The 57,494-nt window shown below is 70.5% G+C and carries 45 protein-coding genes, 2 pseudogenes and 1 riboswitch (1 of these 48 cut by a window edge); of the genes and pseudogenes, 28 read left to right on the forward strand and 19 right to left on the reverse strand.

Annotated elements, in window-relative coordinates; translation table 11 throughout:
- From ACIHCM_RS27320 to ACIHCM_RS27335, 4 genes and pseudogenes are all read left to right on the forward strand, one after another.
- Window positions 1-1,446, forward strand: a pseudogene (locus ACIHCM_RS27320) (ABC transporter ATP-binding protein); the annotation flags it as partial.
- A 173-nt stretch (window positions 1,447-1,619) separates the two neighbouring features.
- A complete protein-coding gene (locus tag ACIHCM_RS27325) occupies window positions 1,620-2,507 on the forward strand; it encodes a FadR/GntR family transcriptional regulator (protein ID WP_393110899.1) in 888 nt (295 codons plus the stop codon).
- Window positions 2,508-3,365: 858 nt separating this feature from the next.
- Complete coding sequence (locus ACIHCM_RS27330) at window positions 3,366-4,910, forward strand: RNA polymerase sigma factor (protein WP_399901066.1); 1,545 nt, start codon at window positions 3,366-3,368, stop codon at window positions 4,908-4,910.
- Window positions 4,911-5,109: 199 nt separating this feature from the next.
- A complete protein-coding gene (locus ACIHCM_RS27335; protein ID WP_399901069.1) occupies window positions 5,110-6,030 on the forward strand; it encodes a serine protease in 921 nt (306 codons plus the stop codon).
- Window positions 6,031-6,162: 132 nt separating this feature from the next.
- Here ACIHCM_RS27335 and ACIHCM_RS27340 read toward each other — a convergent pair whose 3' ends face one another.
- Window positions 6,163-6,393: a hypothetical protein gene (locus ACIHCM_RS27340; RefSeq protein ID WP_365446085.1), complete on the reverse strand. Its 231-nt coding sequence runs from the start codon at window positions 6,391-6,393 to the stop codon at window positions 6,163-6,165.
- Window positions 6,394-6,837: 444 nt separating this feature from the next.
- Here ACIHCM_RS27340 and ACIHCM_RS27345 point away from each other — a divergent pair, with 444 nt between their 5' ends.
- The 3 genes from ACIHCM_RS27345 to ACIHCM_RS27355 all read left to right on the forward strand — a co-directional run bounded on the left by ACIHCM_RS27345 (window position 6,838) and on the right by ACIHCM_RS27355 (window position 11,106).
- Entirely contained in the window at window positions 6,838-8,961 is a 2,124-nt protein-coding gene (locus ACIHCM_RS27345; RefSeq protein WP_399901072.1) for a type IIA DNA topoisomerase subunit B, read from the forward strand.
- 97 nt (window positions 8,962-9,058) lie between these two features.
- Window positions 9,059-9,517, forward strand: a complete 459-nt coding sequence (locus tag ACIHCM_RS27350) for a DUF485 domain-containing protein (protein ID WP_399901075.1) — start codon at window positions 9,059-9,061, stop codon at window positions 9,515-9,517.
- Window positions 9,514-11,106 carry a cation acetate symporter gene (locus ACIHCM_RS27355; RefSeq protein WP_399901078.1) on the forward strand — a complete coding sequence of 531 codons (1,593 nt, stop codon included), beginning with the start codon at window positions 9,514-9,516 and terminating at the stop codon, window positions 11,104-11,106. Before ACIHCM_RS27350 ends, ACIHCM_RS27355 begins: the two co-directional genes overlap by 4 nt.
- 272 nt (window positions 11,107-11,378) lie before the next feature.
- Here the strand turns inward: ACIHCM_RS27355 and ACIHCM_RS27360 are convergent, their stop codons facing one another.
- From ACIHCM_RS27360 to ACIHCM_RS27375, 4 genes are all read right to left on the reverse strand, one after another.
- Window positions 11,379-12,059: a response regulator gene (locus ACIHCM_RS27360; RefSeq protein ID WP_399901254.1), complete on the reverse strand. Its 681-nt coding sequence runs from the start codon at window positions 12,057-12,059 to the stop codon at window positions 11,379-11,381.
- On the reverse strand, window positions 12,059-13,729 hold the full coding sequence (locus ACIHCM_RS27365) for an ATP-binding protein (protein WP_399901081.1): 1,671 nt from the start codon (window positions 13,727-13,729) through the stop codon (window positions 12,059-12,061). Before ACIHCM_RS27365 ends, ACIHCM_RS27360 begins: the two co-directional genes overlap by 1 nt.
- A gap of 129 nt (window positions 13,730-13,858) precedes the next feature.
- Complete coding sequence (locus ACIHCM_RS27370; RefSeq protein ID WP_399901083.1) at window positions 13,859-14,818, reverse strand: sucrase ferredoxin; 960 nt, start codon at window positions 14,816-14,818, stop codon at window positions 13,859-13,861.
- A gap of 54 nt (window positions 14,819-14,872) precedes the next feature.
- Window positions 14,873-16,129 (reverse strand): citrate synthase, encoded by a 1,257-nt coding sequence (locus tag ACIHCM_RS27375; RefSeq protein WP_399901086.1) that lies wholly within the window; start codon window positions 16,127-16,129, stop codon window positions 14,873-14,875.
- A gap of 112 nt (window positions 16,130-16,241) precedes the next feature.
- Here ACIHCM_RS27375 and ACIHCM_RS27380 point away from each other — a divergent pair, with 112 nt between their 5' ends.
- Window positions 16,242-17,408: a citrate synthase gene (locus ACIHCM_RS27380; protein ID WP_399901088.1), complete on the forward strand. Its 1,167-nt coding sequence runs from the start codon at window positions 16,242-16,244 to the stop codon at window positions 17,406-17,408.
- Window positions 17,409-17,498: 90 nt separating this feature from the next.
- Here the strand turns inward: ACIHCM_RS27380 and ACIHCM_RS27385 are convergent, their stop codons facing one another.
- Entirely contained in the window at window positions 17,499-17,738 is a 240-nt protein-coding gene (locus ACIHCM_RS27385) for a hypothetical protein (RefSeq protein WP_399901091.1), read from the reverse strand.
- Between the two features lie 267 nt (window positions 17,739-18,005).
- Entirely contained in the window at window positions 18,006-18,503 is a 498-nt protein-coding gene (locus ACIHCM_RS27390) for a DUF6082 family protein (protein ID WP_399901257.1), read from the reverse strand.
- Window positions 18,504-18,884: 381 nt separating this feature from the next.
- On the opposite strand from ACIHCM_RS27390, the gene ACIHCM_RS27395 reads away from it, so the two are divergent.
- A complete protein-coding gene (locus ACIHCM_RS27395; protein WP_399901094.1) occupies window positions 18,885-19,979 on the forward strand; it encodes a CobW family GTP-binding protein in 1,095 nt (364 codons plus the stop codon).
- Between the two features lie 56 nt (window positions 19,980-20,035).
- On the opposite strand, the gene ACIHCM_RS27400 is transcribed toward ACIHCM_RS27395, so the two are convergent.
- Window positions 20,036-22,492, reverse strand: coding sequence for a DNA topoisomerase (ATP-hydrolyzing) subunit A (locus ACIHCM_RS27400; protein WP_399901097.1), 2,457 nt, complete (start codon window positions 22,490-22,492; stop codon window positions 20,036-20,038).
- A gap of 320 nt (window positions 22,493-22,812) precedes the next feature.
- Here ACIHCM_RS27400 and ACIHCM_RS27405 point away from each other — a divergent pair, with 320 nt between their 5' ends.
- From ACIHCM_RS27405 to ACIHCM_RS27420, 4 genes are all read left to right on the forward strand, one after another.
- Window positions 22,813-24,201: a M16 family metallopeptidase gene (locus tag ACIHCM_RS27405; RefSeq protein ID WP_399901100.1), complete on the forward strand. Its 1,389-nt coding sequence runs from the start codon at window positions 22,813-22,815 to the stop codon at window positions 24,199-24,201.
- Complete coding sequence (locus ACIHCM_RS27410; protein ID WP_399901103.1) at window positions 24,198-25,586, forward strand: M16 family metallopeptidase; 1,389 nt, start codon at window positions 24,198-24,200, stop codon at window positions 25,584-25,586. Before ACIHCM_RS27405 ends, ACIHCM_RS27410 begins: the two co-directional genes overlap by 4 nt.
- Window positions 25,587-25,787: 201 nt before the next feature.
- Window positions 25,788-25,955, forward strand: a riboswitch (cyclic di-AMP (ydaO/yuaA leader).
- A 12-nt stretch (window positions 25,956-25,967) separates the two neighbouring features.
- Window positions 25,968-26,720: a M23 family metallopeptidase gene (locus ACIHCM_RS27415; RefSeq protein ID WP_399901105.1), complete on the forward strand. Its 753-nt coding sequence runs from the start codon at window positions 25,968-25,970 to the stop codon at window positions 26,718-26,720.
- Window positions 26,721-26,908: 188 nt separating this feature from the next.
- Window positions 26,909-27,604, forward strand: coding sequence for a GntR family transcriptional regulator (locus ACIHCM_RS27420; RefSeq protein WP_399901108.1), 696 nt, complete (start codon window positions 26,909-26,911; stop codon window positions 27,602-27,604).
- Window positions 27,605-27,782: 178 nt separating this feature from the next.
- Here ACIHCM_RS27420 and ACIHCM_RS27425 read toward each other — a convergent pair whose 3' ends face one another.
- On the reverse strand, window positions 27,783-28,064 hold the full coding sequence (locus ACIHCM_RS27425; RefSeq protein ID WP_030563197.1) for an HPr family phosphocarrier protein: 282 nt from the start codon (window positions 28,062-28,064) through the stop codon (window positions 27,783-27,785).
- A gap of 178 nt (window positions 28,065-28,242) precedes the next feature.
- Here ACIHCM_RS27425 and ACIHCM_RS27430 point away from each other — a divergent pair, with 178 nt between their 5' ends.
- Genes ACIHCM_RS27430 through ACIHCM_RS27445 form a run of 4 tightly spaced genes read left to right on the forward strand, consistent with a single transcriptional unit; the run spans window position 28,243 to window position 33,903 of the window.
- Complete coding sequence (locus ACIHCM_RS27430; RefSeq protein ID WP_399901111.1) at window positions 28,243-31,368, forward strand: GNAT family N-acetyltransferase; 3,126 nt, start codon at window positions 28,243-28,245, stop codon at window positions 31,366-31,368.
- Window positions 31,369-31,421: 53 nt separating this feature from the next.
- On the forward strand, window positions 31,422-32,018 hold the full coding sequence (locus tag ACIHCM_RS27435) for a DUF5998 family protein (RefSeq protein WP_399901262.1): 597 nt from the start codon (window positions 31,422-31,424) through the stop codon (window positions 32,016-32,018).
- Window positions 32,018-33,208, forward strand: coding sequence for an alkaline phosphatase family protein (locus ACIHCM_RS27440; RefSeq protein ID WP_399901114.1), 1,191 nt, complete (start codon window positions 32,018-32,020; stop codon window positions 33,206-33,208). The genes ACIHCM_RS27435 and ACIHCM_RS27440 overlap by 1 nt, the downstream gene beginning before the upstream one ends.
- 44 nt (window positions 33,209-33,252) lie before the next feature.
- Window positions 33,253-33,903 carry a thymidine kinase gene (locus tag ACIHCM_RS27445; RefSeq protein WP_399901117.1) on the forward strand — a complete coding sequence of 217 codons (651 nt, stop codon included), beginning with the start codon at window positions 33,253-33,255 and terminating at the stop codon, window positions 33,901-33,903.
- 161 nt (window positions 33,904-34,064) lie between these two features.
- Here ACIHCM_RS27445 and ACIHCM_RS27450 read toward each other — a convergent pair whose 3' ends face one another.
- The 5 genes from ACIHCM_RS27450 to ACIHCM_RS27470 all read right to left on the reverse strand — a co-directional run bounded on the left by ACIHCM_RS27450 (window position 34,065) and on the right by ACIHCM_RS27470 (window position 37,336).
- Window positions 34,065-35,039, reverse strand: a complete 975-nt coding sequence (locus ACIHCM_RS27450) for an EcsC family protein (protein ID WP_399901120.1) — start codon at window positions 35,037-35,039, stop codon at window positions 34,065-34,067.
- A 193-nt stretch (window positions 35,040-35,232) separates the two neighbouring features.
- A complete protein-coding gene (locus ACIHCM_RS27455; RefSeq protein ID WP_399901123.1) occupies window positions 35,233-35,868 on the reverse strand; it encodes a hypothetical protein in 636 nt (211 codons plus the stop codon).
- 68 nt (window positions 35,869-35,936) lie between these two features.
- Window positions 35,937-36,263 carry a hypothetical protein gene (locus tag ACIHCM_RS27460; RefSeq protein ID WP_399901126.1) on the reverse strand — a complete coding sequence of 109 codons (327 nt, stop codon included), beginning with the start codon at window positions 36,261-36,263 and terminating at the stop codon, window positions 35,937-35,939.
- Between the two features lie 45 nt (window positions 36,264-36,308).
- Window positions 36,309-36,569, reverse strand: a complete 261-nt coding sequence (locus tag ACIHCM_RS27465) for a hypothetical protein (RefSeq protein WP_399901129.1) — start codon at window positions 36,567-36,569, stop codon at window positions 36,309-36,311.
- Between the two features lie 140 nt (window positions 36,570-36,709).
- Window positions 36,710-37,336, reverse strand: coding sequence for a hypothetical protein (locus ACIHCM_RS27470; protein WP_399901131.1), 627 nt, complete (start codon window positions 37,334-37,336; stop codon window positions 36,710-36,712).
- A 235-nt stretch (window positions 37,337-37,571) separates the two neighbouring features.
- On the opposite strand from ACIHCM_RS27470, the gene ACIHCM_RS27475 reads away from it, so the two are divergent.
- Genes ACIHCM_RS27475 through ACIHCM_RS27490 form a run of 4 tightly spaced genes read left to right on the forward strand, consistent with a single transcriptional unit; the run spans window position 37,572 to window position 45,955 of the window.
- On the forward strand, window positions 37,572-39,731 hold the full coding sequence (locus ACIHCM_RS27475; protein WP_399901134.1) for a hypothetical protein: 2,160 nt from the start codon (window positions 37,572-37,574) through the stop codon (window positions 39,729-39,731).
- A 17-nt stretch (window positions 39,732-39,748) separates the two neighbouring features.
- Entirely contained in the window at window positions 39,749-41,371 is a 1,623-nt protein-coding gene (locus tag ACIHCM_RS27480; RefSeq protein ID WP_399901137.1) for a type I restriction-modification system subunit M, read from the forward strand.
- Window positions 41,364-42,683: a restriction endonuclease subunit S gene (locus tag ACIHCM_RS27485; protein ID WP_399901140.1), complete on the forward strand. Its 1,320-nt coding sequence runs from the start codon at window positions 41,364-41,366 to the stop codon at window positions 42,681-42,683. The genes ACIHCM_RS27480 and ACIHCM_RS27485 overlap by 8 nt, the downstream gene beginning before the upstream one ends.
- The gene (locus tag ACIHCM_RS27490) at window positions 42,680-45,955 is read left to right on the forward strand and encodes a type I restriction endonuclease subunit R (RefSeq protein WP_399901143.1); all 3,276 of its coding nucleotides are present in this window, start codon (window positions 42,680-42,682) and stop codon (window positions 45,953-45,955) included. The genes ACIHCM_RS27485 and ACIHCM_RS27490 overlap by 4 nt, the downstream gene beginning before the upstream one ends.
- Before the next feature lie 229 nt (window positions 45,956-46,184).
- Here the strand turns inward: ACIHCM_RS27490 and ACIHCM_RS27495 are convergent, their stop codons facing one another.
- The 3 genes and pseudogenes from ACIHCM_RS27495 to ACIHCM_RS27505 form a co-directional block, all read right to left on the reverse strand.
- Window positions 46,185-47,207 carry an LLM class flavin-dependent oxidoreductase gene (locus ACIHCM_RS27495; protein WP_399901146.1) on the reverse strand — a complete coding sequence of 341 codons (1,023 nt, stop codon included), beginning with the start codon at window positions 47,205-47,207 and terminating at the stop codon, window positions 46,185-46,187.
- A 184-nt stretch (window positions 47,208-47,391) separates the two neighbouring features.
- The gene (locus ACIHCM_RS27500) at window positions 47,392-47,607 is read right to left on the reverse strand and encodes a DUF397 domain-containing protein (protein ID WP_399901149.1); all 216 of its coding nucleotides are present in this window, start codon (window positions 47,605-47,607) and stop codon (window positions 47,392-47,394) included.
- Window positions 47,604-48,538, reverse strand: a pseudogene (locus ACIHCM_RS27505) (helix-turn-helix domain-containing protein). The gene ACIHCM_RS27500 and the pseudogene ACIHCM_RS27505 overlap by 4 nt, the downstream one beginning before the upstream one ends.
- 149 nt (window positions 48,539-48,687) lie before the next feature.
- On the opposite strand from ACIHCM_RS27505, the gene ACIHCM_RS27510 reads away from it, so the two are divergent.
- The 5 genes from ACIHCM_RS27510 (at window position 48,688) to ACIHCM_RS27530 (ending at window position 53,056) form a co-directional block, all read left to right on the forward strand.
- Complete coding sequence (locus ACIHCM_RS27510; RefSeq protein WP_399901152.1) at window positions 48,688-49,218, forward strand: ATP-binding protein; 531 nt, start codon at window positions 48,688-48,690, stop codon at window positions 49,216-49,218.
- An 80-nt stretch (window positions 49,219-49,298) separates the two neighbouring features.
- The gene (locus tag ACIHCM_RS27515; RefSeq protein ID WP_399901155.1) at window positions 49,299-49,556 is read left to right on the forward strand and encodes a hypothetical protein; all 258 of its coding nucleotides are present in this window, start codon (window positions 49,299-49,301) and stop codon (window positions 49,554-49,556) included.
- Window positions 49,553-49,933 carry a hypothetical protein gene (locus ACIHCM_RS27520; RefSeq protein WP_399901158.1) on the forward strand — a complete coding sequence of 127 codons (381 nt, stop codon included), beginning with the start codon at window positions 49,553-49,555 and terminating at the stop codon, window positions 49,931-49,933. The genes ACIHCM_RS27515 and ACIHCM_RS27520 overlap by 4 nt, the downstream gene beginning before the upstream one ends.
- Window positions 49,934-50,150: 217 nt before the next feature.
- Window positions 50,151-52,586 (forward strand): AAA family ATPase, encoded by a 2,436-nt coding sequence (locus ACIHCM_RS27525; protein ID WP_399901161.1) that lies wholly within the window; start codon window positions 50,151-50,153, stop codon window positions 52,584-52,586.
- Window positions 52,586-53,056 carry a hypothetical protein gene (locus ACIHCM_RS27530; RefSeq protein ID WP_399901164.1) on the forward strand — a complete coding sequence of 157 codons (471 nt, stop codon included), beginning with the start codon at window positions 52,586-52,588 and terminating at the stop codon, window positions 53,054-53,056. The genes ACIHCM_RS27525 and ACIHCM_RS27530 overlap by 1 nt, the downstream gene beginning before the upstream one ends.
- Window positions 53,057-53,371: 315 nt before the next feature.
- Here the strand turns inward: ACIHCM_RS27530 and ACIHCM_RS27535 are convergent, their stop codons facing one another.
- Window positions 53,372-54,175 (reverse strand): VOC family protein, encoded by an 804-nt coding sequence (locus tag ACIHCM_RS27535; RefSeq protein WP_399901167.1) that lies wholly within the window; start codon window positions 54,173-54,175, stop codon window positions 53,372-53,374.
- Between the two features lie 293 nt (window positions 54,176-54,468).
- On the opposite strand from ACIHCM_RS27535, the gene ACIHCM_RS27540 reads away from it, so the two are divergent.
- On the forward strand, window positions 54,469-55,320 hold the full coding sequence (locus ACIHCM_RS27540; protein ID WP_399901170.1) for a sulfurtransferase: 852 nt from the start codon (window positions 54,469-54,471) through the stop codon (window positions 55,318-55,320).
- A 220-nt stretch (window positions 55,321-55,540) separates the two neighbouring features.
- Here the strand turns inward: ACIHCM_RS27540 and sepH are convergent, their stop codons facing one another.
- The gene (gene sepH / locus ACIHCM_RS27545) at window positions 55,541-56,575 is read right to left on the reverse strand and encodes a septation protein SepH (protein ID WP_399901173.1); all 1,035 of its coding nucleotides are present in this window, start codon (window positions 56,573-56,575) and stop codon (window positions 55,541-55,543) included.
- Between the two features lie 471 nt (window positions 56,576-57,046).
- Between sepH and ACIHCM_RS27550 the strand changes: the two genes are divergently transcribed.
- Window positions 57,047-57,494, forward strand: the 5' portion of a protein-coding gene (locus ACIHCM_RS27550; protein WP_399901176.1) for a hypothetical protein. Its footprint extends 386 nt past the window's final position; 448 of the gene's 834 nt are visible here — the first part of the coding sequence; its start codon is at window positions 57,047-57,049; its stop codon lies off the right edge, out of view.

A 57,494-nucleotide genomic window follows, 5' to 3' on the forward strand; every position in this document is an offset into this window, starting at 1 on the left:
GATCGCGAACCCGCCACCAACCGCAACGTCCTGACTGACCACGAGCTCGCCGACAACCGCAACGCCGTGAGGGATCGCGAACCCGCCACCAACCGCAACGTCCTGACTGACCACGAGCTCGCCGACAACCGCAACGCCGTGAGGGATCGCGAACCCGCCACCAACCGCGCCGTCCTGAGGGATCACGAGCCCGCCGACAACCGCAACGCCCTGACGGACCACGAGACCACCGCTGCCGGCCATTCGCGCACGGACCCCGAACCCGTCGCCGCAGGGGACTCCCTCACCGTCCGGAGCCCCGCCGCCACCGGCGACTCCCACTCCGCCCGCGAGCCCGACGCCGACAACACCCCGCTGACGGATCACCAGTCCGCAGCCGGCCCCAGGCCTCTCCCGCCCAACACCCCCCACGCCAACCCCACCAGCCACCCCATCCGCCGCGGCCCCCTTCCCAGCCACATCGCCCTCGCGGACCACAGAGCCCCCACCCCCCACAAAGCTGCTCCCCACAAGACCCCTCCCACCCCTCCTCACAAGGCCCTCCACCCCAAGCCCTCCGATCGCAACCCCCTTGCCCCCAACCCCCTCGCAACGCGCAAGACCACGGAAACCCCGCACCCCCCACCCCCCCAGGAAGCCCTCCACCCACTCCCGCCGCCCATCTCCGTCCGCCCCGCCCCCACCCCCCTGCGCCCCCTCCGCTACGAGCTTCGCCGTGCCACCGGCATCAGCACCGGATTCGTCACCAGCGCCGCCGTCCTCGTCGTCTCCGCGATGACCGCCGTCGTGCTCGCGCGCGTCGGGCACACCCCGCAGGCGCGCCTGCTCGTCGCGTGGCCGCAGCAGCTGCCGCTGCCGCCCGCGGCGCTCGGCGCGGGGCTGCTGGGGGCGCTGGCCTTCGGGGAGGAGTTCCGCCACCCCGCACTGGCGGCGGACCGAGGCACCGTCCCTCGCCGCCTGGGGCTGCTCACGGCCAAGCTCCTGGTGGCCGCGGCCACCGCGCTTGCTCTGGCCGTCCTCACGGTGGGCTGCGACGCCGAGGTGCTCTACCTCGTCTACGGACAGGATCTCGCGCGCATTCCGGGCGACTGGTTCTCGCTGAGCGCGAGTTGGCTCGGGCTCATGGTCGGATGCGCCTGGGCCGGGGTACTGGCGGCCGGCGTCTTCCGGTCCACCACGGCCGGGCTTGCCGCCGTTCTCGCGGTACCGGTCCTCGTCGTACCGCTCGTACAGAAGCTCGTGGAGGGATCATCCGTGCGAGCAGCCGCAGGTCTGCCGATGCGGATGAGGCAGATGTTTCTGCTGCAGTGGCCGTTCGGTGGAGAGCGATATCTGGAGGCCGCGGCGCGGGTCGTCGCCCAACCCGTGGGCAGTGCGCTGACGTTGTCGCTCAGCGCGCTGCTCTGCGCGTATCTGCTCACGGCCCTGCGGAGCAGGGCCCGATGACAAGCTTCTGGCCACCCTCCGCGCCCTTCCGATCCCGTGCTGCGCACAACTCCCTCGGGAAAGCCCATTTCTTTCCGATAAGGCGTCAATTGCGACGGGGTGAGCGATCACCCTTTCGTGTGCTTTTCACCAAAGACCTCAAGGGAGTTGGAGACAGCGCCGACAAAGGATCCGTGAGTACCCTTGCGCACACCATGATGACCTCCGCCCGCTCCACCGACTCCGGTCTCGTCGGCCCGGGCGAACTCGACCGCTACCCCTACGCCGAGGCCCACGGCCCCGACCGCGTGAGCGCCCCCGCCTGGGAGGGCGCGGACCCCGAGCTGGGCCGTGTGGGCCGGCGCGCCGCGGGCAGCCGCGGCCGCGGACTGCACGGCCAACTCGTACAGCAGCTCGGACAGATGATCGTCTCCGGCGACCTGGGTGCCGACCGCCCCTTGGTGCCCGAGGAGATCGGCCAGCGCTTCGAGGTCTCCCGCACCGTCGTCCGTGAGTCGCTCCGGGTCCTGGAGGCCAAGGGCCTGGTCAGTGCCCGCCCGAACGTCGGCACGCGTGTGCGTCCCGTCAGCGACTGGAATCTGCTCGACCCGGACATCATCGAATGGCGGGCCTTCGGGCCGCAGCGCGACGACCAGCGCCGCGAACTGAGCGAGCTGCGCTGGACCATCGAACCGCTCGCCGCCCGCCTGGCCGCCGGTCACGGCCGTGAGGACGTCCAGCAGCGGCTGTCCGACATGGTCGAGATCATGGGCCACGCGATGGGGCAGGGCGACGCGCTCACCTTCTCCCGAGCTGACGCCGAGTTCCACTCGCTGCTCATCCAGATCGCGGGCAACCGCATGCTGGAGCACCTCTCCGGCATCGTCTCCGCCGCGCTCCAGGTCTCCGGCGGCCCGGTGACCGGTTGTGACCGGCCGAACGAGACGACCCTGGCCCACCACGCCCGGATCGTCGACGCCCTCGCGGCCGGTGACGGCGGGGCGGCCGAGGCGGCCATGCGTCAACTGCTCACGGTCCACCCCGAGGTGGAGCGCGTGGTGCCGGCGCCGCGCGAGCACTGATCCGGGACCGCGGTGCGCCGCGGCCGGTAGGTGTCCGAGGTGTCCCTTTCCCCGGTGCCGCTCGGCTTCCCCGGTAGTGCTCGCCCGGCCGTTCGACGTCCTTCGGACCCCGCAGGTTCCAGCCCGATCTGCGGGGTCCGACGACTCCACGGCCGAGGGGCAAGCAGGACGGCAGGTCGGCGGTCAGGCCGGTGGGCAGGTACATGGACTGCGGCCGACGGTCGCTGAGCAGATCGATGCGGGCCCTATGGCGTGCCGAGCAGTGTCAATGGCGTCAGGGCCGACGCCGTACCGATGGCGGCATGGTCGCCACCGGACTTAGGCGGTCGGCTCGCCACCCGACGAACGGCGGCAGGCTCACCGCAGGACCGGCCACGGAGCGGCCGAAGACTGACGGGACCGACCCCGGACCGACCCCGGACCGACCCCGGACCGGCTACTGACCGCCCCGGACCGGACCGGCCAGCCGACCGGCCACCGAACCGGACGGACCACGGACCGGCAACCACGCAGGCCGACCCCGGACCGCGCCCAGGCCGGTCGGCGCCCACGGCGGACCAATGGGAGCATCTGAGCGGCACGCCTCCCGGCCCCACGTGACCGCCTCTGCCCGTGTCTGACCGTTTTTGAGCGCTTACGGGGTGTGACTCGGGCCACGCAGATTGGGCGTAACACTCGTGGAAACAGCGCGATGACCTAAGAGGTGACAGCCGAGAAGGGAACACGGACGCCATGCAAGGCGTTGTGGTTCTTCCCGGCCCCTGCCCGCGCCGTCGGCCCATCCCCAAGCCGGCGGTCGGCTCCAGTCCGCCGTGGACGGGGCCGGAAGTCGTTTTCCAACGTTCCGAGAGGTTGTTCGTGTCGGCCAGCACATCCCGTACGCTCCCGCCGGAGATCGCCGAGTCCGTCTCTGTCATGGCGCTCATTGAGCGGGGAAAGGCTGAGGGGCAGATCGCCGGCGATGACGTGCGTCGGGCCTTCGAAGCTGACCAGATTCCGGCCACTCAGTGGAAGAACGTACTGCGCAGCCTCAACCAGATCCTCGAGGAAGAGGGTGTGACGCTGATGGTCAGTGCCGCAGAACCCAAGCGCACCCGCAAGAGCGTCGCAGCGAAGAGTCCGGCCAAGCGCACCGCCACCAAGACGGTCGCAGCGAAGACCGTGGCCGCCCGTAAGGCCTCCACGACCACGGCTGCACCGGCCGCGCCCGCCGTCGACGATCCGGCCGAGGAGGCCGCACCCGAGAAGAAGGCCGCTGCCAAGAAGACGGCCGCCAAGAAGGCGACCGCGAAGAAGACCGTCGCGGCCAAGAAGACGGCCGCGCCGAAGAAGTCCACCGATGGCAAGAAGGACGATGCCGAGCTCCTCGAGGAGGAGGTGCTGGAGGAGCCCAAGGGAGCCACGGAGGAGCCCGAGGGCACCGAGAACGCCGGGTTCGTGCTCTCCGACGAGGACGAGGACGACGCGCCCGCTCAGCAGGTCGCCGCGGCGGGCGCCACCGCCGACCCGGTCAAGGACTATCTGAAGCAGATCGGCAAGGTCCCCCTGCTCAACGCCGAGCAGGAGGTCGAGCTCGCCAAGCGCATCGAGGCCGGTCTGTTCGCCGAGGACAAGCTGGCCAACGCCGACAAGCTCGCCCCGAAGCTCAAGCGCGAGCTGGAGATCATCGCCGAGGACGGCCGCCGCGCCAAGAACCACCTCCTGGAGGCCAACCTCCGTCTGGTGGTCTCCCTGGCCAAGCGTTACACCGGCCGCGGCATGCTCTTCCTGGACCTCATCCAGGAGGGCAACCTCGGTCTGATCCGCGCGGTCGAGAAGTTCGACTACACCAAGGGCTACAAGTTCTCCACGTACGCCACCTGGTGGATCCGTCAGGCGATCACCCGCGCGATGGCCGACCAGGCCCGCACCATCCGTATCCCGGTGCACATGGTCGAGGTCATCAACAAGCTCGCGCGCGTGCAGCGCCAGATGCTCCAGGACCTGGGCCGCGAGCCCACCCCGGAGGAACTGGCCAAGGAACTCGACATGACCCCCGAGAAGGTCATCGAGGTCCAGAAGTACGGCCGTGAGCCGATCTCGCTGCACACCCCGCTGGGCGAGGACGGCGACAGCGAGTTCGGTGACCTCATCGAGGACTCCGAGGCCGTCGTCCCGGCCGACGCGGTCAGCTTCACGCTTCTGCAGGAGCAGCTGCACTCCGTCCTCGACACCCTGTCCGAGCGCGAGGCGGGCGTCGTCTCGATGCGCTTCGGTCTCACCGACGGTCAGCCGAAGACCCTCGACGAAATCGGCAAGGTGTACGGCGTCACGCGCGAGCGCATCCGCCAGATCGAGTCCAAGACCATGTCGAAGCTGCGCCACCCCTCGCGTTCTCAGGTGCTGCGCGACTACCTCGACTAGGTCGTCCGTACGCCGCGAAGGCCCGGCCGCCCGAAGGGGTGTGCCGGGCCTTCGCGCTGGGGTCGAGTGGCCCCGAGCGGGCTGAGTGGGCCGAGCCGGCTGAGCCTGCTGAGTGGGCCGGGTCCGCTGAGCGGGTGCGAGCTGTGGCGGGCTGAATCACTCTGGGTGTCTCACAAAACTCCCAGAGTGAGGAGCAGCCATGCGTCGACCCTTTGTACGGGCATGGGCCCGGCCGCTGGTCCTGGCGGCCGCGGCGACCGCGATACCGCTGGCCACAGCGGTTCCCGCCGCCTCGGACGGCATAGTCGTCGGCGGTTTCCCCGTCGATTCGCGAGACAGTCCCTACACGGTGGCGCTGTCCAGCCGTGACCGGTTCGGAGGTACGCGCTCGGGGCAGTTCTGCGGCGCGGTCGCGGTGGGCCGTACCACCGTCCTCACCGCGGCGCACTGTCTGGGCGAGGACGTGCTGGGGAGGCCGCCGGGCCAGGTGCGTGACCTCAAGGTCATCGCGGGCCGTACGGATCTGCGCTCGGACGAGGGCAAGGAGATCGCCGTCCGCGAGACATGGGTGAATCCCGCGTACGACAACATCAGCAACGCCGGCGACTTCGCGGTGCTCACGCTCGCCGAAGAGCTCCCTGAGAACGCGCTGATAGCCATGGCCCCGGCGGGCGACTCCGCGTACACGGCCGAGACGAACGCCACGGTCTACGGATGGGGTGACGTCACCGGCGCCGGCGACTACCCGTACGCCTTGCGGGCCGCACGCGTGCGCGTACTGCCGGACGCGCTGTGCGAGGACGCGTATCCGGGAAGCAGCGACGGCACCTATCGCGCGGACGCCATGGTGTGCGCGGGCCAGCGGGTGGGAGGCCGGGACGCATGCCAGGGGGACAGCGGAGGGCCGCTGGTCGCCGAGGGACGGCTGATCGGCCTGGTGTCATGGGGAAGCGGCTGCGGACGGCCGGGCAGCCCGGGTGTCTACACGCGGGTGTCCGACCTGCTCCGGAAGCTGGGCTGGGATCGCCCCGCGCAGGCATCGCAGGCCGCGCCGGACGAGGTCCGCGGGAGCGCGCCGAAAAGGCCTGGAGGGCCCGGTGACGGCGGCAGCGCACCCTGAACGGGGCTCCCGCTGAGACAGGTTTTACGGCACGACCGCTGAATGCGGAAGGACGAGGACGGGCGGCCGCCCTGAGAGCAGGGCGGCCGCCCGTTCACCGGTCTGGACCGGGCTCGTCGTGGACGCTAGGCGTCAGCGCTCATCTTCCGAAGCGGTCGCGGGAGCGGCCGTGAGCCGCTCCGTCTCGTCCTGTATCTCAGCGGCGATCTTCTTGAGTTCCGGCTCGAACTTGCGGCCATGGTGCGCGCAGAAGAGCAGCTCTCCGCCGCTGAGCAGGACGACGCGCAGGTATGCCTGGGCGCCGCAGCGGTCGCAGCGATCAGCGGCCGTCAGCGGGCTCGCGGGGGTCAGAACAGTAGTCACGTCGCCTCTTCTCTAGCTCGACGAGCTGTCGTACCAGGGTCAACATCCAACCAGCCCGAAAACGTTCCCGCTCGTGGCCATTCCTCGAAAAAAAATCTCCGAGGTGGTTGTCTGCTGCCGGTTGGCGGCGAATGTGCCGTAGTACGTGTCTGTGTGTCTTACGGGTTCGCGCAGTCGGTCGGTGTCGGTGTCCTCCCCGGCCGGGTTGCCGGTTGTTCATGAGGACGTGCCCGGAGCCTAAATGGTTCATGCCTCGAAGGGAACGTGATATGTGCTTCACTCAAACGAGGGATCGAACACGTATGCGATCGTGGACTAGTCTGAGTTCCGGACGAGGGTGGCGTTACAACGGCTCTACCAGGCCTCGGTACCCTCTGAGCGGCTACCGGAGCCGCGCCCTTACCCAAATGGGCCCCACATGAAATTCAGCGAGGAGCGAACCGCGTGACCGCCGAAACGTCCGTGCCGTCCACAGCGCTGCTGGCAGGAGCAGACCGGGACGGTTCCAACTACACCGCGCGGCACCTGCTCGTCCTGGAGGGGCTGGAGGCCGTCCGCAAGCGCCCGGGCATGTACATCGGGTCCACGGACAGCCGCGGCCTGATGCACTGTCTGTGGGAGATCATCGACAACTCCGTGGACGAGGCCCTGGGCGGGTACTGCGACCACATCGAGGTGATCCTGCACGACGACGGCTCGGTGGAGGTGCGCGACAACGGCCGTGGCATCCCGGTCGACGTCGAGCCCAAGACCGGTCTGTCCGGCGTCGAGGTTGTCATGACCAAGCTGCACGCCGGCGGCAAGTTCGGCGGCGGCTCGTACGCCGCCTCCGGCGGTCTGCACGGCGTGGGCGCCTCCGTCGTGAACGCCCTGTCCGCGCGGCTGGACGTCGAGGTCGACCGCGGCGGCCACACCCACGCGATCAGCTTCCGGCGCGGAGTCCCCGGTGCGTTCGCCTCCCTGGGGCCGGACGCGAAGTTCGAGGCCAAGAGCGGCCTGCGCAAGGCCAAGAAGATCCCCAAGACCCGCAACGGCACGCGTGTGCGGTACTGGGCGGACCGCCAGATCTTCCTCAAGGACGCCAAGCTCTCCCTGGAGAACCTGCACCAGCGCGCCCGCCAGACCGCGTTCCTCGTCCCCGGCCTGACCATCGTCGTCCGCGACGAGTACGGCCTCGGCGAGGGCGGCAGCAAGGGCGAGGAGTCCTTCCGCTTCGACGGCGGCATCAGCGAGTTCTGCGAGTTCCTGGCCACCGACAAGCCCGTTTGCGACGTCCTGAGGCTGTCCGGCCAGGGCACGTTCAAGGAGACCGTCCCGGTCCTGGACGACCACGGCCAGATGACTCCCACCCAGGTCACGCGGCAACTCGACGTCGATGTCGCACTGCGGTGGGGCACGGGGTACGACACGACCCTGAGGTCGTTCGTGAACATCATCGCCACCCCCAAGGGCGGTACCCATGTCGCCGGCTTCGAGACGGCCGTGACCAGCACCATCAACGAGGTGCTGCGCGCCAAGAAGCTGCTGCGGGTCGCCGAGGACGACATCGTCAAGGACGACGCCCTGGAGGGCCTCACGGCGGTCGTCACCGTGCGCCTCGCCGAGCCGCAGTTCGAGGGACAGACCAAGGAGGTGCTCGGCACCTCGGCGGCCCGTCGCATCGTGAACACCGTGATCTCCAAGGAGCTCAAGGCGTTTCTGACGTCCACCAAGCGGGATGCCGCGGCGCAGGCCCGGGTCGTCATGGAGAAGGCGGTCGCCGCCGCCCGTACGCGCATCGCCGCCCGTCAGCACAAGGACGCGCAGCGCCGGAAGACGGCCCTGGAGTCATCGTCCCTGCCGGCCAAGCTCGCCGACTGCCGCAGCGACGACGTGGACCGCAGCGAGCTGTTCATCGTCGAGGGCGACTCCGCGCTCGGTACCGCCAAGCTCGCCCGGAACTCCGAGTTCCAGGCACTGCTGCCGATCCGCGGCAAGATCCTCAACGTCCAGAAGTCGTCCGTCACGGACATGCTCAAGAACGCCGAGTGCGGCGCGATCATCCAGGTCATAGGGGCGGGCTCGGGCCGGACCTTCGACCTGGACGCGGCCCGCTACGGCAAGATCATCATGATGACCGACGCCGATGTGGACGGCTCCCACATCCGTTGCCTGCTCCTGACGCTCTTCCAGCGCTACATGCGTCCCATGGTCGAGGCCGGCCGGGTGTTCGCGGCGGTGCCGCCGCTGCACCGGGTCGAGATCGTCCAGCCCAAGAAGGGCCAGGACAAGTACGTCTACACGTACTCGGACCGCGAGCTGCGCGACAAGCTCATGGAGTTCCAGAGCAAGGGCGTCCGGTACAAGGACTCGATCCAGCGCTACAAGGGTCTGGGTGAGATGGACGCCGACCAGCTGGCCGAGACCACCATGGATCCGCGCCACCGCACCCTGCGCCGCATCAACCTCGCCGACCTGGAGGCCGCGGAGCAGGTCTTCGACCTCCTGATGGGCAACGACGTCGCACCGCGCAAGGAGTTCATCTCCAACTCGGCGGCGACCCTGGACCGGTCGCGCATCGACGCATAGCGCAGGACTCGGGCCACCAGCGGTTCGAGTCACCTGATGGGGTGAAGAGCGGGAAGAAGAATAGTCAGGGATCTTCCCGCTCTGTCCATGCTTGGGCATGCCCTCAAGCAATGGTCGCCCTGCGCAGTACGACGACCCCTGGTACGACTCCCTGGCCTCCGCCTGGGGCGAGTCGGCCGGTGCCCCCGCGCCGGTGCCGCCCGCGCGCGCTGAGGCACCGTCCGCCGGCGACGTCTACCTCGAAGTGCAGCGCAGCGCTGCCTTCCAGGAGGTGCGCGGCCGCTACCTGAGGTTCGTGATCCCGGCGGTGATCGGCTTCTTCGTCTGGTACGTGGCGTACGTCGTCGCCGCCACGACCGCGCACGAGTTGATGGCGCGGCCCGTGGTGGGCGCGGTGAACGTGGCGATGCTCGCCGGGCTCGGGCAGTTCCTCACCACCTTCCTGCTCACCTGGGCCTACGCGCGGCACGCGCGGCGGCGCCGGGACCGGGCCGCGCTCGAACTGCGCTGGGACACCCAGGAAATGACGCGTGGCGCCCGCGGCGGTGCGCTGTGACGGGCGATCATCAGACGCTTGGCCTGCTGCTGTTCAGCGGGTTCGTCGCCGTCACCCTCGGCATCACGACCTGGGTGAGCCGCAACCGCCAGGGTTCGGCGGAGGAGTTCTACGTCGGCGGGCGGCTCTTCACGCCCATGGAGAATGGTTTTGCCATCGCGGGTGACTACATGTCGGCCGCCTCCTTCCTGGGCATCTCCGGACTCATCGCGCTGTTCGGATACGACGGGATGCTGTACTCGGTGGGCTTCCTGGTGGCCTGGCTCGTCGTGCTGCTGCTGGTCGCCGAACTGGTGCGCAACTGCGGCAGGTTCACGCTCGCGGACGTCGTGGCCGCGCGAATGCGGGAGCGGCCGGTCCGGATCGCGGCGGGAACCTCCTCGGTCACCGTGTCCGTTCTGTACCTGGTGGCGCAGATGGTGGGTGCGGGCAGCCTGGTGGCGCTGCTGCTGGGCGGGACGAGCGAGGCGGCACGGTCCTGGACGGTCATCGGCGTCGGCGGGCTGATGGTGATCTATGTGTCGCTGGGAGGGATGCGGGCCACCACATGGATTCAGATCGTGAAGGCGGTCCTGCTGATGGGCGGGGCGATCGCCCTGACCGCGCTCGTCCTCGCGCGCTTCCACGGCGACTTCGACCAGTTGCTGCGCACCGCCGCCGCTCGCAGTGGCCAGGGAGAGGCGTTCCTCGCGCCGGGACTGAAGTACGGCGGCGACTGGACCGCCCGCTTCGACTTCATCAGCCTCGGCCTCGCCCTGGTGCTGGGGACGGCCGGGCTGCCGCACATCCTCTCCCGGTTCTACACCGTCCCCACCGCCCGGGCGGCGCGACGTTCGGTGGTGTGGGCGATCGGGCTGATCGGCGGCTTCTATCTGATGACGATCGTCCTCGGGTTCGGCGCCGCGGCCATCGTCGGCCCGGCCGCCGTACGGGCGTCGAACGCCGCCGGGAACACGGCGGTTCCCCTGCTGGCCCTGGATCTGGGCGGCGGGGCGGGCTCGACGGGTGGAACGGTTCTCTTCGCGGTCGTCGCCGCCATCGCCTTCGCTACCATCCTCGCGGTCGTGGCGGGCATCACCCTGGCCTCCTCGGCATCCGTGGCACACGACCTGTACGCGTCCCTGCGGCGCAGGAAGTCCGAGCCGCGCAGCGAGGTCAGGGTGGCACGCGCCGCCGCGGTCGGTGTCGGCGTCGTCGCCATCGCCCTCGGGCTGCTGGCTCGCGACCTCAACGTCGCCTTCCTGGTGGGCCTCGCCTTCGCCGTCGCCGCGTCGGCCAACCTGCCCGTGCTGCTCTATTCGCTGTTCTGGCGCGGCTTCACCACACGCGGTGCCGTGTGGTCCGTCTACGGCGGGCTGATCCCGGCCGTGGCGCTGGTGGCGCTGTCACCCGTCGTGTCCGGCAGCCCCGAATCACTGTTCCCCGGCATCGACTTCCAGTACTTCCCGCTGCAGAATCCGGGCCTTGTCTCGATCCCCCTGGGCTTCCTGGCGGGCTGGCTCGGCACGATCACGTCGGCGGAGACCCCGGACGCCGCCAAACACGCGGAGACGCAAGTGCGGGCGCTGACGGGGGCGGGCGCCGCTTGACGGGCCGTGCATCGGGCGTGGCCGTGTGACGGGCCGTGCCGTGAGCGACGCGGGCGCGTGAGGGCACTGCTGTGGGTGTGGTGTGTCACGGGCCGCGCCCCGGGTGTGGCCGCGCCACGGGCCGTGCGGTGGTGGCGACCGCGTGACCGGCCGCGAGTCGGGCGCGGCTGTGCCACGGTGGTGCATCGGGCGTGGCCGCGCGGTGCGGTCGCGGGACGCCGCTGCGGCTCAGGCAGTGGCCGCCCGCGGCGCGGGCACCGGTTGCCTGCGCCTCAGGTGCGGGTCGCCCACACGTAGCGGTGTTCGGGGCGGCCCGCGTCGCCGTACTTCAGGGTCAGCGTGGCCCGTCCCGTGCGCTCCAGGAGCTTCAGATATCGCTGGGCGGTCTGCCGGCTCACCCCGGTCCGTTCGGCGATCTCCTGGGCCGACAGGGGACCTTCCGCGTTCATCAGGGACTGGCGTACGAGCTCGGCGGTGGTGGGCGAGTGCCCCTTGGGCAGGTCCGGCTCCGAAGTCGCGGACAGCGCCCCGAAGATGCGGTCCACCTCCGCCTGTTCCGCCTCGCCGCCGCCGTCCAGGGTCCGGCGCAGCTCGGCGTACGCCTCCAGCTTGGCGCGCAGGCCGGCGAAGGCGAAGGGCTTGACGAGGTACTGCAACGCGCCCTGCCGCATCGCCGCCTGCACGGTGGAGATGTCGCGTGCCGCCGTGACCATGATCACGTCGGTCTGATGGCCGCGCCGGCGCATCTCCCGCACCACCGTCAGGCCCGTCTCGCCGGGCAGGTAATGGTCCATGAGCACCAGGTCCACATGCGGCAGCGCCTCCAGCTGACGGAGCGCCTCGACAGCGCTGTGCGCCTCCCCGGCCACGCGGAAGCCCGGCACCTTCTCGACGTACGCGGCGTTCACGCGCGCGACCCTGGTGTCGTCGTCCACGACCAGGACCTCGATCATCACGCCTCCTCCTCGGTGGCCCGCTCGGCCGACGGAACCGTGAGGGCCGCTTCCGCGCCCGGATCGGCCAGGGCCTCGGGCAGGACGACGGTGAACTCCGCGCCGCCACCCGCGGCCTCACCCACCGCCGCGGATCCGCCCTGCCGCTCCGCCAGCCTGCGCACCATGGCGAGGCCGATGCCGCGCTCCCGGTGCGCGGGCGGCTTCTTGGTGGACCAGCCCTCGGTGAAGATCAACTCTCGTAGCTCCGCCGGGATGCCGGGACCGGTGTCCCGTACCGTGAGCACGACGGTACGGTCCTTCGTGGTCAGCTCGACCTCCACGCGCGCGTGCGGCGTTCCCGCGGCGGCGTCCAGCGCGTTGTCCACCAGGTTGCCGACGACCGTGACCAGCCCCCGGGCGTCGACCAGCCGGTCCGGAAGACGCGTACGCCCCGAGAGGCGCAGGGCGACGCCGCGCTCGGCGGCGACGGTCGACTTGCCGACCAGCAGCGCGGCGAGCAGCGGGTCCCCGATCTTCTCGGTGAACTGCTCCGCGGTCGCCCGGTGGTCGCCGACCACGTCACCCACGAACTCGACCGCGTCGTCGTACATCTCCAGCTCCAGCAGCCCGAGAAGCGTGTGCATCCGGTTGGCGTGCTCGTGGTCCTGCGCGCGCAGGGCGTCGATCAGGCCACGCGTCGAGTCCAGCTCGCGGCCGAGCTGCTCCAGCTCGGTGCGGTCGCGCAGGGTGGCGACGGCGCCCCCGTCGCCGGTGGGCATGCGGTTGGCCACCAGGACGCGCCGGCCGCGCACCGTCAGCAGGTCGGTGCCGGTCACCCGGCCGGCCAGGACGTCGGCCGTACGCCCCTCGCCGAGCGCCTCGTCCGGGGAGCTGCCCACGGCTTCGTGCCCGATGCCCAGGAGGCGCTGTGCCTCGTCGTTGAGCAGCCGGACGCGGCCGGTGCGGTCCAGCGCGACGACGCCCTCCCGGATGCCGTGCAGCATCGCCTCGCGCTCGGCGAGCAGCCCCGCGATGTCGGAGAACGCCAGGTCCCGGGTCTGCCGCTGGACCCGCCGGGAGATCAGCCAGGCGGCCAGCGCGCCGACGGCCAGGGCGCCGCCCGCGTACGCCAGCAGCTCCGGGATCGCGTGGATCAGCAGTGCGCGGACACTGTCGTAGGCGATGCCGACCGACACCGCCCCGACGATCTCCCCGTCGCTGTCCCGCAGCGGCACCTTCCCGCGCGCGGAGCGGCCGAGGGTGCCCTCGTCGATCTCCATGACCTCCTGGCCGGCCAGCGCGTCGCTGGGATCCGTGGAGACGTGTCCGCCGATCTGCGAGGGCTCGGTGTGGGACCAGCGCACGCCTCGGCGGTCCATCACCACCACGTACTCCGCCTGCGTGGCACGCCGGATCCGCTCCGCCTCCCGTTGGACCGGCCCGTCGGCCGTCGCGGGCGTGCTGCGGACCTCCTCGGCGAGCTGCGGCTGCGCCGCGGTGGTCTGCGCTATGGCGAGCGCGCGCCGCATCGCCTGGTCGTCCAGCTGGTCGCCCAGGGGCGCGAGAAACAGCCCGGTCGCGAGCACCGCGACTCCCGCGGCGATCGCCACCTGCATCAGCAGCACCTGCGAGAACACCCGGCGGGGAAGACCGAGGCGCAGACGGCGTGCGGGGGGAGTGGTGCTCATACCCACGAAGGTACGTGGGGGAGCGAGCGGAGCCGCCGAGGGGTGCTGTGCTGCCGTGGAGCGGGGTGGCCGGAGCCCGTCCTCCGGCGCCGGCGCGTGATCGGCTCCGTGGACCGGCTCCGGGCGGCCTCAGCCCGCCAGTGCCGTGCGCCTGAGTTCGTGGACCGCCACCACGTCCATCCGTGCCGGGGCGCCCAGGACGGACGTACCGCAGCTCTCCTCGCGCGGAGGGAGGGACGCACCCTGGGCGACGAGCACGCGCCAATGGCGTCCGTCCGCATGGGCGACGGTCACCTCCCAGCGAGGTGCCGCGCCCTCCGTCCGTACGGCGCTCTCGGTCCGTATGACGCTCAGCGCGTCCGCCGCGTACTCGCCGGCGGCCGTGCGCACGGCCAGCTCCGCCGCCTGACCGGGCCGCTCCCAGGCCGAGCGGCCCCGGCAGCCCTCCAGGAGAACTCGGCCTTCCTGCATGCCGTGCAGGACGTCCTTGACGGTGTGGGCCTCTACTCGGCCGTACGCATAGCCGTGCGGCAGCACCAGCACCGTCGGGGAGAAGCGATGACCCCCCAAATGGGTGACCTCCCAGCTGCCGCTCATCCCGGAAGCGGCGAGCTCGTTGGCGAGGGGGCGGCCGAGGAGGGCGCAGCAACGGTCGCGCTTGCCGTTGGTGCAGACGAGGGCGAGCGGGGCACCGGTGTGGGCGCCGCCCTGCAGCGTGGCGTCGAAGGTGTGGTGATCACCCATACCGAGGGCGGCGAAGTCGAGGTCGAGCAGCTGCGCCGGGTCGTCGGTCATGGCGGCGTGCAGCCACGCGTTGCCGGGCATGGTGTGCGCCGCGTAGACGTGGCGCACGGCGGGCGGGCCGAAGTCGGCGTGGGGGCCGGGGCGGCGGATGAGCGCGATGCGGACGCCCGTGTCCTTGGCGGCCGCTTCCAGCGCCCGGCCCAGTGCGGGGTCCAGGTGGCTCGAAGTGAGCGCCCTGGCGCCCCATGGACCCGGCTGTTCCACCAGGAGCCAGGTCCTGGCGGTCGCGGCGGTTCCGGAGACGGGCTCGTCGAGGTCCCGCGAGACGGTTGCACACCTACTCACACAGGGGAGCCTAACCTGACTTCGTCCAGGGTGACTTCCGGACGTCCCGGTGACCTACCCCGGCAAGGGGTGCGGCGGCCGCGGGCCCACGTAGTGGCCGCTGGGGCGCATCCGCAGGGGGCGCTCGCCGTACTCCTCCAGGGCGTGGGCGATCCAGCCCGCCGTGCGCGCCACCGCGAAGATTGTCTCGCCCGCCGTCGGAAGCATCCCTCCGGCGACGGTGAGCACGGCGAGGGCCATGTCGACGTTGGCGTGCAGCGGGGTGTGCCGGGCGGCCGTGGCCATGACGTCCCGGGTGGCGGCCAGGGCGGGCTCGGCGTCCGGCATCTCCTCCAGCGCGGCGAACAGCGCCCGCGCGCGTGGGTCCTCGCCCGGGTACAGCCGGTGGCCGAGGCCCGGGACGCGGCGCCCGGCCCGCAGCTCCTCCGCGACCACGGGCGCCGGGTCACCCTGGTCGAGCACCTCGACGAGCATCCGGTGGGCGAGCCCGCTGGCCGCGCCGTGCAGGGGACCCTCGAGAACGCCGAGCCCTGCGGAGACGGCCGCGTAGGCGTGTGCCCGGGCTGACGCGGCGACGCGCACCGCGAGCGTCGAGGCGGCCAGGTCGTGGTCGACGAGCAGGCCGAGCGCCATGTCCAGGGCGCGCAGCGAGGCCTCGTCCGGGTCGCGTGGGCTGAGCCGTCTCCAGAGACGCTGGGCCAGTGAGCCCTCGTCGCGGTGGGTGCGGCGTTGTGGCGGCAGGGCTGCGACGAGTGTGGGAATCAGCAGGCGCGCGGTGCCGAGGACGGCGTCCTCGGACAGGTCGAAGCGCAGCGGGTCCGTGCTGGCGGCGGCGGCCACGGCGACGCGCAGCCGGTCGGTGGGACCGCTGTGCTCGGGCAGGGAGTCGACCGCGCGCCGCGCGACGGCGACCGAGGCAAGGGGCGCGTTGAAGGTGATCCCGGGGCGCAGCTGCCCGGTCCACAGCCACTCCGCGATCTCCTCGTAGGTGTGGCGTGTGGCCAGTTCGGTCGCGTCGACGCCCCGGAAGTAGTACCGGTCCGACTCGATCAGCGTGATGCGGGTGCGGACGGCCATGTCGGTACCGGTGGGTGGACTTCCGCCGCTCTCCCGTCTGTTGCGGCGGGCGAGCGCCTCCACCTCCTCGGCGTCGAACGTACTGCCCCGGCCGCCGGGCGTGCGGTGACTGCTCAGCTGCCCCCGGCTCACGTAGGCGTACACGGTCTCCGCCTTCACGCCGAGCAGCTCCGCGGCCTCCTTGGTGCTCAGCCGCCGGCCCGGTGGGACGGGGCCGGGTTCTTGATCGCGCATGGGGGTCACCGTAGCGGCCTGAGCGACACATTGACTCCTGCATTGATTCAATCAATATTGACAGACATTGAGTCAACCATGGACAGTCACATCAAGTCCAGGGAGGAAAAACATGTCCGTCAACAGGTCCGCATCCACTCCTGTCGCCGTACCGCGGGGACTCGCGGGCGTCGTCGTGACCGACACCGAGATCGGTGACGTACGGGGTCTTGAGGGCTTCTACCACTACCGGCAGTACTCGGCCGTCGAACTCGCGCAGACCCGGCGCTTCGAGGACGTCTGGCACCTGATGGTGTACGGAGAACTCCCGGCAGACGCCGCGAGCGCTTCGGCGTTCACCGCCGGGACCGCGGCGCTGCGACGGCTTCCCGACGAGGTGGCGGCGGCCCTTCCCGCCGTCGCGACGGCCGGCGGGCAGGGCCCGCTCGCCGGACTGCGCACCGCGCTGTCCCTGCTGGGCGCCGCGAAGGGCTTCCGCCCGCTGTACGACATCGACGCGGACCGGCGGCGCGAGGACGCGCTCGCGGCGACCGCGGCCGTACCGACCCTGCTCACCGCCCTGCACCGGCTCGGGAGGGGGCTGGCGCCGGTGCCGCCGCGTGAGGACCTGTCGTACGCGGCGAACTACTTGTACATGCTGACCGGTGAGGAACCCGATCCGCGGCGAGCCCGTGCCGTCGAGCAGTACCTGATCTCAACCATTGATCACGGATTCAATGCATCAACCTTTACGGCTCGGGTCATCGCGTCCACCGGCGCCGACGTCGGCGCCTGCCTGGTCGGGGCGGTCGGTGCGCTGTCGGGGCCTCTGCACGGAGGTGCCCCGAGCCGGGCGCTGGACACCCTGGACGCGATCGGCACGGTCGACCGCATCGACCCCTGGATCCGGGAACGCGTCCTCGCCGGTGACCGCATCATGGGCTTCGGGCACCCCGTCTACCGCACGGAGGACCCGCGCTCTCGCATGCTGCGGGGCATCGCCCAGGAGTTCGGCGGGCCGCTGGTCGACTTCGCGGTGGAGGTGGAACGCCGGGTGGAGGCGATCCTCGCCGAACTCAAGCCCGGCCGTGAGCTGCACACGAACGTGGAGTTCTACGCCGGCGTGGTCATGGAACTCTGTGGCCTGCCCCGGGAGATGTTCACGCCGACGTTCGCCGCGGCGCGCGTGGTCGGCTGGAGCGCCAACATCCTGGAACAGTCCCAGGACTCGAAGATCATCCGCCCGGCGGCGCGGTATGTGGGGCCTGGGGCACCGGTGAAGGTGCCGCAGGCGGCGTGACGGGCTGCCCGGAGCTGAACGACGTCCGGCACCCATCCGGTGCCGGACCTGAAGACGGTGGTCCCCCGGTCGGGCGCCGCCGCGGATCACTCAGACATCGGGAATGTCGCGCTTTGCGCGAACCAGGGTTTCACGGGTGATGACGACGATGCGCTCGTAGTCCGCCCGGGCGGCGTCCTGGGGTAGGTGCGAGTCCAGTGAGTCAGTGACGTCTGTCCCGATGACGGCGAAGTTCCCATCCTTCAACTCGAAGATGTCTGGGCACGTCGCGCTGGATGTGCTTCCTCGTTCGCGCGGAGACACACCAAGGCGGCGAATGATCTGACTCACTGTTGGTCTTTCCTTTGGTCTCAAGGCACTAGCGCCTGCGCACGGCTGCTGCGCGGTGCGTGGGGGCGTCCTTGTGAGTGCCTCGACCACCGGGCGGCGTTGGAGCGACAAAAACGGGTGACGGTCGACTCCTTGCGCGGTCGCGCAGTAGTCAACCGTCTGGCATCAGGAAGAACGCGCCGATTTATCGTTCCGTTATCCCCCGAAGGTGTGGTCCTGTCTGCACTCGGGTGACGAGGGGCGGTACGTGCATGCTAGGGCCCGCCTCTAAGCGGTGTCCGGCGGCTGGCCGATCACCCACCACTCTTCGGTGTCCGCTTCTTCCAGTTGGTGCAGTAGTTCGTCGACCAGCAAGCCGAGCTCGGCTTCGTCGGTCTCGGAGATACTCGCACGCTGCTGACGGGTCGCGTACCAGTACTCCCTGACGATCGGACTCTGGAAGATGCCCCGGGCGTGCTTGAGGAACTCTTCGCGGTTGAGGTTCCCGATGCGGTAGTAAAAGAGCAGGTTGGTGTACAGCACGTTCGCGAAGATGTACTGGCGCCGTTGCTTGTCGCTCACCGGTACCTCATAGAGGTCCAGTACCTCGGCGAGTTCGGGGTCGTCGATCGCCTTGCTCAGTAGTTCCCAGTGCTGACGCTGCTGGTTGGCGAGGTTGATGTGTTTCTCGGTGCCCGCCGACTGCTCCAGCTGCTCCAGGCGAAGGCGCAGTGACGCCAGAGCATGGTGCTGTGCGGCCATGGTGAGAACTGTGCCCACGGCCATGCCGAGCCCCATTGCGGCGGCAGCCAGCCCCCGTGTCCCTATTTTCCGTGTGGCCATGTCAACCCCCGATTCAGGCGGCCGCCGTCCGCCGGTCGTCGGGATGCGGGTCGACTGGAGGGGACCGGCGAGCGGTGGGCGGCGCTTGCCGTCTCCCAGGGTGCCGAGCGGCTCTGATCGGCGGGGAGGCGGAGAGGAGGCGCACGGAAGGAAGCGAGGGTCGCACAAACCGGCGCCATGCCCAACGTCTGCCCCGCTCACGCTGCTAACAATCGTTCACTTCGCGGAGATTCTGCGTGCTCGTATCCTTACCCGGCATGCAAGTTCCGTAAGGTGCGCCGGGATGCGAACCGGTGTGCGCGTAGGCGTGAGAGAGGTCGCACGGTGGGGCTGAGCCCGAGTTCCCGGCAGATCCCGGTCGTCGTACTCGCCGGATTCCTGGGGTCCGGCAAGACGACACTGCTCAACCACCTCCTGCACCGCAGCGGAGGCAGCCGTATCGGTGCCCTCGTCAACGACTTCGGAGCCATCGAGATCGACGCCATGGCGGTGGCGGGCGCCCTCGGGGACTCCACCGTCTCCCTCGGCAACGGCTGCCTGTGCTGTGCCGTCGACGCCGGTGAGCTGGACGTCTACCTCAACCGGCTGGCGCACCCCGGTGCCGGGATCGACGTCGTGGTCATCGAGGCCAGCGGACTTGCCGAGCCGCAGGAACTGGTCCGGATGGTGCTGGCCAGCGAACATCCGGGCATCGTGTACGGCGGCCTCGTCGAGGTCGTCGACGCCGCCGAGTTCGACGACACGCGCGCCAGGCATCCCGAGATCGACCGGCACCTCGCCCTGGCCGATCTCGTCGTCGTCAACAAGACCGACCGGGCGCCGGGCGCCGAGCGCGTCCTCGCCCTCGTCCGGAGCCTCACCGACGGGGCCGCCGTCGTCCCGGCGACGTACGGCCGTATCGACCCCGAGTTCCTCTTCGACTGCCGGCCCTCGCGGGAGCGCATCGGGCAGCTGTCGTTCGACGACCTGCATGATCATCATGGCCCGGGTGCGGAGCACGAGGATGCCGGGCACCTGCACGCCGCCTACGACAGCCTCTCCTTCGTCTCCGAAGTGCCCCTCGACCCGCGCCGGTTGATGGCGTTCCTCGACAGCCGCCCCGAGGGGCTCTACCGGATCAAGGGGTACGTCGACTTCGGCGCGCACGATCCGCGCAACCGGTATGCCGTGCACGTCGTCGGGCGGTTCCTGCGCTTCTACCCGGAGCCCTGGGAAGCGGACGGCGAACGCCTCACCCAGCTCGTCCTCATCGGCTCCGGCATCGACGCGGCGCTCGACAAGGAGCTCGCGGCGTGCAGGAGTGACGCCCTGCACGCCGATGAGCACGGCATGTGGGGCGTCCTGCGCTACGTACCGGACGCACGGGATACGGACCCGCGGGATCCGTACGCCACGAATCCCGCGGACCCCCCGCTCTAGACCGGCCTGGCCGCTCTCGGCCCGGACAGGCCCTCCTGGACCGGCCCCCTCTCGGCCTAGACCGGCCCCGCCACCGCCGCGACCGGCTTTGCCAGGGACACGCCCGAGCCGTCGCGGCGCGGGTCCATCTCGGGCAGCTCCGTGGGCGAGCCGTTCTTCTGCGCGGCCAGCGCCGGGGTGGCGCCCGCCCAGGCGAACGACAGGCAGTCCTCGCCCTTCAGGAACCGCTGGCAGCGCACGCCACCGGTCGCCCGGCCCTTGCGCGGGTACTGGTCGAACGGGGTCAGCTTGGCCGTCGTCTGCACGGAGTCGTCCAGGGTGCCGCGCGAGCCCGCCACCGTGAAGACGACCGCGTCGACCGCCGGGTCGACCGCGGTGAAGGAGATGACCTTGGCGCCCTCGGTGAGCTTGATGCCCGTCATACCGCCCGCCGGGCGGCCCTGCGGGCGCACCTGTGAGGCCTGGTAGCGCAGCAGCTGCGCGTCGTCCGTGACGAAGACAAGGTCCTCGTCACCTGTCCGCAGCTCGATGGCGCCGACGATCCGGTCGCCCTCCTTGAGGGTGATGACCTCCAGCTCCTCCTTGTTGGCCGGGTAGTCGGGGACCACGCGCTTGACGACGCCCTGCGCCGTGCCCAGCGCGAGCCCCGGGGAGGACTCGTCGAGCGTGGTCAGGCAGACCACCGTCTCGTCACCCTCCAGGGAGACGAACTCGGCGAGCGGCGCGCCACCGGAGACGTTCGGCGCCGTCGTCGTCTCCGGGAGCTGGGGGAGGTCGACGACGTTGATCCGCAGCAGCCGGCCCGCCGAGGTCACCGCGCCCACCTCGCCGCGGGCCGTGGCCGGCACCGCCGAGACGATCACGTCGTGCTTGGCGCGCCTGGCGCCGGCGCCCTCGGGGAACGGCTCGGCGTTCGCCGTGCGGGCCAGCAGCCCCGTCGAGGACAGCAGGACCCGGCAGGGGTCGTCGGCCACCTGAAGCGGGACGGCGGCCACCGCGGTGGCGGTCGAGTCGAGCAGGACCGTACGCCGGTCGGTGCCGAACTTCTTGACCACCGCGGCCAGTTCGGACGAGACCAGCTTGCGCAGCTCGGCGTCAGACTCGAGGATCCGCGTCAGCTCCTCGATCTCCGCGGTGAGCCGGTCCTTCTCGGCGTCCAGCTCGATGCGGTCGTACTTGGTCAGGCGGCGCAGCGGCGTGTCCAGGATGTACTGCGTCTGGATCTCGCTCAGCCCGAAGCGCTCGATCAGGCGCTCCTTGGCCTGGGCGGAGTTCTCGCTGGAGCGGATCAGGCGGATCACCTCGTCGATGTCCACCAGCGCCGTGAGCAGGCCCTCGACCAGGTGCAGCCGGTCGCGCTTCTTTCCGCGGCGGAACTCCGAGCGGCGGCGCACGACCTCGAAGCGGTGGTCGAGGTAGACCTCCAGCAGTTCCTTCAGGCCCAGGGTGAGGGGCTGGCCGTCGACCAGGGCGACGTTGTTGATGCCGAAGGACTCCTCCATGGGCGTCAGCTTGTAGAGCTGCTCCAGGACGGCCTCCGGCACGAAGCCGTTCTTGATCTCGATGACCAGGCGCAGCCCGTGCTCGCGGTCCGTGAGGTCCTTGACGTCTGCGATGCCCTGCAGCTTCTTCGAACCGACCAGGTCCTTGATCTTCGCGATGACCTTCTCCGGTCCGACCGCGAAGGGCAGCTCGGTGACGATCAGGCCCTTGCGGCGTGCCGTCACGTCCTCCACGGACACCGTGGCCCGGATCTTGAACGTGCCGCGGCCCGTCTCGTAGGCGTCCCGGATCCCGGAGAGGCCGACGATCCGGCCGCCGGTGGGCAGGTCGGGGCCCGGGACGTGGCGCATCAGGGCGTCGAGGTCGGCGTTCGGATGCTTGATCAGGTGGCGGGCGGCCGCGATGACCTCGCGCAGGTTGTGCGGCGGCATGTTCGTGGCCATGCCGACCGCGATCCCGGACGAGCCGTTGACCAGCAGGTTCGGGAAGGCGGCGGGCAGGGCCACCGGCTCCTGCTCCTGGCCGTCGTAGTTCGGGGCGAAGTCGACCGTGTCCTCGTCGATCGACTCCGTCATCAGGCTGGTGGCCTCGGCCATCCGGCACTCGGTGTACCGCATGGCGGCGGGCGGGTCGTCGTTGCCCAGGGAGCCGAAGTTGCCGTGGCCGTCGACCAGGGGCACCCGCATGGAGAAGGGCTGGGCCATGCGCACCAGGGCGTCGTAGATCGACGCGTCGCCGTGCGGGTGGAGCTTACCCATGACCTCGCCGACCACGCGGGCGCACTTCACGTAGCCGCGGTCGGGGCGTACGCCCATCTCGTTCATCTGGTAGACGATGCGGCGGTGGACGGGCTTGAGACCGTCACGCGCGTCCGGCAGGGCCCGGGAGTAGATGACCGAGTACGCGTACTCGAGGAAGGAGCCCTGCATTTCGTCCACGACGTCGATGTCGAGGATCCGCTCCTCGTACGAGTCGTCGGGCGGCGGGGTCTTCGTGCTGCGGCGGGCCATCGCTGCCGGCTCCTCCTGTTTTCTGGTCGTTCGCCCACGGGGGCGCTCAGGTCCCTGCGGCTCACTCTTGCTGAAGCGTGAACGGCATCTGCCGCGGACCATTGTGGACCGCGCCACTGACAACGCGGACGTTGGACCCGGCGTCGGCCGCCGGGCGCCGCGCTGACCCGCAGGCTACGCCCTCGTGAGGGGCAACCCGGTTCTCGCTCTGGGCGTACGCGGTCCGGGAACTTCACACCAGGTCGGCACGCTTGCATACAGTGGCAGGACTGGCAGGATTTCCGCGGTTTCCCGACCGCACCGCGATCGAAGGGACGTACATGCCCATGGGTCACACGGCCACAGCCGAGGCAGGCTCCGGCGGGCTGACAGCGACAGAGCACCGCCTGGACAACGGCCTGCGTGTGGTGCTCTCCGAGGACCACCTGACCCCGGTCGCCGCGGTGTGCCTGTGGTACGACGTCGGCTCACGCCACGAGGTCAAGGGGCGCACCGGCCTGGCTCACCTTTTCGAGCACTTGATGTTCCAGGGGTCCGCCCAGGTGAAGGGCAACGGGCACTTCGAACTGGTCCAGGGCGCGGGAGGCTCCCTGAACGGCACCACCAGCTTCGAGCGCACCAACTACTTCGAGACCATGCCCACCCACCAGCTGGAGCTCGCCCTCTGGCTGGAGGCGGACCGCATGGGCTCGCTGCTCACCGCCCTCGACGAGGAGTCGATGGAGAACCAGCGGGACGTCGTCAAGAACGAGCGCCGCCAGCGCTACGACAACGTCCCCTACGGCACCGCCTTCGAGAGGCTCGCCGCCCTCGCCTACCCGGAGGGCCACCCTTACCACCACACGCCGATCGGCTCGATGGCCGACCTGGACGCGGCGACCCTGGAGGACGCCCGCCAGTTCTTCCGGACGTACTACGCGCCGAACAACGCGGTGCTCTCGGTCGTCGGCGACATCGATCCCGAGCAGACGCTCGAATGGATCAAGAAGTATTTCGGCTCCATCGCCGGCCACGACGGCAAGCCCACCCCCCGTGACGGCTCGCTGCCCGAGGTCATCGGCAGGGAGCTGCGTGAGGTCGTCGAGGAGGAGGTCCCGGCGCGGGCCCTGATGGGCGCCTACCGGCTCCCGCACGACGGCACACGCGCGTGCGACGCGGCCGATGTCGCGCTCACCATCCTCGGCGGCGGCGAGTCGTCCCGCCTGTACAACCGGCTGGTACGACGGGACCGTACCGCCGTCGCGGCCGGGTTCGGCCTGCTGCGGCTGGCCGGAGCGCCCTCCCTGGGGTGGCTGGACGTGAAGACGTCCGGGGACGTCGAGGTGCCGGTCATCGAGGCGGCCATCGACGAGGAGCTCACCCGGTTCGCCGAGGAGGGCCCGACGGCCGAGGAAATGGAACGCGCGCAGGCCCTGTTGGAGCGCGAGTGGCTGGACCGGCTCGGCACGGTCGCCAGCCGCGCCGACGAACTCTGCAGGTACGCGGTGCTGTTCGGCGACCCCAAGCTCGCCTTCACCGCCGTGCGGCGCGTCCTGGAGGTGACGGCCGAGGAGGTCCAGGAGGTCGCCAAGGCACGCCTGCGGCCCGACAACCGCGCGGTACTCGTCTACGAGCCCACGGCCACCGAAGCCGGCGAGACCGACGCAGACGACGACACCGACGCCGCGCCGGCCGCCGCCGGCGACGACACCGAGGAGGCGGCCAAGTGACCGAGCTCGCCACGATGGACTTCCACCCCCAGCCGCAGGCGGGCGAGGCCCGCCCCTGGGCGTTCCCGGCCCCCACGCGCGGGGCGCTGGACAACGGCTTGACGGTGCTGCGCTGCCACCGGCCCGGCCAGCAGGTCGTCGCCGTGGAGGTGCTGCTGGACGCGCCTTTGGAGGCCGAGCCGGCCGGCCTGGACGGCGTCGCCACGATCATGGCGCGGGCCTTCTCCGAGGGCACCGACAAGCACTCCGCCGAGGAGTTCGCGGCCGAGCTGGAGCGCTGCGGCGCCACCCTGGACTCGCACGCGGACCACCCCGGGGTCCGGCTGAGCCTGGAGGTGCCGGTCTCCCGCCTGCCCAAGGCCCTCGGCCTGCTGGCCGACGCCCTCAGGGCTCCCGCGTTCGCCGACAGCGAGGTCGAGCGGCTGGTCCGCAACCGCCTCGACGAGATCCCGCACGAGCTGGCCAACCCGGCCCGGCGGGCCGCCAAGGAGCTCTCCAAGGAGCTGTTCCCGGCGGCCTCGCGCATGTCCCGGCCGCGCCAGGGCACCGAGGAGACGGTCGCGAAGATCGACTCCGCCGCCGTACGCGCCTTCTACGAGCGGCACGTCCGCCCCGCCACGGCCACCGCCGTGGTCGTCGGCGACCTCACGGGCGTGGACCTCGACGCACTGCTCGGCGAGACCCTGGGCGCCTGGAGCGGCTCCCAGGCGCAGCCGCGCCCCGTGCCGCCGGTGACCGCCGACGACACCGGCCGCGTGGTGATCGTGGACCGTCCCGGAGCGGTCCAGACCCAGCTGCTGATCGGCCGGGTCGGTCCCGACCGGCACGACCGCGTATGGGCGGCCCAGGTGCTCGGCACGTACTGCCTGGGCGGCACCCTCACCTCCCGCCTGGACCGCGTCCTGCGCGAGGAGAAGGGCTACACCTACGGGGTGCGCTCGTTCGGCCAGGTACTGCGTTCCGCTCCCGACGGCAGCGGTGCCGCCATGCTCGCCATCAGCGGCTCCGTGGACACGCCGAACACCGGCCCCGCGCTGGAGGACCTCTGGACGGTGCTGCGCACGCTCGCCGCGGACGGCCTCACGGACGCCGAGCGGGACGTCGCCGTGCAGAACCTCGTCGGTGTGGCGCCGCTGAAGTACGAGACCGCCGCGGCCGTTGCGGGGACCCTCGCCGACCAGGTCGAGCAGCACCTGCCCGACGACTACCAGGCGAGGCTGTACCAGCAGCTCGCCGCCACGGGGACCGTCGAGGCCACCGCGGCGGTCGTCAGCGCCTTCCCGGCAGACCGGCTGGTGACGGTCCTCGTCGGTGACGCGGCGCAGATCAAGGAGCCCGTCGAGGCCCTCGGCATCGGTGAAGTCACCGTCGTGGCGGCCGAGTAGAGGCCGCGGAGGGCACGCGCGCGCAGGGGCCCTGGTGACGGATGCGTCACCAGGGCCCCTCTATGTCCGGATTGGGGCGGAGGTTGCCTGTCTGACCTGTGGGATGCGCTACAAACGCCGGATTGCGTTTGGGGATTGAAAGATGTCCCGCTTAGCGTCATCCGGGCTGTCCGTCAGGCAGTGCGCCGCACCCGCGGCACCGGACAGTCATCGCCGAGTCCCCGTACGGCGCGAGCCAGGGGAGCCGGGGACCCAACCATGAAGTCCCTGGGGTGAATCGGACGCCCGCGCGCCCAGCGAGGGAGTCCGTAGGAGACCTTCCTGCTCCGAACCCGTCAGCTAACCCGGTAGGCGAGAGGGAAGGAAAGGACCAGCCACCACATGGCGTTCACGCGCGCCACCGGGAAGCATCGCCGTCCCAGCCGGATGAAGCGCACCACCGCCCGCGCGGCGGGTGTCGCGGCGCTCACCACCACCGGTGTCATCGGCACCCTGGCCGCTCCCGCGCTCGCCGCCGAGCCCGCGGCCGAGCAGACCGGCCTGCTCCCGGTCATCACCATCGGCGACTCGGTCGCCGAGCAGATAGACGCCCAGGCCGCCGCCCAGAAGCAGGCCGCCGCGGAGAAGAAGGCCGAGGCCGCCGCGAAGAAGCGGGCGGAGGAGCGGGCCGAGGAGGCGCGCGAGGCCAAGGAGCGCGCCGCCCGCGAGGCCGAGCGCAAGCGCCTCAACACCTACGTGGCGCCGATCAGCGGCTCCTACGTCTCCACCGGCTACCGGTCCGGCGGCGCGCTGTGGTCCTCCGGCAGCCACACGGGTGTCGACTTCCACGCCGCGAGCGGCACGCCCGTGCACGCGGTCGGCTCCGGCACCGTGGTCGAGGCCGGCTGGGGCGGGGCGTACGGCAATCAAGTCGTGATCAAGATGAACGACGGTACGTACACCCAGTACGGTCACCTGTCGTCCATCGCGGTCTCGGTGGGCCAGACGGTCACCCCGGGGCAGCAGATCGCCCTGTCCGGCGCCACCGGCAACGTCACCGGAGCGCACCTGCACTTCGAGGCCCGCACGACGGCCGAGTACGGCACGGACATCGACCCGGTCGCCTACCTCCGCTCGCACGGCGTCGGCGTCTGACGGCGCATCGCCCCGCTTCCCGCGGCCCCGGCTCCCTGAGCCGGGGCTTTCGGCGTTTCGTGCGCCGGTATGTCCAAAAGATATCCATGGATTCCGGCCCGCCATCGGAAATCCCGGCCCATTGCAATAGAGTCACGGAACACACGTCAGTCGTCGACGTTGCACGGGGATTAAGGCGGAGGTCGGTCATGCGTATTCCGGCGCATTCGGTGTGCACGGCCATCCGGGACGACATCGTCGCGGGTGTCTACGAGCGGGGCGGCCGGCTCACCGAGGAACTCCTCGCCCGCCGCTACGGAGTCTCGCGCGTCCCCGTTCGCGAGGCCCTGCGCACGCTGGAGGCGGAGGGCTTCGTGGTGACCCGGCGGCACGCGGGCGCGTGCGTGGCGGAACCGACGGAGCAGGAGGCCGCCGACCTGCTGGAGATGCGCCTGCTGCTGGAACCGCTCGGTGCCGCGCGGGCCGCGCAGCGGCGCACCGAGGCCCATCTGAAGGTGCTGCGCGGCCTGGTCAGACTGGGCCAGGACCGTGCCAGGCGGGGTGGCAGCGAGGATCTGCGCTCGCTGGGCGGCTGGTTTCACGAGACGCTCGCCCAGGCCTCCGGCAGCCCCGCCCTGATCGCGATGCTGACCCAGCTGCGACACAAGATCGCCTGGATGTACGCCGTGGAGGCGCCTGTCAGCCCCGCGGAGTCCTGGACGGAGCACGGTGCGATCGTGGACGCGGTGGCGCGCGGCGACGGTGAGCGGGCGCGGGCGGTCACGGCGCTGCACGCCGAGCGTGCGACCGGCGCGCACCGGCTCCGCTTCCCCGGAAAAGGTGATCGCGCGGACCGTGTGAGGACTTCGCAACATGCCGTAAACATGTCGGGCCTACGGCATTAACACGAGCACCGTATACAAAGAAGCGAAATCCTGCGGCGGCGCCTTTTTGCTGCCCTTTTCGGCGTTCCCGGAATTATTGACGAGCCGAGTTGCGAAAACGCGGGCGAGCGGGCCGGAATACGGCTGAAGCCGCGCCGCCCGGAAAGGGCGACGCGGCTTCAGGAATGCCGTCAGCGGGTCAGACGGTCTCGGGAAGCTCCTCGAGGCCCTCGGCGACCAGCTTGGCCAGACGGTCGAGCGCGGCGTCCGCGCCCTCGGCGTCGGAAGCCAGGACGATCTCCTCGCCACCCTGGGCGCCCAGCCCCAGGACGGCCAGCATGGAGGCCGCGTTGACGGGGTTGCCGCCCGCCTTGGCGATCGTCACCGGGACGCCTGCGGCCGTGGCGGCTCGGACGAAGATGGAGGCGGGGCGGGCGTGGAGACCCTCGGCCCAGCCGACGTTGACGCGGCGCTCAGCCATGTGATGCTGCCCTTCAGGTGTTCAGGGTTGTCTAGACCAGTTTCCCATATCGTGAAGCATGCCCGGACGGGCCCGTGTCCCGTCCGGGGAGCGAGCCGGACCGCGGCCTCGGTCCGGTCGGCATCCCTCCACAGACTGCCTCGCGCCGATGTCGTACGCGAGCCGTACTCTGGGGCCCATGCAGAGCCCGTCGGACCGGCACGAGTACCCCGCCCACTGGGAGGCCGACGTGGTGCTGCGCGACGGCGGCACCGCGCGCATCCGGCCCATCACCGTCGACGACGCCGAGCGCCTGGTCAGCTTCTACGAGCAGGTCTCGGACGAGTCGAAGTACTACCGCTTCTTCGCGCCCTACCCGCGCCTGTCCGCCAAGGACGTCCACCGCTTCACGCACCACGACTTCGTGGACCGGGTGGGACTCGCGGCCACCATCGGCGGCGAGTTCATTGCCACCGTACGCTACGACCGCATCGGCGCCGACGGCATGCCCGCGTCCGCGCCCGCCGACGAGGCGGAGGTCGCCTTCCTGGTGCAGGACGCCCACCAAGGGCGCGGTGTCGCCTCGACGCTGCTGGAGCACATCGGCGCCGTCGCCCGCGAGCGCGGCATCCGCCGCTTCGCCGCCGAGGTGCTGCCCTCCAACACCAAGATGATCAAGGTGTTCACGGACGCCGGGTACACCCAGAAGCGCAGTTTCGAGGACGGTGTCGTACGCCTGGAGTTCGACCTCGAGCCCACCGACCGCTCGCTCGCGGTGCAACGCGCGCGGGAGCAGCGCGCGGAGGGACGGTCGGTACGGCGGCTGCTGACGCCCGGCTCGATCGCCGTCGTCGGCACCGGACGCACGCCCGGGGGCGTCGGCCGCAGCGTGCTCGGCAACATCCGGGAAGCCGGGTTCACCGGCCGCCTGTACGCCGTCAACAGGGCGCTCGGCGAAGGGCAGAAGGAGCTCGACGGGGTCCCGGCATACCGCTCGGTGCGGGACATCGACGAGCCCGTGGACCTCGCCGTGGTGGCGGTGCCCGCGGAGCACGTGCCCGAGGTGGTCGCCGAATGCGGGGAGCACGGGGTGCAGGGGCTCGTCGTGGTCTCCGCCGGGTACGCCGAGAGCGGGCCCGACGGACGTGAGCGCCAGCGTGAGCTCGTGCGGCACGCGCGCGCGTACGGCATGCGGATCATCGGGCCGAACACCTTCGGGATCATCAACACCTCCCCGGAGGTGCGGCTCAACGCCTCGCTGGCACCGGAGATGCCGCGGCCCGGGCGGATCGGGCTGTTCGCGCAGTCCGGGGCGATCGGCATCGCGCTGCTGTCCCGGCTGCACCGGCGCGGCGGCGGCGTCACGGGGGACACGGGCGTGTCGACGTTCGTCTCCTCCGGCAACCGCGCGGACGTCTCCGGCAACGACCTGATCCAGTACTGGTACGACGATCCGGACACCGACGTCGTCCTGATGTACCTGGAGTCCATCGGCAACCCGCGCAAGTTCACCCGCCTCGCGCGCAGGACGGCGGCGGCGAAGCCGCTCGTCGTGGTCCAGGGCGCGCGCCACGGGGGAGCGGCACCGCAGGGACACGCGGTACGGGCGACGCGGCTGCCGTACGCCACCGTGTCCGCGCTGCTGGGGCAGGCCGGCGTGATCCGGGTCGACACGATCACCGAGCTGGTGGACGCCGGGCTGCTGCTCGCGCGCCAGCCGCTGCCCGCGGGGCCACGCGTGGCGATCGTGGGGAACTCCGAGTCGCTGGGGCTGCTCACGTACGACGCCTGTCTGACCGAAGGGCTGCGGCCCCAGGCTCCGCTGGACCTCACCACCGCGGCCTCGCCGGAGGACTTCCGCCAGGCGCTGACGCGGGCGCTGGCGGACGACACGTGTGACGCCGTCGTGGTGACCGCGATACCGATGGTGGGGGAGGGGACGGCGGGGGACGCGGCGCTGGCGGAGGCACTGAGGTCGGGCGCGGCGGCGGTTCCCGCGAAGCCGGTGCTGGTGGTGCACGTGGAGCTGGGCGGACTCGCGGACGCGCTCTCCGCGGCGGCCAGCACGGCACCGCAGGCGGCACCGGCGGGCGGGGAGGCTCCTCCGCCCCTGCGCCCGGCCGAACGACAGCCTGCGCCCGGTGCGGGCGCGGGTGCGGACTCGGGCGGGCCGGCTCCCGCGCGCGTCGGGCCACCGGAGCGATGGACGCCGTCGTCACCCCGAGCAGGCAGCTCCACGGACCCGTCGCCGTCGTCCGCCGGGCCGGGTATGTCCCCGGACCGATGGACGCCGTCGTCCGCCGGGCCGGGTACGCCCCCGGACCGATGGACGCCGTCGTCCGCCGGGCCGGGTACGCCCCCGGACCGATGGACGCCGTCGTCCCCCAGGCCAGGTACGCCTCCGGAGCCGCAGGCCGCGCAGGACGCCGGCGGTGTCGAAGCGACCGCCGCCCCCGCGGGCTCCCGGCTCATCCCCGCCTACCCCGCCGCCGAACGCGCCGTGCGCGCGCTCGCCCAGGCCGTCAAGTACGGGCAGTGGCGGCGGGAGGCCGCCGACCCCGGGAAGGTGCCCGAGTACGACGACATCGACGAGAAGGGAGCGGCGAAGCTGATCGGCGGGCTGCTCGCGCGCGGGCAGGGACTCACGCTCGGCATGGAGGAGACGTGCGAGCTGCTGCGCCGGTACGGCATCCACGTGCACCGCGCCCTGCCCGCCCCCACCCCCGACGAGGCGGCGGCAGCCGCCCGTGCCCTCGGCTACCCCGTCGCCCTCAAGGCCACGGCCCCGCACCTGCGCCACCGCGCCGACCTCGGCGGTGTCCGGCTCGACCTCGCGGACGAGAGCCAACTGCGGCGGGCGTTCGCCGAGTTGACGGATCTGTTCGGGAAGCCGGAGGAGCTGCGGCCGGTCGTGCAGCGGATGGCCCCGCGTGGCGTGGACACCGTCGTACGGGCCGTGATCGATCCGGCCGCCGGAGCGGTGCTCTCCTTCGGGCTCGCCGGGGCGGCCTCCCAGCTGCTGGGCGACACCGCGCACCGGCTGGTCCCGGTCACCGACCGTGAGGCGACCTCACTGATCCGCTCGATCCGGACGGCGCCGCTCCTCTTCGGCTGGCGCGGCTCCACACCCGTCGACACCCCCGCCCTCGAGCAGCTGCTGCTGCGGGTCTCCCGGCTGGTCGACGACCACCCGGAGGTGGTCGCGGTCACCCTGGAACCGGTGGTCGTCGCCCCCCACGGCCTGAGCGTCCTCGGCGCCTCGGTGCGCCTGGCACCACCCCCCGTCCGCGACGACCTGGGCCCCCGGACCCTCCCGTCGTACTGAGCCCGGCCCGCACCGCCCGAAGCGGTGCCTCGCAGTCAGTGGGCCCCCGTAGGATGGACGGCATGGCCAAGACCAGTACGACGACCCAGGGGCTGCGTGCGGCGATCGAGCGCAGCGGCTACTACCCGGCCCTCGTGGCCGAGGCGGTGGAGGCCGCTGTGGGTGGCGAGCCCATCCGGTCGTACCTGGTCCATCAGGAGACCACGTTCGATCAGAACGAGGTGCGACGGCATGTGACCGTGCTCGTGCTGACCGATCACCGCTTCATCGTCAGCCACACCGACGAGCAGGCCGCCGACAGCACCTCGCCGACGCCGTACGCCACGACGTCGACGGAGTCGGTGAAGCTCGACCGGATCTCCTCGGTCGTGGTCAGCCGCGTGGTCGCGAACCCCGAGTCGTACACGCCGGGCACCCTCCCGCGTGAGGTGGTGCTCACCATCGGCTGGGGCGCCGTCTCCCGCATCGACCTGGAGCCCGCCGCCTGCGGCGACCCCAACTGCGAGGCCGACCACGGCTACACGGGCAATTCGACGGCCGACGACCTCAGCCTGCGCGTCAGCGAGGCCGGGGACGGCCCGGAGACGGTCCGCCAGGCGCTCGTCTTCGCCCAGGCCATTTCCGAGGCGACCGCGGACCCCGCGCGCTGATGGCTCAGCCCGCCGCCTGGGAGCATCCCGAGCCCCTCGCCGTCGACTCCGCCCCGCGCCCCGAATACGGCACGGGCTCGCTCGCCGACCTGCTGCCGACGCTGGCCGCGGGCATGGGCGTACCCGGCATGACCGCGGCGATCACCGAGCTGACCCCAGCCGACCGGGTCTGCGTGTTCCTGATCGACGGGCTCGGCTGGGAGCAGCTGAGGGCGCACCCGCAGGAGGCGCCCTTCCTGACCTCGCTCCTCGCCTCCTCGCGCGGCGGCACGGGCCGCCCCCTCACCACCGGCTACCCGGCGACCACGGCGACCTCCCTGGCCTCCGTCGGCACCGGACTCCCGCCCGGCGCGCACGGCCTGCCCGGCTACACCGTGCGCAATCCGGACACCGGCGAGCTGATGAACCAGCTCCGCTGGCACCCGTGGACCCCGCCGGCGCCCTGGCAGCCGTATCCCACGGTCTTCGAGCTGGCCCACCGCGCCGGTGTGCATGCCGCGCAGGTGTCGTCACCCACCTTCGAGAAGACCCCGCTGACCAAGGTCGCGCTCAGCGGCGGGACGTTCCACGGACGGCTGACCGGCGAGGAGCGCATGGACCTCGCCGCCGAGCAACTCGCGGCCGGCGACCGCAGCCTCGTGTACACGTACTACGCCGAACTCGACGGCGCCGGCCACCGCTACGGCGTCGCCTCCGACACCTGGGTCGGCCAGCTCATGTACGTCGACCGCCTGGTCCAGCGCCTCGCTGAGCAACTGCCGCCGCGCAGCGCGCTCTACGTCACCGCCGATCACGGCATGGTCGACGTGCCCTTCGACGAGCAGCACCGCATCGACTTCGACGAGGACTGGGAGCTGCGCGCGGGCGTCGCCCTGCTGGGCGGCGAGGGCCGCGCCCGGCACGTCTACGCGGTCCCGGGCGCCGGGAACGACGTCCTGACCTGCTGGCGCGAGGTGCTCGGCGAGCAGTTCTGGGTGGCCTCGCGGGACGAGGCGATCGCGGCGGGCTGGTTCGGGCCGCACATCGACGAGCGGGTGTACGCGCGCATCGGCGACGTGGTCGCGGCCGCGCGGGACGATGTCCTGCTCATCGCCTCCGAGCGGGAGCCCAAGGAGTCGGCGATGGTCGGCAACCACGGCTCGATGACCCCGGCCGAGCAGCTGGTCCCGCTGCTCGAAGTACGCTCCTGACTCCCCCTCCGTCCGACCTCCCGCCGAAAGGTGCTCAACTTCCCATGCCCGAATTGGTGTTCTTCTCGGGGACGATGGACTGCGGGAAGTCGACCTTGGCGCTGCAAATCGAACATAATCGATCGGCGCGTGGTCTGCAGGGGTTGATCTTCACGCGTGACGACCGTGCGGGTGAGGGCAAGCTGTCTTCGCGTCTGGGGCTGGTGACCGACGCGGTGGAGGCCGGGCCGGGGCTGGACCTGTACGGATACGTGGTGGAGGAGCTGTCCCGGGGTGGCCGGGTCGACTATGTGATCGTGGACGAGGCCCAGTTCCTGCTGTCCGTCCAGATCGACCAACTGGCCCGGATCGTGGACGACTTGGAGCTGGACGTCTTCGCGTTCGGCATCACCACCGACTTCCGGACGAGGCTCTTCCCCGGCTCCCAGCGCCTGATCGAACTTGCCGATCGCCTGGAGACCTTGCAGGTCGAGGCGATGTGCTGGTGCGGTGCCCGGGCCACGCACAACGCGCGCACCGTGGGTGGAGAGATGGTCGTCGAAGGGGAGCAGGTCGTCGTGGGCGACGTGGCTCAGTCGGCGGCGGAGGTCGGGTACGAGGTGCTCTGCCGACGTCATCACCGCCGGCGGATGACGAGCGCCACGGCGCGGGCAGCGGCGTTGTCGCCGGACGTGCTGCCGGTCACCGCCACCTGACGTGAGCCGGCGGAAGACCACCGGGCGGGCGGCTCGTTCAGCTGTCGCCCGACGGGCTGCCGGTCACGCCGGCCTGACCCTGTCCAGGAGTGCAGCCGTTCGGCGCTGAGCTTCCCGGGCGGGAACCACAGATGCTCACCCCTGGACCCACCAGCCATTACCTACGTGGCGTCGGTCTGGGGCGCGTCGTCGTCCCAGTCGGTCGCCAGGACGGTTGGTAGCGGTAGCCCGTACCTGTCGCACAGGAACCGGGTCTGGCAGTACCGCTGGGCATCGGCGGCCACCCTGCCGAGGACCGCGGAATTCATGCCGGCACCGATGAGGACACCCACGAACGGCACGACCTTGGCGACGTTCTTGACGGGCACCCTGGCGCCGGCCGGGCCCAGCTGCTGCATCAACTTCTCAAGGGCGGCCAGGAGGCGGTGGTCCTGGCGAAGCTTCTGTGACCAGTTCACACGTCCCTTGACCGCGTCCGCTGCCCGCGCGACGTCACGCAGCGGCTTGGCCTTGGCCGCCTGGGCCATGAAGGACTGCTGCACCAGGCGTTGGATGAAGTCCTGCTCCTTGGGGTCCTTGGCGTCGTAGCCGTAGGAGTACGCGGTGCGCGCTGCTATCGACGTGCTCAGGACCTGAAGGACGAGGATGTCTGCTGTCATCGCGGCGGGAATACCGGCTACGGGGACCATGGCCAGCAGGCCCATGGCGCCGCCTTCGAATGCGCCGGTGGTGCGCCACTTCAGGGTGTTGCGGGTCAGCAGCCGGTCGCAGACCTGCAGGTCCTGCTGCCTCAGTTCGGTGAAACTGTCGATCTCGAAGCCTCGCTTGCGGGCGAGCTTCTCGACGTACTTCGGGTCGTTGAGATCCACGGCCCATTCGTTGACCAGCTCGAGCAACGCTGCCGCGCCTGCGAGCGCGGGTCGCATGGCCGTGTCGGCGACCGCGTCGCCTGCGCGGCGGATCGGTTCCGCCACGGCCTCCGGAACCGCGTCCTTGACCCGTCTCACGGTGTTTCCCGCGAACTCACCGGTGCGACCGAGCGCGGTGCTCGCCCAGTTCGGCAGACTACGGCGGTCGTTGCGGCGCTGCCAGTGCTCGTTGAGCGTGTCCCAAACCTGCCTCTCGTATGCGCTCATGGGAGTTGCACCGTCGACGGGTGGGCCGGCGTAAGGGCTCATTGAGGTTCTCCATTTCGACTGTGCTCTTTGGACCCACGATGCCCTGCCAGCCGACACGTGGGTGAAGTACATCGTCCAATGGCAAGTTTTGAAGAAGGTGGTGATACGCAGGAAAGATACGAAGCAGTCATCCTGAGTTCCGGTTGGCCGTTCAGTCGCCGAGGGTGAACCCGAGGCCGCCCGCGCGCAGTTCCTCCTCGGTCTGGGTGAGGCCGCCGCGGTGGGAGACCTCGACTGTGTAGAACTTCGAGCCCGGCGTGATGTCGTCGACCGTGAACGGAAACTGGCAGCCCTGCTCCGTCTTCTCGCCGAAGCCCAGGCTGCCCATCGCGACGAGGGTCCCGACGGCGTCGGTGACCGTGACCTGGGTGCCGAAGTCGATGTCGGAGTAGCCGCCCGTTCCAGAACACAGCTCGCCGGGGTCGAGACCGGGCCCGAGCTCGGCGACGGTGAGTGTCCCGTCGGTGCTGAAGGGTGCCATTGCGTCTTCGGGCAGTTCGGCAGTCGCGGAGGGAGACCTGGTCGCACCGGCTTCGGGCGAGCCGCTCTCGTTTTCGTCGGCCAGCGACACCCCCGCCCAGCACGCCCCCACCACGGCTGCCCCCAAGCCGACGCCGATCGCGAGGACGGTGCCGCGAGACAGCCGCGACCAGCGGAAGGCGGGCGTGGCCGGCGCTTGGTCGGGCACGGCAGGTATCGGCCCGGCGGACGCGAAGGTCGTGTTCTCGGCTGTCCCCGGGACCGCGGTCGGGGGAAGGGTCGGCGGCTTCGGCTCCGGCGCGGACATGTCAGAACTTCCTCTCGGTTTGAACGTGTGTGGCGAGCGTGGGACAAGGGAGGTCGAACGGACGCAGATCAGCCCTGGGCCCGCCGGTACTCGGCCAGAGCTCCACTCGCCCAGAGCGGAACCAGCTGGGGGATCTCGGTCACGGGCACCATGCCGTGCAGGGAGCGCAGACCGAGCTTGGCCAGGGAGTCGGCGGCTTCGTTGAGCGGGTTACCGACGTGGGCCTTCTCGTGGAAGAAGGCCAGGCCGGGCGTGTACTGCGCGTACATCTGCAGCGTGACCAGGCTGGCCCGGCGGCCGTGCGAGCGCAGCCGGGTCTCGTAACCGTCCGGCATCCGGTCGCCGCTCTGCCACTCGTGCAGGAGGGCCAAGGCGTCGAGACTGTCGACGCGCACCTCGACGGGTCGTCCGGGGTGCGCGGCGAATATCCGCCTCAAACCCTAGTACACGGCCCGAAGTTCGGTGACGACCACGCGGATACGAGGTGTGGCGAGATACCGGGGGTAGACGTGGGCGCGGAGTCCGGTCTCGCCCGTGGTGGCGAGGTAGCCGGTTCCCACCTTGTCGGCGGCGACGGACGCGTCCGTGGCGAGGACGATCGGCGTCCGGCCGACGGCCTTGACCGAGCCGCTGAAGTGCACTTGCTGACGGCCCCGGTGAGTGGGGCGGGGTGCGCGGGCGAGCGGAGATCGACGGCCCATCGACGGACCCTCCTGTTCACATCAGCGGGTGACGGAGAGAAGGCGGAGGGGGATGGGGGCTGCCCGACCTCAGCCGGTCTGCCCCCCCCCGCCCGAGTCCGCCGCGTATCCCCACGAGCGCGGCGGCGCCACGGCGGCCGTCAGCCGACTTTGGTCCACTCCTGGCAGCCGTTGGTCTCGAAGTACTCGCCCTTGTTCACCGTCACGCGGCCCTGGCCCTGGAGGTTGTCGTTGGCGATGATCGCCTCGAACTCCCCGGACGCATTCTTGGTGCGGGCCCAGTAGCAGTTGTCGATGAAGCCGCTCTTGTCGGGCCCAGCGGTCTTGTAGGTGCCGGCCTGCATGTCCTCGCCGACGAGGTACTGGCCCTCACCCTCGACCATGGTGGCCGGCCCGGGCTTCTTGGCCGGCTTAGGCGTGACGGAGACCTTCTCGGTGACGGTCACGGCGGGCTCGGGTTCACCGGCGTCGGGGGCCGCGGTCTTGGTGACGGTGACGGCCGGGGCGGGAGCGGCGGAGCCGTCCGTAGCGCCGGAGTCTCCGTCGCCGCCGATGCCGGCGCCGACCGCGAGCGCGACGAACGCGGTCGCGCCGTGGGTGAGCCAGGCCTTGCGCCGGGACGGCCTCGGTCTCGTCGGCTGCCCCGCCGGGGTCTGCCCGCCACCCGTCGACGGGACGGACACCGGCGGCACGGCGCTCCAGCTCGGCGTGCCGCCGGTACCGGAGGACTGCGGGGTGTTGGGCGGTATCGGGGGCGTGTGACTCATGGCGGAGATCCTTCGGTCGGAGTCGTGGCGCTTGACCACCACAAAGTGCCCGCCGTTCCGCATCACGGGTGAGGAAACCTCTGATAACCCGTATTATCAGGCGGGTTGTTCCCTGCCTTTAGGGGTGGCTGTAGATTCCTGACGCCTGCCCTGCTGAAGAAGGGGGGGCGGACCGCGAGGCGCGAAGGTGAGGATGCGGGCCTTGTGGGCTCAAGTGGAGAGGGGGACACGTCCGATGGAGATGCACACGGCCTCGAAGGCGTCCCCCGCCATCCTGCCCGAAACGCCGGCCTGGCGGATCACGTACGCCGAGATCGCCGCCCTCGCCCAGGTCCAGCGCCCCGTCCCCACCACCTGGGCCCGCCGCCACTCCGACTTCCCCGTTCCCGTCGCCCAGGAGAACGGACGCCCCCTGTTCGACGCCCGCGCGGTCGTCGGATGGCTCGCCTCGACCGGCCGCGGCAACACCGACCCCCGCCGGCTCCACGCCGAGCTCGCCCTGCACACGCTGGCCGCCTGGCGCACCCCGTCCCTGCCGGCGCCCGTCCTGATCGGCGCGCTGACCTCCCTGGTCTGCCTGCACCAGCAGCTCGACGCCCGCGTCGCCGACGGCCGCCCCTGGGACACCGTCCTGGACAGGGCCGCCGACCTCGACCCGGAGGACCGTTTCCTCCTCTCCGAGCTGCGGGCCCTGCCCGACCCGGACCGCACCGGCCCGGCCCTCGCCGAGCTTGCCGACGAACTGATCGACGCCGCCTACAACCCCGCCGAGGCCTTCGACTGGATCCTCCAGGCCCGCCACCGCCTCGGCCTCCACGACCTGGCCGCAGAGGAGCCCACCCCGGCCGTGGTCCGCGCCCTCGCCGCGCTCTCCGGGGTCGACACCCTCGACGAGGGTTCAGTGATCGCCGTCCCGCACGCACGCTCCGGCGATCTCCTGGCCGCTCTCCACGACCACGCCACCGAGGAATCCGGCCACATCTACCTCGCCACCGACCCGGACCAGGCGCGCGTCCGCCTGCTTCGACGCCGGATGCTGGTGCGCGAGGTGTACGAGTTCCGGCTCGACGTCGTCCACGGCGAGGAACTGTCCGCCGACGAATGGGGCGACCCGAACCTCGTCGTCTGCGCCCTCCCCTACGAGGCCGCCGAGACCCGCGACCCCAAGGCCGTCCTGGACCGGGTCGCCGCCCTCACCGACTACCTCGACACCGGCTCCACCGCCGTCGTCCTCGGTCCTGCCGACGTCCTCACCGGCCCGCTCGCCCGGCACGGCGACGCCGACCGCCTGCGCCGCTCCTTCCTCCAGCCCGGCCTGCTCAAGGCCGCGATCAGCCTCCCCGACGGCGCCTACGCCTACCGCCCCGGCTACCGCACCGCCGCGTGGATCCTCGCCCGCGTCCCCGAGGAGCAGCGCACCGGCCTCGTCCTGCTCGCCGACTACTCCGCCCAGCCGCTCACCGAACCCGTCCTCGACACCCTCGCCGCCGACATCGCCATCTGGCGCGCCTCGGGCTGGACCCGGGACCCGCGCCACGAACCGCGCCACGCCGCCGTCGTCCCCGGCACCCACCTCGACGACCGTCCCGGCGCCCCCTTCACCCCGCAGCACCGCACGCTCGCCTCCCGCTACACCCGCACCGTCGCCGAACGCCCCGCGGTCATCGCCGACCTGGAACGCCGCCTGAGCGAGCTGCACGACCGATCCCGCGAACTCCGCCTGGACGCCCAGGCCGTGCGGCGCCCCGAGAACGAGCCGGTGCGCCGCACCACCGTCGGCCGGCTCCTGCGCACCCGCCGCCTGCGCCGCCGCCCCGGCCACCGTTTCGCCCCCGAACACCTCACCCCCGAGGGCCACTACCCGGTCCTCACCCCCGAGGAGATCCTGGGCACCGCCCGCGTCGGTGGCCGCCGCATCGACCGGGGCATCCTCCTCACCGCCTACGACCACGCCCAGTTCACCGAACCCGGCGACCTCGTCGTCACCGCCCACCCGCACTTCGGCGTCCACGTCGACACGGAGGGCGTCTGCCTGGTCGCGGCCCCGGCCCGCATCCTGCGCGTCCACCCCGACGCCGACCCACCCGTACGGCCCCGGGTGCTGGCCGCGCTGCTGCGCGCGGCCGCCGCCGAGCACGCCCGCACCAGCGGCGCCGTGCGCGCCTCCCGCCGTATCGAGGACCTGGTCATCCCCGACCTGAGCCGCGCGGAGGCCGACCTGTACGAGGCGGTCCTCGCCGAGATCGAGGGCCGGGCGGCGCTGCTGCGCGAGCAGACCGCCGCCCTCGACGACCTGACCCGCGTGATGGCGGCCGGCATGGCCGACGGCACGCTCACCATCCACCCCCTCCCGGACACGGACACCGGAACCGACGCCGGTGTCGACACTCACTGAAGGAGACGGTCCACCCGATGCCTCCAGGCAAGAAGAAGCCCGCCGACCAGGCGGAGCTGTTCAGCGCATCCACCGCCAAGGAAATCCAGGACATCCTCTGGAAGGCGGCCGACAAGCTCCGCGGCTCCATCGACGCCGCCCAGTACAAGGAGTTCGTCCTCGGCCTGATCTTCCTGAAGTACGTCTCGGACGCCTTCGACGAGCGCCGGGGCGAGCTGGCCGCGGAACTGGCCGACGACGGCATCACCGAGGACCGTATGGAGGACTTCCTCGAAGACCGCGACGAGTACACCCGTGCCAACGTCTTCTGGGTCCCCGAGACCGCCCGCTGGACCTGGATCGCCGCCAACGCCAAGGCCCAGGGCGTCGGCAAGCTCCTGGACGAGGCGATGGACGCCATCATGCGGGAGAACGCCTCCCTCACCGGCGTCCTGCCGAAGATCTTCAACCAGGACCGAGTCGACCAGAAGCGCCTCGGCGAACTCGTCGACCTCATCAGCGACGCCCGCTTCGGCGGCAGCGAGGACCGGCCGGCCCAGGACCTGCTCGGCGAGGTGTACGAGTACTTCCTCGGCAACTTCGCGCGAGCTGAGGGCAAGCGGGGCGGCGAGTTCTACACGCCGAGCTCCGTCGTCCGGTTGATCGTCGAGATCCTCGAACCGTACGAGGGGCGGGTCTACGACCCGGCGTGCGGCTCGGGCGGCATGTTCGTGCAGGCCGCCAAGTTCATCGAGGCGCACCGGGGGAAGGGCCACAAGTCTGACATCTCGGTCTACGGTCAGGAGCTCAACGAGCGCACCTGGCGCCTGGCCAAGATGAACCTCGCCATCCACGGCATCGACGGCAATCTCGCCGCCCGCTGGGGCGACACCTTCGCCGACGACAAGCACGCGGACCTCAAGGCCGACTTCGTGATGGCCAACCCGCCCTTCAACATCAAGGACTGGGCGAGGGACGAGACCGACCCGCGCTGGAAGTACGGGGTCCCGCCGAAGAACAACGCCAACTACGCGTGGCTCCAGCACATGATCTCCAAGCTGGGGGAGAGGGGCACGGCCGGCATCGTCTTGGCGAACGGGTCCATGAGCTCGACGTCGAGCGGCGAGGGCGAGATCAGGCAGGCGCTGGTGGAGGGGGACTTGGTGGCGTGCATGGTGGCGCTGCCGTCTCAGCTTTTCCGGACCACCACCATCCCGGCATGCTTGTGGTTCCTGTCCAAGGACAAGTCCCCGCAGGGCGCCCGGCGGCTCAATGACCGGCGCCGCGAGATTCTCTTCATCGACGCAAGCGCGATGGGAGAGATGGTCGACCGAACGGAGCGCATCCTGCGGGAATCCGACCTAGCCAAGATTGCTGATACCTACCATGCGTGGCGAGGTACGGCGTCGGCGCGTGAGGTGAGCCTGACGTACGAGGACGAGCCCGGGTTCTGCTTCTCGGCTGACCTGGAGACGGTTCGGGCGCGCGGGTACGCGCTTACGCCGGGTATGTATGTGGGGGCCGTCGCGGCGGAGGAAGAAGACGCGGAGGCGATCGCCGAACAGATCAGCAAGCTGACCGAGGAACTTTACGACCTGTTCGACACCTCAGCGGTCCTGGAGAAGGCGGTACGTGAGCAGCTGAGGAGGATCGATGTCTAGTCGAATGATCAGCCCTCTTGGCCGGGCTCTTCCTGACGGTTGGAATCTGCGCAGCATTGGAGAGCTGTGTACCAAGATCGGCAGTGGCGCTACCCCAAAAGGGGGTGCGGCCGTTTATAAAGAAACAGGCACCAGTTTCATCCGGTCACAGAATGTTTTTGACCATCGTTTCTCATCGGTCGGATTGGCTCACATTGACGACCAGGCGGCAGAGAAATTGGCGGGTGTGACTGTTTATCGGCGTGACGTGCTGCTCAACATTACCGGCGACGGTGAAACGATCGCTCGGTGCTGTGTGGTGCCTGACTGGGTTCTGCCGGCGCGCGTGAATCAGCACGTTATGATTCTTCGCACCTTGAGTGATCTCGTGCCAGAGTACCTTCAGAGGTATCTTTCTCAGCCTGCCATGCGACTTTATATGCTGAGTCACAATTCGGGTGGCTCGCGCCGTGCGCTCACAAAGAGTCAGGTGGCGAGTTTTCAGATCGCTGTTCCGCCTGTCGAAGAACAGCGAGCTATTTCTGCTGTTCTCGGAGCGCTGGACGACAAGATTGCTGTCAATGAGCGCATCGCCGCAGTGGCCGATCAACTGGCTGGCGCATACTTCCGGGGCACCTTTCCTCAAGCACTCAACCACATTGAGGCTGGCACCCCTCTGTCCTCGGAGTGGACCACGTTGACTATCGGGGACGCTACTACGGTGATCGAGACCGGGATTCGTCCGAGGGGAGGCGTTGCGCAGTACGGGTCGGGTGTTCCGAGTATTGGAGCCGAGAGCGTTGTTGGGTTGGGTTGGTTTGACTTCGCCAAGACTAAGTTCATCCCTAGAGAATTCTTCGCAGCTATGCGTAGGGGTGTGCTAGAAGACAGGGACATCCTTGTGTATAAGGATGGCGGTAAGCCTGGCGAATTCAAGCCGCACGTCACTCTGTTCGGAAATGGCTTCCCTTTCTCGGAGATGTGCATCAATGAGCACGTCTACCGAGTGAGAATGAAGTCTGAAATCGGTCAGGAGTTCGGCTATTACTGGCTTTGCTCGGCGCCGATCATGGCCGAAATGCGGAGAAGGGGTACGGGGGCTGCAATTCCCGGAATAAATTCAACGGCCTTTAAGGGGATTCCGGTGGTAGTTCCTCCACAGGGTGAGGTAGCTGCTTTTAGAGAGGCGGCGGCACCTCTGATCGACCGAGCCCTGGCAGCGGCCGTCGAGTCACGAACTCTCGCCACCCTCCGCGACACCCTCCTCCCCCAACTCATGTCCGGCCGCCTCCGTGTCAAGGACGCCGAGAAGATTGTCGAGGACGCCACATGACGACGCACCGCGACGGAAACGAGCCCGACGACAGAACCCACCGCCGCCCCACCGAAGCCGACTGGGAGCTGCTCGCCCTCGATGAACTCGCCGAGCTGGCCTGGCTGCCGGCCTCCGGCAACGAGTTCGCGCCCGGGTCCGGGCACCGGAAGTCCTGGGACGACCTGATCCTCTACCCGGACCTCCAGGAGGCCATCGAGCGCCTGAACCCCGAACTCCCCCCGGACGCCGTCCGGGAAGCCGTGGCCACCGCCGCCACCCCCGGCTCCCAGGACACGTACGAGGAGAACCGGACCGCCCACCGCCACCTCACCTCCGGCATACGCTCCGTCACCTACACCGACTCCTTCGGCGCCGAGCACAACCCCACCATCCGCCTCGTCGACCTGGCCGACCCGGACGCGAACACCTACCGCGCCCTGAACCAGGTCACGGTGATCGACGGTGAGAAGAACCGCCGCTTCGACGTCGTCCTGTACGTCAACGGCCTGCCCCTCGCCGTCGTGGAGCTGAAGCGCGCCGGCGACGAGGACGCGACGCTCCAGACGGCGCACGCCCAAGTGGCGCGGTACGTGGAGGAGTTCCCCACCGCCTTCCGCTACAACGCCGTCGTTCTGCTCTCCGACGGCATCACCGCGAAGTACGGCACGCCGTTCACCCCGTACGAGCACTTCGCCCCGTGGAACACGGACGAGTTCGGCGCCCGCGTCGACCCGCTGACCGCGGACGGCTTCTCGGAGTCGGGGCAGAACCTGGCGATCCACGGCCTGTTCACCCAGCCCCGCTTCCTCGAACTCGTCCAGTCGTTCGTCAACTTCGTCCCGTCCAAGCGGATGAAGCGCATCGCGAAGCCGCACCAGTACCACGCGGTGACCCGCGCCGCCGACGCCGTCCGCACGGCATCGGCGAGCGACGGCAAGGCCGGCGTCGTCTGGCACACCCAGGGCTCCGGCAAGTCGGAGGAGATGGTCCTCACCACCACCATGGTGATGCGGGACCCGGCGCTGCTGAACCCCACGGTCGTGGTCGTCACGGACCGCACGGACCTCGACGACCAGCTCTACTCGACGTTCCAGGAGAGCGAGATCCTCCCGGAGTCGCCCCGGCAGGTCGTCACGCGCGCCGAACTCCGCGAGGAGCTCGCGGCGAAGAGGACGGGAGGGATCCTCTTCACCACGCTCCAGAAGTTCGGCAAGACCAAGGAGGAGCGGGAGTCGGGCACCGACCACCCGATGCTCTCCGACCGCCGGAACATCGTCGTGATCGTCGACGAGGCCCACCGCAGCCACTACGACGACCTCAACGGCCTCGCCCGCCACCTGCGCGACGCGCTCCCGCACGCCACGCTGCTCGCCTTCACCGGTACGCCGATCTCGGAGGCCGACCGCAACACCCGCGAGGTGTTCGGCGACTACATCGACGTCTACGACCTCAAGCGGGCCGCCGACGACGGCGCGACCGTGAAGGTCTACCACGAGAGCCGCGTGATCCAGCTCGTCCTGGACCGCGACGTCGACCCGACCACCATCGACGAGGAGGCCGACCGCATCACCGACGGCCTCGACGACACCGAGCGCCGCCGCGTCGAACAGGCCGTGGCGACCATGAACGCCATGTACGGGGCGCCGGCGCGGATAAGGGATCTAGTGGCCGACCTGGTGGCACACTGGGAGGCGCGCCGGGAGCGGATGCGGCCGTTCGTCGGTGCCTCCGAGTCGGGCGGGGCGCCCGGCAAGGCGATGGTGGTGTGCGCGACACGCGAGATCTGCGTGCGGGTGTACGACGCTCTGCGCGAGCTGCGGCCCGAGTGGCACAGCGACGAGTTCGACAAGGGCGCCATGAAGATCATCTTCTCGTCGAACTCCCGCAAGGACTCGGACGCGCTGCTCGCCCACGCGTTGACCGACAGCCGCCGCAAAGCGGTCATCAACCGGGCCAAGGACCCCGACGACGAGTTGGAACTGCTCATCGTCAACAACATGCTGCTGACCGGCTTCGACGCCCCGCCGATCCACACCATGTACCTGGACCGGCCGCTCAAGGGCGCCAACCTGATGCAGGCCCTTGCCCGCGTCAACCGGCGCTTCCGCGGCAAGGAGGACGGTCTCCTCGTGGGCTACGCGCCTCTGACGGAGAAACTCCAGAAGGCCATCGCCGAGTACACCGAGGCCGACCAGCGGGACCGTACCCTCGGCCAGGACGTCGAGCGCGCGCTGGATGAACTGCGGAACGAGTACGACGTCCTCATGGGCATCCTGCGTGGCTTCGCCTGGGAACCCCTCCTCGACAAGCCCGGCCCCCGGGCCTTCGTCGACGCGGCCCTGCGCGCCGCCAACTACCTGCGCGACCCCCGCACCCCCGGCAACAACCCCGACCAGCTCGACGATCCGCGCCAGACGCTGGGCCGCCGCTTCCGCGACCACGCCTACCGCCTCGAACGCTTCTGGGCGCTGGCCGGCAGCTCGAAGGAGGTGGGCGACCGCTTCGCAGACCGTCCGGCGTGGAAGCGGCACATCCAGTTCTTCGTCGAGGTCCGCGCCTACATGGCCAAACTGGACGCCATGGAGCGCGAGGCGCGTGGCCTCCCGGTGGCCCGCGACGTCGAGCTGTACCTCTCCCAGCTCACCTCGTCGGTCGTAGAGACGGGCGGAGTGACCGATCTGTTCGCCGAAGCCGGGCTCGAAACCGCCGACCTGACCCACCTCAATGACGCCCTCGTCGCCCAGCTCCAGAACAGCGACACCCCGCACCTGGCGGCCGAAGCCCTGCGGCGACTCGTCGAGCGGAAGATGCGCGAGGTCACCCGGCACAACATCGTCCGGCAGACCACGTTCTCCGAGCGCCTCCAGGACCTGATGGTGCGCTACATGCGCCAGCAGTACACCAGCGCCGAACTCATCGCCAAACTGGTCGAGATGGCCAAGGAGGTCGCCGCCGACGCCCGCCGGGGCGAGAAGTTCGACCCGCCCCTGAACTGGCGAGAACTCGCCTTCTACGACGCCGTCGCCGACCACGGCACGGCCCGTTCGCTCATGGGCGACGAGGTCCTGGCGGGCATCGCCCGCGAGCTGGTCACCGAGGTCCGCCGCCAGCTCAAGCCCGACTGGATCGCCCGCGAGTCCGTCCGCGCCCGCCTGCGCAGCACCATCAAGCGCCTCCTGGCCCGCAACAACTACCCGCCGGACCAGCAGAAGGAGGCCATCGACCTGGTCCTCCGCCAGATGGAGCACTTCGCCAACGAGTGGTCCGAGAACGGGGTCCTGGAGGACTGACTCACATCCGCACCTACGTGAGAGCCCTGCCGTCCGAGGGCAACCGACAGGGCGGCAGGCCTATGCCGACGGGCTGCGCCGCCGGCCCGTGCCCGGCAGACCGCGCCGCCCCAGCCCCTCGCGGTCGCCCGTCGAGGCTCGGGGCCCAGATCACCGAACCAGGCCACGCCGGGGGCCCGACGACCACAGTGACGAGCCGGCCCGCACCGCACGCAGGCCGGCGCATCGCTCAGCGCCAGCCGAGCTCCGGTGCCACGTGGGTGAGGATGCTCTCCAGCACATGGGCGTTGTAGTCGACGCCGAGCTGGTTCGGGATGGTGAGCAGCAGGGTGTCCGCTGCCTGGATGGCCTCGTCTTCCTGGAGTTGCTTCACCAGCACGTCCGGCTCGGCGGCGTACGAGCGTCCGAAGATCGCCCTGGTCGTGTCGTCGATCATGCCGATCTGGTCCCGCGAATCGCGGTCGCGGCCGAAGTAGGCCTGGTCCAGGTCGTTGGTCACGGCAAAGATGCTGCGGCTGACCGACACCCGCGGCTCGCGCGCGTGGCCTGCCTCCTTGTACGCCTCGCGGTACGCCTCGATCTGCTTGCGCTGCTGGACGTGCAGCGGTTCGCCCGTCTCGTCGTGCTTCAGTGTGGAGCTCTGCAGGTTCATCCCCAGCTTCGCGGCCCAGACGGCGGTCGCGTTCGAGCTGGAGCCCCACCAGATCCGCTCGCGCAGTCCCTCGGAGTGCGGCTCGATGCGCAGCAGCCCCGGTGGGTTGGGGAACATCGGCCGCGGGTTCGGTTGCGCGAAGCCCTTGCCGTCGAGCACCTCGAGGAAGGCCTCGGTGTGCCGGTGGGCCAGGTCCGTGTCGGTCTCGCCCTCGGCGGGGGTGTAACCGAAGTGGCGCCAGCCGTCGATCACCTGTTCCCGTGATCCACGGCTGATGCCGAGTTGCAGCCGGCCACCGGAGATCAGGTCGGCAGCACCGGCGTCCTCGGCCATGTACATCGGGTTCTCATAGCGCATGTCGATCACGCCGGTGCCGATCTCGATCTTCGAGGTCCGTGCACCGATGGCCGAGAGCAGCGGGAACGGGCTGGCCGCCTGCCGCGCGAAGTGGTGTACGCGGAAGTACGCACCGTCCACGCCGAGCTCCTCGGCCGCGACCGCCAGGTCGATGGACTGGTGCAGGAAGTCGGCGGCTGACCGGGTCATGGAATGCGCACTCGGCGACCAGTGCCCGAACGAGAGGAAACCTATCTTCTTCACGCACGCTCGAACCGTCCGGCGACCATTCCTTATTCCGACGTCGGCTCGCTGTGACCAGGCCGACCCGCCGGGCCGGCCATCGGGGTCCTGCGGGTGCCGATTCACCATCCGACGCGAACTCGGTCGCACCAGATGAGCATGGATCACGCCTGCCGACCGGGCTCTTCGACCGTACGAGCGAGCGTCAGACGCTCCGCTCCGACGAGGCCAGCCCGACGAACCCTGCCCACGCCTCACGCGAGACCGTGAAGCTAGGACCGGCGGTGGCCTTGGAGTCACGGACGTGCACGGCCCTCGAACCGGCCGCGACCTCCACACAGTCGCCGCCCTCGGTTCCGCTGTAGCTGCTCTTGAACCAGGCGAGGCCGGAGGCGACGGTCGAGGACTCAGCGTTGTTCATAGCGATCCCAGCAACCCTTCGAAGAGCTCCAGTGACTCTCGCGGACTGAGAGCCTGTGATCGGATGATCCCATAGCGGGCGGCAGCCAGAACCCCTTGCTCCGGGTCAGTTTGTAGAGAGCCGATTCCCTGCGCCTCGGCGTACACGAACTTCTTGCCGTCCTTGCGCGTGACGACGGTGAACGGCCCGTTCACGCCCGCGTTGTCCTCGCGGTCGACGGGCATGACCTGGATTTCTACGTTCCGCTTCTGGCCGATCAGGAGCAAGTGTTCCAACTGTCCCCGCAGTACGGCTTTGCCACCGTAGGGTCGGTGCAGAATCGACTCGTCGAGCACGAAGCTCAGGAAAGGCGCGGGGCGCCGATCGAAGATGTCCTGCCGGGCCAATCGTGCCGTGACCCGCTGCTCAATGGTCTCGTCGTCCAAGGGCGGACGCCGCATAGCCAACAGTGCCCTCATGTACTCCTCGGTCTGGAGCAGGCCCTTGACCACCAGGGTGTCGTAGGCGACCAGCTCAACGGCCTCCTTCTCCAGCACCGCCATCCCCTGGAAGAACACCGGATACTGAGCCCGCTCCACCTGCTCCTTCCACAGGCACAGCAGTCCGTCCGCCCTCAGCACCTCATCGGCCCACTCGATCGTCCGGCGTGACGGAATCCGCCGCCCCTGCTCGAACGACGCGATGGTGGACGCCGAGTACCCGAGCCGCCGCCCGAACTCCTCGCGTTCCAGCCCCTCCCGAATCCGCAGCGTCTTCGGGTCTGCCCGAACGCGACGACGACACCGCGCCCGGCCTCGTCCTCCGGTCGCCGCCCGGCTCCGTCGCCGCTCTCCCAGCCGTCCCCGAGGCTCATGACCGCTCCCGCGCCGCCGTCCCCGTGCTCCCCGCGGACCGCTTCGGTCCCGGCCTCCGCGCCCCCGCGCTCCGTCATGTCCATCACCGCCTCCTTGCCCCAACGCGCCCGCAGGGAACGCCGTTACGGCGCGCAGCGCCTACTTGTGCGGACCGCGCGCGTACAGCCGCCCCCTGTCTCTGCGTAACCGCTGGTCACGCTACGCGACGGACAGGACCGTGGTCGGCATGACGACGAAACCCGTGAATTCCTCCGGCGCCACCCAACCCGCCACCCCCTGCACCCCCTTGAGTGCCACCCACGTTCCCGCCCTCATCGCGCCACCAGACCGCACATTCGAGATGCGCTTCACCTCCACTCCCCGCGGAGCCCGTCTCGCCCGCCGTCTGGCAGCCTTCCGCCTGGACGCGTGGGGCATCCCGTACGGCTCCGGCGCCCACGACGCGATCGAGTTGATCGTCGCCGAACTCGCCGCCAACGCCGTGCGGCACGGCCATGTGCCCGGCCGGGACTTCCACCTCCGCCTGCGCACCGCACCCGACGGCCGTACCGTGCGCGCCGAAGTCACCGACACCCGCACCGAACACCTTCCCCGCCGCCCCGCCCTCCCCGAGGGCACCGCCGGTGCCGAGGAGGCCGGCCGCGGGCTGCTCCTCGTAGCGCACCTCGCCGCCCGCTGGGACTGGCACCCGCGCCCGGACGGACCGGGCAAGACCGTCTGGGCGGAGTACGCGTTTCCGGCACTGCCCCAGGGGTGAGCCCATCCGGATCGTTCGGCAGGGACTGGACGGGTACGTACCCGTACCCGTATCCTCGGGAGTCGAATGAGGAGGCCTGCATGTCCGACGCCAACATCCGCATCCCCGTCGAAGCCCGCGACCGGCTCGCCCGGATAGCTTCCTCCGAAGGTATGTCCCTACGGGGTTACCTGTCGCACCTCGCCGAGACCCTGCTGACGCCCGAGGAGCGCACGGCCCGCGCCGAGCAAGCGCGCGCCGCCCTGCGGGAATGGAACGGCTACGACCCGAGCGCGAGCGAACAGGCGGCGCTGGACGCCGAGTTGGACCGGCGCCTCAGCGAGGCGGGAGGAAGGTGACCGAGGCTCTGCACATCGTCCTGGACGAAACGGCCATGGTTGCGGCAGGGCAGGGCAACGTGCTCGCCTCACGCCTGATCCATCGCGCCCATTCCGAGGCGGGCTGGTTTCTCTACGCCCCCGCATGCGCTCTGGTCGAGGCGGACCGAATGCGGCCCGGTACGGCGGAGCACCTCGCCGCGCTCCCCGGCATCACGGTCCTCGACCTGGATCTGCCCGCCGCGCTCGCCGTGGCCCGCGGAACGTCCTGGGCTCCCGCCCACACACGTCACGCCGCTGAACCGACCGCGGAGCGGCCGAACGGTGCCGTGGTCGCCACCACCGCGCCCGACGCATGGAAGGGGCAGCCCGTACGGGTCATCGACCTGAACTCCTGAGCCTTTCCGGGTGGCGTCCACGCCGCCACCAAGCTTCTCCTCGCACCGCGCTCCAACGAGGGCCGATAGCAGGGGTTATCGGCCCTTCGTCGGTGAAGGACCATTGCCGACTCCTACGGTTCCATCCCGTCGACAGGCACCCCCAGCGGCCTCGCACCCCCGCGCCTGTCGGTGCTCGTCCCTTCCACATCAGTACGGGAATCACGGGAGACACCGCATGGACGACGTGATGGACCAGATCCCCGGCAGGGCACTGCCGTTGCCCGTGCTCGTCGAGGCCCGGCTGGCCGGTGACCGGAAGCTCACCGAACCGGTGAAGACCCTCATCCGAGAGGCGCTCGGCGACTCCGAGAACGCCGAAGGCGGCGCCCGCACCTCCGCCGGCCCCGTCTACCTTGGCAAGGTCACGGTCACCGGCTTCCGCGGCGTCGGCTCGGAGGCACGGTTGAAGCTGCGGCCGAAGCCGGGAGTCACCCTCGTCGTCGGACGCAACGGCTCCGGCAAGTCGAGCATCGCCCAAGCCATCGAAACCCTGTTCACCGGGACCAACGCCCACTGCTCCGGACAGCACCCGAACCGCGCCGTCCGCTGGCGCAACCTGCACCAGGCAGAACAGACCGTCGTCGAGGCCAGGCTGACCGTCGAGGGCGACCCGTCGCCGAGCACCCTCACCCGCACCTGGACCGGCGACGCCTTCACCGACTCGCACGCCGTGCTCAGGCGGCCGGGACTCGGCACCGTGCCGCTGGAGCAGGCCGGCTGGGAGCAGGCGACCCGCACCTACCGCCCGTTCCTCTCGTACGTCGACCTGGGCAACCTGATCAACGGCAAGCCGTCCGAGATGTACGACAACATCGCCGCCATCCTCGGACTCGACCACCTCAACGCCGCCGCCCGGCAGCTGACGGCCGGGAAGAAGGAACTCGAGGCCGTCGTGAACGCGGAGAAGGAGAAGAAGCCGCTGCTCCACGCGGCCCTGGAGAACGTCGGGCACGACGACCGGGCGCTCAAGGCCCTCCTGGCGATGGAGGAGAAGGGCGGGCCCGACTACCCCGTGCTCGACGCCCTGATCGCCGGCGTGGCCACGGCCGACGAGGGTCGACTACGGGAAGCGCGACTGGAGGCCGCCGCCGAGGGCCCCGACCTCGAACGGGTCGGAGCGGCCGTCGACGCGATCCGGCGCGCCGTCGCCGACGTCGACGACCTGAAGGGGTCCGCGGCCGCGGACGCCCACAGCAGGGCCGAGCTGCTCCAGGCGGCTCTGCGGCACAGTGACCGGCACGCCGACGACACGGTCTGCCCGGTCTGCGGCACAGAACAGGTCCTGGACCGGGCGTGGGCCACGCGCGCCGAGGCACAGATCGCCGCCCTCCTGAAGGAGGCCGAGGCGGTACGCCGAACTGAGGCCGGCCTGCGGACCGCGACGCGCGCCCTGCAGGACCTGATCCACGTACCGCGCGAGTTCCCGGCCGTGCTCGCCGAGCCGTGGGAGGCCTGGGGCGACTGCCGGCGCGTCACTGATCCCGCCGAGCTCGCCGAGCGCGCGCTCCAGGCGGCGGTGACGCTGACGGACGCGTGCGCGGTCGTGGCCGGCAAGGCGCGTGAGGAGCTGGCGGCCAAGGACGAACGCTGGCGCGCGGTCGTCGACCTGCTGGCCGAGTGGACGAAGCTCTCCCGGGAGGCCGCCGCGGCCAAGCCCCGTAGGACCGAGGTCAACGCGGCCCTCACCTGGATCAAGAAGCTCACGACCGAGATCCGCGACCTCCGCGTCGACGCCTTCGCCGACCACACGCAACGGATCTGGGAGAAGCTGCGCCAGCAGAGCAGCGTCGACCTGAAGCACGTCGGCCTGCACGGCAGCGAGAGGGCCAACGTACGCAAGCTGATCATGGACGTCACCGTCGACGACACCGACGCTCCCGCCCTGAGCGTCATGAGCCAGGGCGAACTGCACTCGCTCGCCCTCTCCCTGTTCCTGCCCCGCGCCGCCACGGCCGACAGCCCCTTCGGCTTCGTCGTCATCGACGACCCCGTACAGTCCATGGACCCGGCGAAGGTCGACGGACTGGCCCAGGTGCTCCACGAACTCGGCCGCGACCGGCAGGTCGTCGTCTTCACCCACGACACCCGGCTTCCGCACGCCTTCCGCAGCCAGGGCCTGCCGGTGACCGTGCTGAAGGTCGAGCGCGGCGAGAAGTCCAAGGTGAACGTCACCTCCGAGACCGACCCGGTCAAGGAGGCCATCGACAACGCCATGGCCCTCGCCCACACCGCGAACGTCTCCGAGACGGCCCTGCGTCACGTGCTGCCGTCCCTGTGCCGCGAGGCTCTGGCGACGGCGATCGTCGAAGCGGCGTGGTTGCGCAGGAACCGCACCGGGCAGCCCGCCGACAGCCTCCAGGCCGCCATCGACCAAACCGAACGACTCATCCCGCTCGCGTCCTTCGCCCTCTTCGACGACGGCCTCGTCCACCCTGACGAGGAGGTCCGCAGCCGTCTGCGCACCCTGTACGGCAACGAGAGCACGACCCTCATCCACCAGTGCCAGCAGGGCGCCCACCCCGGCGGCTTCCTCCCGCACGACCCGATCGCCTTCGTCAGGAAGGTCGAGGACCTCGCCGCCCGGATCCGCACGCCGGAGGTGAACGCCTGATGCCCACCACCCCCGCTGTCACCGCACTCCTCGCGACCGCCGACGACCTCCTCACCGAACGCCTGGGCAGCGACAGCCCGCTGACCCCGGCAGGCCGCGACCGCGGCGCGGCCTACGCCCTCCGGATCGCCCTGGAGACAGCCGTCGACGCCGTACTCGCCGCTGAGAATGCCGGGCTCGGCGAAGTTCGCAGCACGCGCGCGAAGCTGCTCTGCCTGCGCCACTACGCCGGTCCCGCCCTGGCCCGCCGCGTCAACGCCCTCTGGAACCGGCTCAGCGCGGCCTGCAAGTACCACCACGACGAACTCGGACCGACCCGCGCCCAAGTACGTGTCTGGCGGGCATCCGTCGAGACGCTCGTCACAGAGCTTGCCGCGCTGAAAGCGGCCCGATACTTCCCTCAGCAGGCGGGCGCGGAGCGCCCACCTGTCGAGGTGGCGACGGTGGCTCAGCACGGTGAGCGAACGTGAGGATCGGCGCCAACAACGGGCTCTGGCCCGCCGGAAAGGTCCACCTCGTGGGCGAGACGACGGGCTCGCGCGATCTGCTTGTGGTCACGCAGCGAGTGGGGTCAGCTTCACGCGGAGGCAGAGTGGAGACGGACCAGACGTGTGTCTTGGCTGCCGTGAAGGCCGCGGGCGGCGTGGTGATGCTGTCGCCCGACGTGCTGCCGGTGTCACCGGCCTCGGCGGCACGCGCCCCGGCCCGGCGCGGACTTGGGCCTCGGTGTGGACACGGGCCGGCGTGGACACGGGCCGGCGTGGGGCTCGCGGTCGGCACCGGGCTCAGCGCCGGCTCTCGATCAGCGCGAAGCGTGCGCCCTCCGGGTCGGCGACCGTGGCCACGCGCCCGTCCGCGCTCTCGCGCGCCGGTTTGAGGACATGCCCGCCCAGCCCGGCGACATGGTGCAGCGCCTCGTCCGCGTCGGCGACCTCGAAGTACGTCAGCCAATGCGGGCCCCGGTCGCGCGGCAGCGACGTACCCACGCCGTGGAGGCCGGCGACCGGACGGCCGTCGAGGTGCAGGGTGAGGTAGTCGATGTCGGCGGAGACGACCGGTTCTTCCTCGTAGCCGAACACCGTGCCGTAGAACTTGGCGACGCGCTCCGACTCGAACGTCAGCAACTCGTGCCAGGCCGGTGTCCCCGGCCGTCCGGCGATGCCGATGCCCTGGTGGGCAGCCGCCTGCCAGACGCCGAAGACGGCGCCCGAGGGGTCCGAGCAGATGGCGAGCCGCCCGGCCTCGTCCGCGTCGAGCGGGCCCACGCCCACCGTGCCGCCGCACAGCCGGATCGTCTCGGCGGTCTGGTCGACGTCGTCGGAGGCCATGTACGGCGTCCAGGCGACGGGGAGGTGCCGGTCCGGCGGCAGCTGGCCCATGCCCGCCACCTCGCGACCGTCGAGCAGGGCCCGCACATAGGGACCCAGCTGCTGCGGGCCGGGGCGGAACTCCCAGCCGAACAGGGTCCCGTAGAACTCCTGGGTCGCCGCCAGGCCGTGCACCATCAGACTTACCCAGCAGGGCGCGCCGGGCGTGTACCGGTCGTGCGTTTCGTCCTTGCGGCCGGCCGACCCCCGTGCCTCGGTCATCGTCACTCTCTCCTCGGCCCCTCGCGGTGGCCGCGTCGCTTCCGCTCCCGGACCCCCGTGCCCGATGCTCGCACCGCCCGCGGCGTCACGCTCTCCGGGCGCGCCGCATGCCGTACCACGACCGGCAGTTGCCCGATCTGCGGCTTCTCGTTCGTTTACGGGGTTGCGCTCGGATGCCGATTCGGCTCTACAGGTTGTGCCCGATCCCGTACGCCTGGTGATCGAGCCTGTCCGGCCGAGCAGAGTAGCCGGACATGGGCGATGCGGCCACCCCGTGCGCAAGGATGGTGACCATGAACGCCATCATCACCGCATCAGAACTCGCGAGCGACCTGGCGGGACCCCGTCCGCCCGTCCTGCTCGATGTCCGCTGGCAGCTGAGCGTGGCCAAGGCGGCCGGTGAGCCGCCGTTCGACGGGCGCGCCGCACACGCGGCAGGGCACATCCCCGGCGCGGTCTACGTCGACCTGGACCGCGAGCTGGCCTCGGCGGCAGGCGCGCACGGGCGTCATCCGCTGCCGGACCTGGAGGTGTTCGGCGCCGCGATGCGCCGGGCGGGTGTGTCGTCGGGGCGTCCGGTCGTCGTGTACGACGGCGGCCAGGGCTGGGCCGCGGCGCGGGCCTGGTGGCTGTTGCGCTGGACGGGACACCCGGACGTGCGGGTGCTCGACGGCGGGCTGCCGGCGTGGGAGGGCCCGCTTTCGGTTCAGGCGCCGGATCCGGGGCGCGGCGACTTCCGGCCGGTGGCCGGCGCCGAGGGACTCCTCGACGCGGACGCGGCCGCGGCGCTGGCCCGTTCGGGTGTGCTGTTCGACGCGCGGGCGGCGGAACGGTACCGGGGGGACGTGGAGCCGATCGACCGGGTGGGTGGGCACATCCCCGGCGCGGTGTCGGCGCCGACGAACGGGAACGTGGGGGCGGACGGCCGCTTCCTGCCGGCCGAGGAGCTCCGGTCGCGCTTCGGCGCGCTGGGGGCGCACGACGGGGCGAAGGTGGGCGTGTACTGCGGTTCCGGTGTCTCCGGGGCACATGAGGTGCTCGCGCTGGCGGTCGCGGGGATTCCGGCGGCGCTGTACGTGGGGTCGTGGTCGGAGTGGTCGTCGGATCCGTCGCGGCCGGTGGCCGTGGGGCCGGATCCGCAGTGACGGGCGCCGGGGCGGGGCGCGGGTCGCTGACAAGCTGACAAGCGACAAGCACCGGAGCCAAGGGCCGCCGGCCCGTCCCGGGCCTTCGGCTTCGTTCAGCGGCTCGCGTCGAACGGTGCCCGCGACTGCGGTGGCCTGCGCGCAGTCCCCCGACACCCCGAACACGAGGGCCCGCGCCCGACCAGGCGCGGGCCCTCGGTGCTCGTCTCGGCCGCCGGGACTACTCCTGCTTCTTCCGGCGCGTCCCGAACACGATCTCGTCCCAGCTGGGGACCGCCGCTCTGCGTCCGGGGCGGACGCCGTCCGCCTCGGCCTGGCGGTCGGTGGCGCCTACGAGGCGGTCTCGGTGGCTGCCGACGGAGCGCGGCATCAGGACGTCCGCGTAGGCGGAGCCGGCCGAGGCCGCGGGCGCCGGGGGCTCCTCCGCCTCGGGCTCCGCTACGGGCTCCTCCACCGGCTCGGGCGCAGGACGCTCCGGAACCACCAGGTCGCCCCGGAAGCTCGGCACCGCCTCCAGCAGGCTGGTCAGCGAGTCCCGCTCACCCGCGCTCTCCTCGGCCGGCTCGGCAGGGGGCGGCGGCAGGCTCGGCCGCTCCCGTTCGGCGGGACGCTCCACCGTGCGCTCGCGCGGCAGCCGTGCGATGCGCGGGACGAAGGGAAAGCTGGGCTCGGGCGCGCCGAGGTCGTCGGACTCGCCGATCAGCGAGCGCGCCTCGTCGTCGACGGCCTGGACGAGCCGCCGGGGCGGGTCGTACGTCCAGCTCGCCGAGTGCGGTTCGCCCGCGACGCAGTAGACCAGCAGCACCTCCCAGGTGCCGTCGTCACGGCGCCAGGAGTCCCACTGCACGGTGTCCTTCTCGGCGCCCCGCAGCACCAGCCGCTCCTGCACGGCCTCGCCGAGCAGCGGCCCGGAGTTCTCGCCGGGGCGGCGGACCGGAGTCTTGCGGGCACGCTCGGCCATGAAGGCGCGCTCGGCCAGCACGGGGCCCTCGAAGCGACGTACGCGATCGACGGGGATGCCCGCCATTTGGGCGACCTCTTCCGCGGTCGCGCCCGCACGTATCCGCGCCTGGATGTCTCGGGGGCGGAGATGGCTCTCCACCTCGATCTCGATCTGGCCGAGGCGGGGACGGTCGCCGCGCACGGCGGCGCGGAGCCGTTCGTCGATCGGAAGCGTGTACTCCGTGCTGTCCGCAGCCTTCAGCACCAGCCGTGTGCCGTCATTGGAGACGGCCACGACACGCAGTTCGGGCATGGGGACCTCCCGGGTGGTGCCTGCCGACGTCACGTGCGTCGCTGCTTCCGCTAGTCGAGTGTGGCCTGCCCGGGTGCAGCCTGCCACAACCTTGCCGAGTTGCCCGGCGTGTCGGGCACGGGCCCTGGATCGCCGTTATGGCACGGTTACCTTTTCGCAACGCTAAGTGACCAACTCCGTCACCCTGTGCAACAAGCCCCCTCCTGGCGGTCCTGCAAAGGTCGCGGACGCCCTGGCGGGAGACCGGACCCAGGGCTCGCAACAGTACTCCATTTGGACCACGTGCGTGGATTGGCGCGCCGCTCAACTTCTGCCGGGGGACGGTACTTGGCCGACGCTGACGGCTTTTCCCGATCACGCACGTGGCGTACTTCACGGAATCACCAGATTTGGAACTACCGCTTTCGGCCGTACGTCCCCCTCTCGTACCCCTGGTCGATCAAGTACGGGAAAGGCAGGCAAGGCACCGGAATGCGTGAAAGGCCCGATGTCGTCGCGGAGTCGAGCACCGGGGAGGAGGTGAAACAGAAGCGGATCGACCTGAGCGTGCCCCAGGTCGCGGGCAGCGCCGTGGCGGCGGTGGTGGCCGCCAAACTCGCCTCGTACTTCGGGGTCTACGGCACGATCCTCGGCGCCGGCCTCGTCAGCGTCGTGGCCACCTGCGGCGGTTCGCTGTTCCAGCACTTCTTCACGCGGACCGGCGAGCAGTTCCGCGACGCCACGGTGCCCGCCAGGGCCACGGAACCCACCCGGCCCGCCGGGCAAGTCCCTTGGGCAACGGGGGAGTTCACCGAGGGCACGGTCTACCGTGCGCGGGCCAGAAGCTTCAAGCGCCCCCTGCTGGCCGCCGCCTTGGTCTTCGGCGTCACGATGACCGGCATCACCGCGTACGAACTGGCTTCCGGCAGCAGCTTCAGCG

The sequence above is a fragment of the Streptomyces sp. NPDC052023 genome (assembly GCF_044548465.1).
In the GTDB taxonomy this organism is placed as follows: domain Bacteria; phylum Actinomycetota; class Actinomycetes; order Streptomycetales; family Streptomycetaceae; genus Streptomyces.

Excerpts from the sequence above, each read along its gene's own strand:
- ACIHCM_RS27335 (WP_399901069.1), top strand. The coding sequence starts at position 5,110 with ATGCGTCGACCCTTTGTACGGGCATGGGCCCGGCCGCTGGTCCTGGCG.
- ACIHCM_RS27350 (WP_399901075.1), top strand. The coding sequence starts at position 9,059 with ATGCCCTCAAGCAATGGTCGCCCTGCGCAGTACGACGACCCCTGGTAC.
- ACIHCM_RS27360 (WP_399901254.1), bottom strand. The coding sequence starts at position 12,059 with ATGATCGAGGTCCTGGTCGTGGACGACGACACCAGGGTCGCGCGCGTG.
- ACIHCM_RS27365 (WP_399901081.1), bottom strand. The coding sequence starts at position 13,729 with ATGAGCACCACTCCCCCCGCACGCCGTCTGCGCCTCGGTCTTCCCCGC.
- ACIHCM_RS27375 (WP_399901086.1), bottom strand. The coding sequence starts at position 16,129 with ATGCGCGATCAAGAACCCGGCCCCGTCCCACCGGGCCGGCGGCTGAGC.
- ACIHCM_RS27380 (WP_399901088.1), top strand. The coding sequence starts at position 16,242 with ATGTCCGTCAACAGGTCCGCATCCACTCCTGTCGCCGTACCGCGGGGA.
- ACIHCM_RS27390 (WP_399901257.1), bottom strand. The coding sequence starts at position 18,503 with ATGGCCGTGGGCACAGTTCTCACCATGGCCGCACAGCACCATGCTCTG.
- ACIHCM_RS27400 (WP_399901097.1), bottom strand. The coding sequence starts at position 22,492 with ATGGCCCGCCGCAGCACGAAGACCCCGCCGCCCGACGACTCGTACGAG.
- ACIHCM_RS27405 (WP_399901100.1), top strand. The coding sequence starts at position 22,813 with ATGCCCATGGGTCACACGGCCACAGCCGAGGCAGGCTCCGGCGGGCTG.
- ACIHCM_RS27415 (WP_399901105.1), top strand. The coding sequence starts at position 25,968 with ATGGCGTTCACGCGCGCCACCGGGAAGCATCGCCGTCCCAGCCGGATG.
- ACIHCM_RS27420 (WP_399901108.1), top strand. The coding sequence starts at position 26,909 with ATGCGTATTCCGGCGCATTCGGTGTGCACGGCCATCCGGGACGACATC.
- ACIHCM_RS27425 (WP_030563197.1), bottom strand. The coding sequence starts at position 28,064 with ATGGCTGAGCGCCGCGTCAACGTCGGCTGGGCCGAGGGTCTCCACGCC.
- ACIHCM_RS27430 (WP_399901111.1), top strand. The coding sequence starts at position 28,243 with ATGCAGAGCCCGTCGGACCGGCACGAGTACCCCGCCCACTGGGAGGCC.
- ACIHCM_RS27435 (WP_399901262.1), top strand. The coding sequence starts at position 31,422 with ATGGACGGCATGGCCAAGACCAGTACGACGACCCAGGGGCTGCGTGCG.
- ACIHCM_RS27440 (WP_399901114.1), top strand. The coding sequence starts at position 32,018 with ATGGCTCAGCCCGCCGCCTGGGAGCATCCCGAGCCCCTCGCCGTCGAC.
- ACIHCM_RS27445 (WP_399901117.1), top strand. The coding sequence starts at position 33,253 with ATGCCCGAATTGGTGTTCTTCTCGGGGACGATGGACTGCGGGAAGTCG.
- ACIHCM_RS27450 (WP_399901120.1), bottom strand. The coding sequence starts at position 35,039 with ATGAGCGCATACGAGAGGCAGGTTTGGGACACGCTCAACGAGCACTGG.
- ACIHCM_RS27455 (WP_399901123.1), bottom strand. The coding sequence starts at position 35,868 with ATGTCCGCGCCGGAGCCGAAGCCGCCGACCCTTCCCCCGACCGCGGTC.
- ACIHCM_RS27465 (WP_399901129.1), bottom strand. The coding sequence starts at position 36,569 with ATGGGCCGTCGATCTCCGCTCGCCCGCGCACCCCGCCCCACTCACCGG.
- ACIHCM_RS27470 (WP_399901131.1), bottom strand. The coding sequence starts at position 37,336 with ATGAGTCACACGCCCCCGATACCGCCCAACACCCCGCAGTCCTCCGGT.
- ACIHCM_RS27475 (WP_399901134.1), top strand. The coding sequence starts at position 37,572 with ATGGAGATGCACACGGCCTCGAAGGCGTCCCCCGCCATCCTGCCCGAA.
- ACIHCM_RS27480 (WP_399901137.1), top strand. The coding sequence starts at position 39,749 with ATGCCTCCAGGCAAGAAGAAGCCCGCCGACCAGGCGGAGCTGTTCAGC.
- ACIHCM_RS27485 (WP_399901140.1), top strand. The coding sequence starts at position 41,364 with ATGTCTAGTCGAATGATCAGCCCTCTTGGCCGGGCTCTTCCTGACGGT.
- ACIHCM_RS27490 (WP_399901143.1), top strand. The coding sequence starts at position 42,680 with ATGACGACGCACCGCGACGGAAACGAGCCCGACGACAGAACCCACCGC.
- ACIHCM_RS27500 (WP_399901149.1), bottom strand. The coding sequence starts at position 47,607 with ATGAACAACGCTGAGTCCTCGACCGTCGCCTCCGGCCTCGCCTGGTTC.
- ACIHCM_RS27510 (WP_399901152.1), top strand. The coding sequence starts at position 48,688 with ATGACGACGAAACCCGTGAATTCCTCCGGCGCCACCCAACCCGCCACC.
- ACIHCM_RS27515 (WP_399901155.1), top strand. The coding sequence starts at position 49,299 with ATGTCCGACGCCAACATCCGCATCCCCGTCGAAGCCCGCGACCGGCTC.
- ACIHCM_RS27525 (WP_399901161.1), top strand. The coding sequence starts at position 50,151 with ATGGACGACGTGATGGACCAGATCCCCGGCAGGGCACTGCCGTTGCCC.
- ACIHCM_RS27530 (WP_399901164.1), top strand. The coding sequence starts at position 52,586 with ATGCCCACCACCCCCGCTGTCACCGCACTCCTCGCGACCGCCGACGAC.
- ACIHCM_RS27535 (WP_399901167.1), bottom strand. The coding sequence starts at position 54,175 with ATGACCGAGGCACGGGGGTCGGCCGGCCGCAAGGACGAAACGCACGAC.
- ACIHCM_RS27540 (WP_399901170.1), top strand. The coding sequence starts at position 54,469 with ATGAACGCCATCATCACCGCATCAGAACTCGCGAGCGACCTGGCGGGA.
- sepH (WP_399901173.1), bottom strand. The coding sequence starts at position 56,575 with ATGCCCGAACTGCGTGTCGTGGCCGTCTCCAATGACGGCACACGGCTG.